The sequence below is a fragment of the Nocardioides anomalus genome, from assembly GCF_011046535.1.
GTDB classification, from domain to species: domain Bacteria; phylum Actinomycetota; class Actinomycetes; order Propionibacteriales; family Nocardioidaceae; genus Nocardioides; species Nocardioides anomalus.
In genome coordinates this window covers 3,614,657-3,672,327 of the sequence record NZ_CP049257.1, presented here as the reverse complement: position 1 = coordinate 3,672,327, position 57,671 = coordinate 3,614,657, and the positions used below count along the sequence as shown (strand labels likewise).

General features: G+C 69.8%; 46 protein-coding genes (2 of these 46 running past the window's edge). 26 read left to right on the top strand and 20 right to left on the bottom strand.

Translation table 11 applies throughout. From position 1 onward, the window contains the following. The 10 genes from G5V58_RS18390 to G5V58_RS18340 all read left to right on the top strand — a co-directional run. Nucleotides 1-74, top strand: partial view of a hypothetical protein gene (locus G5V58_RS18390; protein WP_165236001.1) — the 3' portion only. The gene continues 364 nt to the left of window position 1, outside the view; only the last 74 of its 438 coding nucleotides appear in the window; its start codon lies off the left edge, out of view; the stop codon is at nucleotides 72-74. 324 nt (nucleotides 75-398) lie between these two features. After that, entirely contained in the window at nucleotides 399-1,139 is a 741-nt protein-coding gene (locus G5V58_RS18385; RefSeq protein ID WP_165235998.1) for a hypothetical protein, read from the top strand. Between the two features lie 132 nt (nucleotides 1,140-1,271). Beyond that, nucleotides 1,272-6,500, top strand: a complete 5,229-nt coding sequence (locus tag G5V58_RS18380; RefSeq protein WP_165235995.1) for a DEAD/DEAH box helicase — start codon at nucleotides 1,272-1,274, stop codon at nucleotides 6,498-6,500. Then, a complete protein-coding gene (locus G5V58_RS18375; protein WP_165235992.1) occupies nucleotides 6,497-9,373 on the top strand; it encodes a helicase-related protein in 2,877 nt (958 codons plus the stop codon). Before G5V58_RS18380 ends, G5V58_RS18375 begins: the two co-directional genes overlap by 4 nt. A gap of 742 nt (nucleotides 9,374-10,115) precedes the next feature. Then, the gene (locus tag G5V58_RS18370; protein WP_230486731.1) at nucleotides 10,116-13,559 is read left to right on the top strand and encodes an Eco57I restriction-modification methylase domain-containing protein; all 3,444 of its coding nucleotides are present in this window, start codon (nucleotides 10,116-10,118) and stop codon (nucleotides 13,557-13,559) included. After that, nucleotides 13,556-17,548, top strand: a complete 3,993-nt coding sequence (locus tag G5V58_RS18365; RefSeq protein ID WP_230486730.1) for an Eco57I restriction-modification methylase domain-containing protein — start codon at nucleotides 13,556-13,558, stop codon at nucleotides 17,546-17,548. The genes G5V58_RS18370 and G5V58_RS18365 overlap by 4 nt, the downstream gene beginning before the upstream one ends. 651 nt (nucleotides 17,549-18,199) lie before the next feature. Next, entirely contained in the window at nucleotides 18,200-20,275 is a 2,076-nt protein-coding gene (locus tag G5V58_RS18355) for an McrB family protein (RefSeq protein ID WP_230486729.1), read from the top strand. 37 nt (nucleotides 20,276-20,312) lie between these two features. Next, the gene (locus tag G5V58_RS18350; RefSeq protein WP_165235983.1) at nucleotides 20,313-21,446 is read left to right on the top strand and encodes an McrC family protein; all 1,134 of its coding nucleotides are present in this window, start codon (nucleotides 20,313-20,315) and stop codon (nucleotides 21,444-21,446) included. Between the two features lie 16 nt (nucleotides 21,447-21,462). After that, nucleotides 21,463-21,963, top strand: coding sequence for a hypothetical protein (locus tag G5V58_RS18345; protein ID WP_165235980.1), 501 nt, complete (start codon nucleotides 21,463-21,465; stop codon nucleotides 21,961-21,963). A gap of 487 nt (nucleotides 21,964-22,450) precedes the next feature. Then, on the top strand, nucleotides 22,451-22,678 hold the full coding sequence (locus G5V58_RS18340) for a hypothetical protein (protein WP_165235977.1): 228 nt from the start codon (nucleotides 22,451-22,453) through the stop codon (nucleotides 22,676-22,678). A 402-nt stretch (nucleotides 22,679-23,080) separates the two neighbouring features. Here the strand turns inward: G5V58_RS18340 and G5V58_RS18335 are convergent, their stop codons facing one another. From G5V58_RS18335 to G5V58_RS18310, 6 genes are all read right to left on the bottom strand, one after another. Then, a complete protein-coding gene (locus G5V58_RS18335; RefSeq protein WP_407939636.1) occupies nucleotides 23,081-23,728 on the bottom strand; it encodes a 4Fe-4S single cluster domain-containing protein in 648 nt (215 codons plus the stop codon). Then, complete coding sequence (locus G5V58_RS26760) at nucleotides 23,706-23,975, bottom strand: helix-hairpin-helix domain-containing protein (RefSeq protein WP_165235971.1); 270 nt, start codon at nucleotides 23,973-23,975, stop codon at nucleotides 23,706-23,708. Before G5V58_RS26760 ends, G5V58_RS18335 begins: the two co-directional genes overlap by 23 nt. Continuing rightward, the gene (locus G5V58_RS18325; RefSeq protein ID WP_165235967.1) at nucleotides 23,972-24,523 is read right to left on the bottom strand and encodes a hypothetical protein; all 552 of its coding nucleotides are present in this window, start codon (nucleotides 24,521-24,523) and stop codon (nucleotides 23,972-23,974) included. The genes G5V58_RS26760 and G5V58_RS18325 overlap by 4 nt, the downstream gene beginning before the upstream one ends. A gap of 85 nt (nucleotides 24,524-24,608) precedes the next feature. After that, complete coding sequence (locus G5V58_RS18320) at nucleotides 24,609-24,812, bottom strand: DUF2997 domain-containing protein (protein ID WP_165235965.1); 204 nt, start codon at nucleotides 24,810-24,812, stop codon at nucleotides 24,609-24,611. After that, nucleotides 24,809-25,219: a hypothetical protein gene (locus G5V58_RS18315; RefSeq protein ID WP_230486728.1), complete on the bottom strand. Its 411-nt coding sequence runs from the start codon at nucleotides 25,217-25,219 to the stop codon at nucleotides 24,809-24,811. The genes G5V58_RS18320 and G5V58_RS18315 overlap by 4 nt, the downstream gene beginning before the upstream one ends. A gap of 41 nt (nucleotides 25,220-25,260) precedes the next feature. Further along, on the bottom strand, nucleotides 25,261-26,955 hold the full coding sequence (locus G5V58_RS18310) for an AAA family ATPase (RefSeq protein ID WP_165235961.1): 1,695 nt from the start codon (nucleotides 26,953-26,955) through the stop codon (nucleotides 25,261-25,263). 626 nt (nucleotides 26,956-27,581) lie between these two features. Here G5V58_RS18310 and G5V58_RS18305 point away from each other — a divergent pair. The 6 genes from G5V58_RS18305 to G5V58_RS18280 all read left to right on the top strand — a co-directional run bounded on the left by G5V58_RS18305 (nucleotide 27,582) and on the right by G5V58_RS18280 (nucleotide 34,582). Continuing rightward, on the top strand, nucleotides 27,582-28,364 hold the full coding sequence (locus G5V58_RS18305; RefSeq protein ID WP_165235959.1) for a hypothetical protein: 783 nt from the start codon (nucleotides 27,582-27,584) through the stop codon (nucleotides 28,362-28,364). 126 nt (nucleotides 28,365-28,490) lie between these two features. Further along, entirely contained in the window at nucleotides 28,491-29,390 is a 900-nt protein-coding gene (locus G5V58_RS18300; RefSeq protein WP_165235957.1) for an EcsC family protein, read from the top strand. A 534-nt stretch (nucleotides 29,391-29,924) separates the two neighbouring features. Further along, complete coding sequence (locus tag G5V58_RS18295; protein ID WP_165235955.1) at nucleotides 29,925-30,464, top strand: (2Fe-2S)-binding protein; 540 nt, start codon at nucleotides 29,925-29,927, stop codon at nucleotides 30,462-30,464. Continuing rightward, a complete protein-coding gene (locus G5V58_RS18290; RefSeq protein WP_165235953.1) occupies nucleotides 30,461-32,941 on the top strand; it encodes a xanthine dehydrogenase family protein molybdopterin-binding subunit in 2,481 nt (826 codons plus the stop codon). The genes G5V58_RS18295 and G5V58_RS18290 overlap by 4 nt, the downstream gene beginning before the upstream one ends. Then, nucleotides 32,938-33,792: an FAD binding domain-containing protein gene (locus G5V58_RS18285; RefSeq protein WP_165235951.1), complete on the top strand. Its 855-nt coding sequence runs from the start codon at nucleotides 32,938-32,940 to the stop codon at nucleotides 33,790-33,792. The genes G5V58_RS18290 and G5V58_RS18285 overlap by 4 nt, the downstream gene beginning before the upstream one ends. A 7-nt stretch (nucleotides 33,793-33,799) precedes the next feature. After that, a complete protein-coding gene (locus tag G5V58_RS18280) occupies nucleotides 33,800-34,582 on the top strand; it encodes an SRPBCC family protein (RefSeq protein WP_165235949.1) in 783 nt (260 codons plus the stop codon). Nucleotides 34,583-34,854: 272 nt separating this feature from the next. Here the strand turns inward: G5V58_RS18280 and G5V58_RS18275 are convergent, their stop codons facing one another. After that, nucleotides 34,855-36,336, bottom strand: coding sequence for an MFS transporter (locus tag G5V58_RS18275; protein WP_165235946.1), 1,482 nt, complete (start codon nucleotides 36,334-36,336; stop codon nucleotides 34,855-34,857). 136 nt (nucleotides 36,337-36,472) lie between these two features. Between G5V58_RS18275 and G5V58_RS18270 the strand changes: the two genes are divergently transcribed. Both G5V58_RS18270 and G5V58_RS18265 read left to right on the top strand, forming a co-directional pair. After that, the gene (locus G5V58_RS18270; protein WP_165235944.1) at nucleotides 36,473-38,248 is read left to right on the top strand and encodes a DUF2207 domain-containing protein; all 1,776 of its coding nucleotides are present in this window, start codon (nucleotides 36,473-36,475) and stop codon (nucleotides 38,246-38,248) included. Between the two features lie 55 nt (nucleotides 38,249-38,303). Beyond that, entirely contained in the window at nucleotides 38,304-39,026 is a 723-nt protein-coding gene (locus tag G5V58_RS18265) for a LemA family protein (RefSeq protein WP_165235942.1), read from the top strand. Nucleotides 39,027-39,083: 57 nt separating this feature from the next. Here G5V58_RS18265 and G5V58_RS18260 read toward each other — a convergent pair whose 3' ends face one another. From G5V58_RS18260 to G5V58_RS18245, 4 genes are read right to left on the bottom strand one after another with little or no spacing between them, the layout of a single operon-like run. Next, on the bottom strand, nucleotides 39,084-40,022 hold the full coding sequence (locus G5V58_RS18260) for an SDR family NAD(P)-dependent oxidoreductase (RefSeq protein ID WP_165235940.1): 939 nt from the start codon (nucleotides 40,020-40,022) through the stop codon (nucleotides 39,084-39,086). A gap of 57 nt (nucleotides 40,023-40,079) precedes the next feature. Further along, a complete protein-coding gene (locus tag G5V58_RS18255; protein ID WP_165235937.1) occupies nucleotides 40,080-40,922 on the bottom strand; it encodes an aldo/keto reductase in 843 nt (280 codons plus the stop codon). Then, on the bottom strand, nucleotides 40,923-42,371 hold the full coding sequence (gndA, locus tag G5V58_RS18250) for an NADP-dependent phosphogluconate dehydrogenase (RefSeq protein ID WP_165235933.1): 1,449 nt from the start codon (nucleotides 42,369-42,371) through the stop codon (nucleotides 40,923-40,925). A gap of 46 nt (nucleotides 42,372-42,417) precedes the next feature. Next, a complete protein-coding gene (locus tag G5V58_RS18245) occupies nucleotides 42,418-43,044 on the bottom strand; it encodes an alpha-ketoglutarate-dependent dioxygenase AlkB (protein ID WP_165235931.1) in 627 nt (208 codons plus the stop codon). Nucleotides 43,045-43,267: 223 nt separating this feature from the next. Between G5V58_RS18245 and G5V58_RS18240 the strand changes: the two genes are divergently transcribed. From G5V58_RS18240 to G5V58_RS18225, 4 genes are all read left to right on the top strand, one after another. Beyond that, a complete protein-coding gene (locus G5V58_RS18240; RefSeq protein ID WP_165235928.1) occupies nucleotides 43,268-43,408 on the top strand; it encodes a hypothetical protein in 141 nt (46 codons plus the stop codon). A 71-nt stretch (nucleotides 43,409-43,479) separates the two neighbouring features. Next, nucleotides 43,480-44,241: an ABC transporter ATP-binding protein gene (locus G5V58_RS18235; RefSeq protein WP_165235925.1), complete on the top strand. Its 762-nt coding sequence runs from the start codon at nucleotides 43,480-43,482 to the stop codon at nucleotides 44,239-44,241. A gap of 4 nt (nucleotides 44,242-44,245) precedes the next feature. Beyond that, nucleotides 44,246-46,801, top strand: coding sequence for an ABC transporter permease (locus tag G5V58_RS18230; RefSeq protein ID WP_165235922.1), 2,556 nt, complete (start codon nucleotides 44,246-44,248; stop codon nucleotides 46,799-46,801). Between the two features lie 142 nt (nucleotides 46,802-46,943). Continuing rightward, the gene (locus G5V58_RS18225) at nucleotides 46,944-47,663 is read left to right on the top strand and encodes a GntR family transcriptional regulator (protein ID WP_165235919.1); all 720 of its coding nucleotides are present in this window, start codon (nucleotides 46,944-46,946) and stop codon (nucleotides 47,661-47,663) included. On the opposite strand, the gene G5V58_RS18220 is transcribed toward G5V58_RS18225, so the two are convergent. From G5V58_RS18220 to G5V58_RS18205, 4 genes are all read right to left on the bottom strand, one after another. After that, nucleotides 47,660-48,295, bottom strand: a complete 636-nt coding sequence (locus tag G5V58_RS18220; RefSeq protein WP_230486727.1) for a response regulator — start codon at nucleotides 48,293-48,295, stop codon at nucleotides 47,660-47,662. The two genes, G5V58_RS18225 and G5V58_RS18220, sit on opposite strands and share 4 nt — an antisense overlap. Beyond that, on the bottom strand, nucleotides 48,292-49,698 hold the full coding sequence (locus G5V58_RS18215) for a sensor histidine kinase (RefSeq protein WP_165235916.1): 1,407 nt from the start codon (nucleotides 49,696-49,698) through the stop codon (nucleotides 48,292-48,294). Before G5V58_RS18215 ends, G5V58_RS18220 begins: the two co-directional genes overlap by 4 nt. Before the next feature lie 92 nt (nucleotides 49,699-49,790). Beyond that, nucleotides 49,791-50,699, bottom strand: a complete 909-nt coding sequence (locus G5V58_RS18210) for a hypothetical protein (protein WP_165235913.1) — start codon at nucleotides 50,697-50,699, stop codon at nucleotides 49,791-49,793. An 822-nt stretch (nucleotides 50,700-51,521) separates the two neighbouring features. Continuing rightward, on the bottom strand, nucleotides 51,522-51,866 hold the full coding sequence (locus G5V58_RS18205; protein ID WP_165235910.1) for a hypothetical protein: 345 nt from the start codon (nucleotides 51,864-51,866) through the stop codon (nucleotides 51,522-51,524). Between the two features lie 51 nt (nucleotides 51,867-51,917). Between G5V58_RS18205 and G5V58_RS18200 the strand changes: the two genes are divergently transcribed. Together G5V58_RS18200 and G5V58_RS18195 are read left to right on the top strand one after the other, a co-directional pair. Further along, nucleotides 51,918-52,565, top strand: coding sequence for a copper homeostasis protein CutC (locus tag G5V58_RS18200; RefSeq protein ID WP_165235907.1), 648 nt, complete (start codon nucleotides 51,918-51,920; stop codon nucleotides 52,563-52,565). 5 nt (nucleotides 52,566-52,570) lie between these two features. After that, the gene (locus tag G5V58_RS18195) at nucleotides 52,571-52,834 is read left to right on the top strand and encodes a DUF4031 domain-containing protein (RefSeq protein ID WP_230487376.1); all 264 of its coding nucleotides are present in this window, start codon (nucleotides 52,571-52,573) and stop codon (nucleotides 52,832-52,834) included. On the opposite strand, the gene G5V58_RS18190 is transcribed toward G5V58_RS18195, so the two are convergent. Next, the gene (locus G5V58_RS18190) at nucleotides 52,831-53,901 is read right to left on the bottom strand and encodes an NADH:flavin oxidoreductase/NADH oxidase (protein WP_165235901.1); all 1,071 of its coding nucleotides are present in this window, start codon (nucleotides 53,899-53,901) and stop codon (nucleotides 52,831-52,833) included. The genes G5V58_RS18195 and G5V58_RS18190 overlap by 4 nt on opposite strands. A gap of 41 nt (nucleotides 53,902-53,942) precedes the next feature. Continuing rightward, nucleotides 53,943-54,539 (bottom strand): HD domain-containing protein, encoded by a 597-nt coding sequence (locus tag G5V58_RS18185; RefSeq protein ID WP_165235898.1) that lies wholly within the window; start codon nucleotides 54,537-54,539, stop codon nucleotides 53,943-53,945. Nucleotides 54,540-54,616: 77 nt separating this feature from the next. Here G5V58_RS18185 and G5V58_RS18180 point away from each other — a divergent pair, with 77 nt between their 5' ends. After that, a complete protein-coding gene (locus tag G5V58_RS18180; RefSeq protein ID WP_165235895.1) occupies nucleotides 54,617-54,991 on the top strand; it encodes a nuclear transport factor 2 family protein in 375 nt (124 codons plus the stop codon). Here G5V58_RS18180 and G5V58_RS18175 read toward each other — a convergent pair. Together G5V58_RS18175 and serA are read right to left on the bottom strand one after the other, a co-directional pair. After that, nucleotides 54,984-55,856 (bottom strand): oxygenase MpaB family protein, encoded by an 873-nt coding sequence (locus G5V58_RS18175; protein ID WP_165235892.1) that lies wholly within the window; start codon nucleotides 55,854-55,856, stop codon nucleotides 54,984-54,986. The genes G5V58_RS18180 and G5V58_RS18175 overlap by 8 nt on opposite strands. Nucleotides 55,857-55,886: 30 nt before the next feature. Next, a complete protein-coding gene (gene serA / locus G5V58_RS18170) occupies nucleotides 55,887-57,086 on the bottom strand; it encodes a phosphoglycerate dehydrogenase (RefSeq protein WP_165235889.1) in 1,200 nt (399 codons plus the stop codon). Between the two features lie 73 nt (nucleotides 57,087-57,159). Here serA and G5V58_RS18165 point away from each other — a divergent pair, with 73 nt between their 5' ends. Further along, nucleotides 57,160-57,462 carry a hypothetical protein gene (locus tag G5V58_RS18165; RefSeq protein WP_165235886.1) on the top strand — a complete coding sequence of 101 codons (303 nt, stop codon included), beginning with the start codon at nucleotides 57,160-57,162 and terminating at the stop codon, nucleotides 57,460-57,462. A gap of 5 nt (nucleotides 57,463-57,467) precedes the next feature. Here the strand turns inward: G5V58_RS18165 and G5V58_RS18160 are convergent, their stop codons facing one another. Next, on the bottom strand, nucleotides 57,468-57,671 hold the 3' portion of the coding sequence (locus tag G5V58_RS18160) for a DUF4166 domain-containing protein (protein WP_230486726.1). Its footprint extends 474 nt past the window's final position; the window shows 204 of its 678 coding nt (coding positions 475-678); the start codon falls outside the window, past its right edge; it ends in the stop codon at nucleotides 57,468-57,470.

Sequence of the window (57,671 nt, the reverse complement as noted above, 5' to 3'; positions counted from 1 at the left end):
CAAGCGCTCCACGGGTCGGTGGAAGGGCGGAGCACGGCTTCCCCCACGGTGCCCGCGCGGCGGTACAGCGATGACTGGGACCTCCACCTGCTGAGCGCGGCCTACGCGCTCCAGCTGTCGCCCACCTGTGATCCCAGCACCCTTGGCGACGCGACTACGACGCGGCGCGCAAGTCCTCGGTCCTACGCTTCCTCACCAGCGCGGATGAGCGCCGCTCCGACCTGCGACAGGAAGCGCAGGCAATCCCGAGCAGCTCTGACTTCCTCGACCATGCCGCAGGCATGGTCCGCCATATATGGGCCGACGAGGAGCTTGTACCTCTCTGCGTCGGACTGTTACTCGCATCCCCGGTCAGCCCCTTCGAGATCAGAGTCCATGAGCGGCACGCGTCGGAGGCCATGTCCTCGCTGCTCGACCGCATCCGGCGCCCTGACTCGAACCTGTCCGATCACCTCTTCAGCGCAGCCCTGACCGACGCCGTCGACGAAGCGCGTCGCATTGTCTCCGGACGCGGCGCCTGGTGGGCATTCATGCTGCTCGGCGGCGCCGCCGTGCTAGCCGCGACCGGCGTCGGCATCCTGGCTGCCGCACCCACGGGGCTCGCAGGCGCCGCGCTGCTCACCTCCACCCTCGCTGCGTTCGGGCCCGGCGGGATGGTCGGCGGGATGGTCACGATCGCGGCGGCCTCAAGCGCCGGCTCGGCGCTGCTCGGGGCTGGAGTCACCCAGGCAGGTCGCGGCCGGGCTCAGCGCTCCGCCGAGTTCGCTGCGTCGGTAGCCGCCCTGCCGGTGGAGATGATGCGCGGCGCGCTCACCGGCTGGGTTGCCAGCATCATCTCGGAGAACAAGCTCGACATGCCGTCATCGGCTGCACAGGTGCGGGCACTGCTGGTCTCAGCACACACCAAGGTCGTGACCGAGGAGAACGACCACACTGCCCTCCGCTCGGCGGCGGCCAAGGATTGGAAGGATCGACGCGAGCTCATCGAGCAGGTCACCGAGTGGGTGGACAAGACCTATCCTTCGGCGTTGATCGACGAGGCCAAGGCAGCCCTCACCTCGAGCGAGGGTCGGCTCCGGCTCAACCCGGCTGCCCTGCGCGAGCTACGCGCACGCAACCTCGCCACCAAACCGGACTGAGCAGAGATCCAGCCGCAAGGCCTCAGACTCGATGCGACAGAGCGTCGCTGATATTGCCGAAGGTCTGCTCCAATCGCCGGCTCTTGACATAGGTTTGCCGCGCAAGGGACGTGACTGGTGAGACGGGGGAGCATGGACGTCTTTAAGGTCCACGAGCAGGTGATCGCGGACTACCGGGCGTTCACCTCCGGGTTCGTGGAGGTGCGCGACGAGCGCATCAAGACGTTCGTCGACCAGCAGTTCGAGGACGGCGTCCAGTGGCCCGACCCCTGGGTCGGCCTCAACCCCTCCTTCGCAACGGGTGGAGCGGTGCCCGAGCTGGTGGACGAGGGGCTGCTGCACCCCGAGGCCGCCCGGATCTTCCGCCGCAAGGAGGGCCCCAACGACCCCGGGCGAGACCCGCTGGTCCTCCACAAGCATCAGCGCGAGGCGGCCGAGGTCGCTGGCACCGGCGCCAGCTACGTGCTGACCACCGGCACGGGGTCCGGTAAGTCTCTGGCCTACATCGTCCCGATAGTCGACGCGGTCCTCCGGGAACGGGGAGGTAGATCCCGACGGCCGGGGGTCAAGGCGATCGTGGTCTACCCGATGAACGCCCTGGCCAACAGCCAGGTCGAGGAACTCAGCAAGTTCCTCAAGTTCGGCTACCCCGAGGGCGGCGAGCCGGTCACCTTCGCGCGCTATACGGGCCAGGAGAGCCAGGACGAGCGGCGGCACATCTTGGCCGACCCGCCGGACATCCTGCTAACCAACTACGTGATGCTCGAGCTGGTCCTCACCCGACCGGAGGAGCGCAACCAGCTCGTCCGGGCGGCTCAGGGGCTCCGGTTCCTGGCGCTCGACGAGCTGCACACCTACCGCGGACGCCAGGGCGCCGACGTCGCGATGCTCGTGCGCCGGCTGCGTGACGAGTGCGCGACCGACTCCCTTCAGGTGATCGGCACAAGCGCGACCATGTCCAGCGAGGGCACCATCGAAGAGCGTGCACAGGTGGTGGCCGACGTGGCGACCCGGCTGTTCGGGACCCAGGTGCGGCCCGAGCACGTCATCGGCGAGACGCTGGTTCGCGCCACCCCGGACTCCAAGCACGACGGGGCAGCCTTGCGCCGGGCGGTCGACGTCAACCAGGTACAGCTCCAGCGGGGCTTCGAGGAGTTCGTCAACGACCCGCTGGCCAGCTGGGTGGAGACCACCTTCGGCCTCGTTGTCGAGGAGGTCACTGGCCGGCTGGTACGCCGCCCGCCCACCACGGTGCCCCAAGCCGCCGAGACATTGGCCGAGCTGAGCCAGAGCGGCCAAGAGGACTGCGAGCGCGCTCTCAAGAACGTCCTGCGCGAGGGCTCCCATGTCGCTCAGCCCGGCACCGGACGTCCGGTATTCGCCTTCCGGCTCCACCAGTTCCTCTCCAAGGGCGACACGGTCTACGTCTCCCTCGAGCCCGAGGACACACGCCACATCACGGGCACCTACCAGGTGCGGGTCCCGGAAGAACCCGACAAGGTGCTGTTGCCCCTCGGGTTCTGCCGCGAGTGCGGCCAGGAGTACCTCGTGGTCGCCAAGACCACGGCCGACGGGCGCAGCGTGTTCGTCTCCCGTCGCGATGCCGACGCGAGCGGCGGCGACACCGTCACCGGCTACCTGTACGTGAGCAGGGACCTGCCCTGGCCCGACGACCCGCTCACGTCGGGCCGGCTCCCCGAGCCCTGGCTGGTCACCGATCCGGTGACCGACCGGGTCGAGATCGTCGACAGCAAGAAGAAGTACCTGCCCGAGAAGACCTGGGTCCGCACCGACGGGGGAGTCGACGAGACCCGCACCGGCCTGGAGGCGTGGTTCGTCTCCACACCGTTCGCGTTCTGCATGCGGTGCGGCGTCTCCTACGAGCAGGTCCGCGGCAACGACTTCGGCAAGCTCGCCACGCTAGACGCCGAGGGCCGCTCGAGTGCGGTCTCACTGCTCAGCGCCTCGATCGTCACCGCCCTCAAGGACCTGCCCGAGGACGAGCTCCCCGCTCGCGCCCGCAAGCTGCTCACCTTCGTCGACAACCGCCAGGACGCCAGCCTGCAGGCCGGCCACCTCAACGACTTCGTCCAAGTCTCCCAGCTCCGCGCCGCCCTCCACGCCGCGGTGCTCGAGGCCGGCGAGCAGGGGCTCACCCACGAGGCCCTCGGCGACACCGTCACCCGGAAGCTCGACCTCTCCACCCGCGACTTCGCGCAGGCTCCCGAGGCCAAGTTCAGCGCCAAGAAGGACGCGGAACGAGCGCTCCGCTCGATCGTGGAGTACCAGCTCTACGTCGATCTGCAGCGCGGCTGGCGCGTCACCATGCCCAACCTGGAACAGACCGGCCTGCTCCGCATCGCCTACCGCGACCTACCCGAGCTCGCCGAGGACGAGGACTCTTGGACCGACACCTACCTGCTCGACCAGATCAGCCCGGCGCAACGGCAGGAACTGTGCCAGATCCTCCTCGACGAGCTACGGCGCGTCCGGGCGGTCGACGTCGACTGCCTCACCGAGGAAGGGTTCGACAGGCTCAAGCGGCTCACCCGCAGCCATCTCAACGACACCTGGAGCGTCGGCGAGGACGACCGAGTGGTCGAGGCCGGTGTCGCCATCCCGCGCCCCGCCCGGGCCGGTGGCCGACGCGGCGTGCTCGCAGTCTCCGGGCGAGGTGCGTTCGGCAAGTACCTCCGCCGCGACGCCGCGGGGCTGCCCAGCGCGTCGGGCCTCAAGTCCGAGGACTCCCAAGCAGTCATCGAGGACCTGTTCGCCGTCCTTACCCAGGCCGGCATCCTCACCCGCTACGACGACGCGCCGGACGGCGCGGAGTACCGTATCAACGCGGGCGCGCTCCGCTGGCTACCCGGTGACGGGCTGACCGGTGCCGTCGACCCGATCCGCAAAACCTTCAGCGGCGAGGAGACCGCGCGGGTCAACCCCTTCTTCCGCGAGCTCTACCGAGACCTGGCGCAGCGGTACGCCGGACTCGTCGCCCGGGAGCACACAGCCCAGGTCCCTCAGGAGAGGCGGCTCGAACGCGAAGGGGAGTTTCGACGCGGCGAGCTCCCGCTGCTCTACTGCTCTCCGACCATGGAGCTCGGCGTCGATATCTCCGACCTCAACGCGGTGGCGCTGCGCAACGTACCGCCCACGCCCGCGAACTACGCCCAGCGCTCCGGGCGAGCTGGCCGCAGCGGCCAGCAGGCGCTGGTACTGACCTACTGCTCGACCGGCAACGCCCACGACGGCTACTGGTTCCGCCGCTCGCGCGAGATGGTCGCAGGCTCGGTCATCGCACCCCGACTCGACCTGACCAACCAAGACCTCATCCGCTCCCACGTGCACGCAATCTGGCTGGCCGAGACCAACCAGTCGATGCGGTCCTCCATCACCGACCTCCTCGAGGCCGAGGGCGACACCCCGACGCTGAGGGTCCACCCCGACCTGTGGCACGCCGTGACCCAGCCCGACGTAGCCAGCCGGGCCCAGCAACGCGCCGACCGCGTGCTCGCCGGACTCCGTCAGACCTGGGCCCTCGACGGCGGCGACCCCACCTGGTGGAGCGACACCTGGATCCACGACCAGCTGAAGAACGCCACCAAGGCGTTCGACGACTCGTTCGAGCGGTGGCGCAACCTCTACCGCACCGCCCTGCACGAGGTAAACGAGCAGCACAAGCTCGCGATCAGCACCTCAGCGACCAAGCTCGCCCGTCGCATCGCCGAACGCCGCCGTGCCGACGCTCGCAACCAGCTCACCCTGCTCCGCAACGATGACCAGGAGGCCGGCGCCACCGACTTCTACAGCTACCGCTACCTCGCCAGCGAAGGATTCCTGCCCGGCTACTCCTTCCCCCGCCTGCCCCTCGCTGCCTACATCCCGGCGCGACGCGGCGGCAAGGTCGACGGCGACTACCTCCAACGACCACGCTTCGTCGCCATCAGCGAGTTCGGGCCCAACAGCCTCATCTACCACGAAGGCGCCCGCTACGAGGTCACCCGGATCCAGCTCCCGCGCGACCCCGACAGCACCTCCAGCGGAGGCGCCGTCACTGAGTCAGCCAAACGCTGCGAGGGCTGCGGCTACGACCACCCCGTCCGGGCCGGCCTCGACATCTGCGAGAACTGCGGCGACCGGCTCGGCACCACCCAGTCCGGGCTCCTGCGACTGCAGACCGTCTTCACCCGCCGCCGTGAGCGAATCAGCAGCGACGAGGAAGAACGCCGCAAGTCCGGATACGAGCTCGAGATCTCCTACCGCTTCGCCGACCGAGGCCACGCACCCGACCGGGTCCGGGCCCAGGCCGTCGCCGACGGCGACGTCGTCCTCGAGCTCGTCCAGGCCGAGGCCGCCGACATCCGCATCGCCAACGTCGGCCGCCGACGCCGCAAGAACCCCGACGAGCGCGGCTACCACCTCGACCTGCGCGAGGGCCTCTGGCTCAGCGACAAGCAGGCCAACGACACGACGGTCGACACCGACGACCTCCCCGACATCGAGGACGTCAAGGACCGCGCACGGGTGGTGCCCTACGTCCAGGACCGCCGGAACGTGCTCATGGTCCGCGCCGGACGCACGGTGCCCGCCGAGGTTGCGGTCACCCTGCGGGCCGCTCTCGAGCGCGCCATCGAGGCCGAGTTCCAGCTCGAGGACTCCGAGCTCGACAGCCGAGAGCTCCCCGACGCCCAGGAGCGAGGCCGCTTCCTCCTCACCGAAGCGGCCGAGGGCGGCGCCGGCGTGCTCACCCGACTCGTCAAGGACCCCGACGCGATGGCCCGCGTGGCCAGACGCGCGCTCACCATCATCCACTACGACCCGGACACCGGCGCCGACCTGCACACCCCGCCCGGCGGGAGCGTGCGCTGCGAGCGAGGCTGCTACGACTGCCTGCTGTCGTATGCCAACCAGTACGACCACACCAGCATCAACCGGCACAGTGTCGTCGAGCTCCTCACCAGTCTGCTGGGAGCGCGAGTCGAGCCCGGCGCTGGCGGCCGAGACCGCTCCGTACAGAGCGAGTGGCTCTCTCGACTCGGTGACTCCTCCCTCGAGGCGAAGTTCGTCGCCTGGCTGGACGACACCGGCCGCAAGCTCCCCGATGACGCCCAGCGCACCCTGCCCGAGCTGAAGGCACGCCCGGACTTCATCTACGACCTCCCCGGCAACCCCGTCGCGATCTTCCTCGACGGGCCACACCACGACACCGAGCTGCAGCAGCAGCGCGACCACGATGCCGAACGCCGGCTCGTCGACGCGAGCTGGTTCGTGGTCCGATTCAAGTACGACGACGACTGGTCGGCCGTCGCCGACCGGCACGAGTGGCTGTTCGGCCATGGAAGGAGCACCACCGCTCGATGACTGCTACGAGCACCGAGTCAACAGGCTCCACCTTCGACGCGGCGGTCGGCAGCCTGGTCCGGACCCGCGGCCGGGAGTGGGTGGTCCTGCCCGGCACCACCCCCGACTTCCTCCTGCTCCAACCCCTGGGCGGAGGCAGCGCAGACATCGTCGGCGTCTTCCCCGACGAAGGCGTCGAGCCGGCGCAGTTCCCACCGCCGCTCGCCACCGACCTCGGCGACAGCACCTCCGCAGCCCTTCTGCGCACCGCACTACGCGTCGGCTTCGCGGCGAGCGCCGGCCCCTTCCGCTCGCTCGCCGGGATCGCGGTCAGCCCACGCAGCTACCAGTACGTCCCTCTCCTCCTCGCGCTGCGCCAAGACGTCGTCCGTCTCCTCATCGCCGACGACGTCGGGATCGGCAAGACCATCGAGGCCGGGCTGATCGCCGCCGAGCTCCTGGCCCAGGGGACCGTGCGCCGGATAGCGGTGCTCTGCTCGCCCGCCTTGGCCGAGCAGTGGCAGCGCGAGCTGTCGGCCAAGTTCGGCATCGACGCCGAGCTGCTCCTGACCAGCACCGTCAAGCGCCTCGAGCGAGACCTGATGATGAATGAGTCGCTCTTCGACCGCTACCCGCACGTCATCGTCTCCACCGACTTCATCAAGTCCGACCGACGGCGCCACGACTTCCTGCAGCGCTGCCCCGAGCTGGTGATCGTCGACGAGGCCCACAACTGCGTCGCCGGGTCCGGCCAGGGCCAGCGCTCCCGGCACCAACGCTATGAGCTGCTCCACGACCTCGCCGCCGACGCCGAGCGACACCTCGTGCTGGCCACCGCGACGCCCCACTCGGGCGACGAGGAGGCCTTCACCAACCTCATCGGCCTGTGCAACCCCGACCTGCGCACTGTCGACCTCGCCACCGACGCGGGCCGCCGGCTGCTAGCCCGGCACTTCGTCCAGCGGCGCCGCGGCGACATCCGCCACTACCTCGACGAGAACACACCCTTCCCAAGCGACCGACTCACCCTCGACGTGCCCTACACGCTCGCCCCTGCCTATCGAGACCTGTTCGACGACGTCCTCGCCTACGCGCGCGAGCAGGTACGCCGCGGCGACGACGACGCCAAGAGCCGAGTCCGCTGGTGGTCGGTGCTGGCCCTCCTGCGCGCACTAGCGTCGAGTCCCCGTGCAGCTGAAGCCACCCTGCGTACCCGGGCGGCCAACATCGAGGCGAAGACAGCCGAGGAGGCCGATGCTCTCGGTCGGGCAGCGGTCCTCGACGTCGATGACGACGAGGCGCTCGAGGGCATGGACACCACGCCAGGCTCGATCACCGACGACGAGGAGACCACCGCCGGCACGTCAGACCGCCGGCGTCTCCTCGAGTTCGCCCGCCGCGCCGCCCAGCTCGACGGACCAGAGCAGGACCGCAAGCTCGCGGCCCTAGTCACCCAGGTCAAGGGCCTGCTCAAGGGTGGCGACCAGCCGATCGTTTTCTGCCGCTTCATCGACACCGCCCACTATGTCGCCGAGCACCTCGCCCAGGCACTCAAGAAGAAGGCGACCGTAATCAGCGTCACCGGCGAACTACCACCCGCCGAGCGCGAGCGACGCGTGGCCGAGCTGACCGCCGCCGAGGGCGCCCACGTCCTCGTCGCCACCGACTGCCTCTCGGAGGGCGTCAACCTGCAGGAGGGCTTCTCCGCGGTCGTCCACTACGACCTGTGCTGGAACCCGACGCGCCACGAGCAACGCGAGGGCCGGGTCGACCGGTTCCTGCAGCGCCGCGATGTAGTTCGCGCGATCACGCTCTACGGCGAGGACAACGGCATCGACGGCATCGTCCTGGACGTCCTGATCCGCCGCCACCGGGCCATCGCTAAGGCCACCGGAGTAGCCGTCCCCGTCCCCGGCGACGGCCAGGGCGTCATCGACGCCCTGGCCGAGGGACTCCTGTTGCGCGGCGAGGACACCCGAGACCAGCTGCTTCTCGACCTCGACCTCGACACACGCGCCCGCGACCTCGAAACCGCCTGGACCTCAGCCGCCGAGAAGGAGAAAGCGTCCCGCGCCCGCTACGCCCAGAACACCATCAAGCCGGAGGAGGTGTCCGCCGAGGTCGACGAGGTGCGCGCCGCACTCGGCTCGCACGGCGATCTGCGCGCGTTCCTCGAAGCAACCTTCGGCACCCTCGGTTCGACGGTCACCGCGACCGACGATGGGTTCACCGCCGTCACCGCCACGCTCCCGCTCGGCGCCCGCAGCACGCTACCCACCGGCCTGCTCGACCCGCTGCCTTTCCACCAGGACCCACCAGCCGAGCGCGGCCACGCAGTCATCGCACGCACCGACCCCGCGGTCCAGGCAGTGGCCCGCTACGTCCTAGAAAGCGCGCTCGACCCCACCGTGCTAGACGCCGAACGCCCAGCCCGGCGCGCCGGCGTGATGCGCACCGACGCAGTCACCACCCGCACGACCGTCCTGCTGCTTCGCCTGCGCTTCCACCTCACCCTGCCTGCCCCGTCGGGTCCCCGCCAGCGAGTCGCCGAAGACGCCTGCGTGCTGGCCTTCGAGGGCCCGCCGAGCCAAGCCGTGTGGCTGCCCGACGATCGCGCCGAGGCCCTTCTGTCCGCAGTCCCCAGCGGCAACGTGCCCGAGGGGATCGCCCAGGGATGGATGGAGGGCATCCTCGCCGAGCTCCACCAGCTGACACCTCAGCTGGACGCCGTCGCGGGCGCACGCGCCGAGCGGCTGCTCTCTGCACATCTCCGTGCGCGGTCCGGTCGGAGCCGAGAGGCCGAGGCATCGCGACGCGGCCTCACCGTCACCGCCCAACACCCGGTCGACGTGCTCAGCATTCAGCTGCTCATGCCGACGCAAGGGACGCATTGACCATGCCAACCCCCCCGCCGTGGCCAGTGTTTGCAGACGTTGCGAGCAACTTTGCGACCGGTCCCTTCGCGCGTCCTCGCACGCTGTTCAATGAGTTCGCGGTACGGCAGACCGGGTCTGGAAGACCTGCAGGCCCGCGCGACCTGCTCTGGCAAACCGTGGCTATTGCGAGCTTGGGCGCTCTTGAAGCGGGGCTCGAGGAATTGCTGCTCGGGGCTCACGCCGTGCGACTCGGTTGTGAGGGAGATGTCGTTAACCCTCGCGTGAACGCTCCGGACGCGAATCCCGCCAAGTGGTTGGCCGAGGACCGACTTATGGCTCCGGGGCCCGTCAAGATCCAGCGGATTCTGTTCTCCGACTTCGGAATCCTGTTGGGGACTCTGCCGACCACAGCAAGATTCGAAGTACGCTTCAAGGACTGGTCTCTGGGTGGTAGTGGCAGAGGAACCCCGGTCGCCGGGCCGAGCAACTGGCAGACCTTGAGTGCCTTCCTCGAGACCCTCAACTATATCCGCAATGCGGCCGCTCACGGCGACGCGGCGAAGCTCAGGAACCCACCCCCTAAGCGAAAGGGCGACCTTTGGCTCCTCAAGGCAAATGGGATTTGGTCAGTCCAACAGCCACACGCCCTGACTGCGCTGCGTACCGTCGTGGCTACTTTCAATTTGGTGGCCGTTGAACTAGCTACCGCCACGGGCCAGCCTGCGCCGACGCTGATGCAGCCAGACTCGGTGACCTACCCGTGAAGGGCGGCGTGACGGCATCCCTTAGCACGGTGCGGGTGGCGGGCGGGCTGCTGCCCGCCGACGTTCTCGACGCAGTTATGGCCGGCGGCCTGGACGGCCTTGACGGTGCCGCCTACCACCTGGGTGGCGAGAGCCCGCGGGAGGCTGCCGCCCGGGTCTGGACCTATCTGCAGGGCGCCTATCGCCGGTTCCGGGACGACCTGGCCCAGCTGCCCGATGGGGACCCGGCGGTCGGCCTCACTCGGGAGCGCTGGCTCGGTCTGTTGCTCGACCAGCTCGGGTACGGCCGCGTCCCAGCCGCCCACGCCGGCGGCCTCACCGCAGGCGACAAGCAGTACCCCGTCAGCCACCTTGCGGGACAGACACCGGTCCATCTGCTCGGGTGGGGCGTCCCTCTCGATACCAGGTCGCCGGGAGTCGCGGGAGCCGCGCGCGCGCCGCACTCGATGGTGCAGGAGCTTCTGAACCGCACCGACGACTACCTCTGGGCGGTCCTTTCCAACGGTCGGCTGGTGCGCCTGCTGCGCGACTCCACCACGCTGACCGGATTCGCCTACGTCGAGTTCGACCTGGAGGCGATGTTCGACGGCGACCTGTACGCCGAGTTCACGCTTCTCTACCTGCTCTGCCACCAGTCCCGGGTTGAGGTGCCGGAGGGTGAGCCTCCTACCTCGTGCTGGCTCGAGCGGTGGCGCACCACCGCCGTCAGCCAGGGCGTCCGCGCCCTCAACCTGCTCCGGGCCGGCGTCGAGACAGCGCTCGAGACGCTCGGCACCGGCTTCCTGCAGCACCCCGCCAACATCCAGCTGCGCGAGCAAGTCGCCGGAGGCGACGTCCGTCTCGTCGATGTACACGGCGCGTTGCTCCGGACCGTCTACCGGCTCCTGTTCTGGTCGGTCGCCGAGGAGCGCGGCGCACTGCTAGCTGAGACTGTGGGCTCGGAGGAACGCCACCGCTACGACAACTACTTCTCCTCGCGACGGCTCCGTGAGCTAGCCCTCACGCGGCATGGCAGCAACCACGACGACCTCTGGCAAGGTGTCGAGTTCGTCCTCACGGCGCTCGGGTCGCGAGAAGGGGAGCCCCGGCTCGGGCTGCCCGGGCTTGGTGGGCTGTTCACCGTGACCGAGGCCGACGTGCTAGACGGCTGCCGGCTGCCGAACACCGCGGTGCTGTCTGCGATGCGCTCCCTGTCCGTTGTCCAGCCGAAGGGCCAGCCGCGCCGTCGGGTCGACTTCGCGCAGCTCGGGGCCGAGGAGCTCGGCTCGATCTACGAGTCGCTGCTCGAGCTCGTGCCGCGCTACGACCGCATCAGCCACGCGTTCAGCCTCGAGGTGTTGGCCGGCAACGACCGCAAGACCTCCGGCAGCTACTACACGCCCACTGAGCTGGTCGAGCTGGTCCTCGACACCGCCCTCGATCCGGTCCTCGACGACGTCGAGAAACGGACCAACACCCCCGAGGAGCGCGCGGCCGCCCTGCTCGACCTCAAGGTCTGCGACCCTGCCGTCGGCTCGGCGCACTTCCTCGTCGCCGCAGCGCGCCGGATCGCGATGCGCCTGGCCACCGCTCGGACCGGCGAGCTTGACCCCACGCCGACTCACTTCAGCGACGCCCTGCACGACGTCGTCGCCCGCTGCCTGTACGGCGTCGACGTGAACCCGATGGCCGCGGACCTAGCCAAGGTCAGCCTGTGGCTCACGGCCATGACCCCGGGCAGACCGCTGTCGTTCCTCGACCACCACATCAAGGTCGGCAACGCCTTGCTCGGTACGACCCCCGCCCTGCTCAAGGAAGGCATCCCCAACACGGCCTTCGCCGTTCTGACGGGCGACGACAAGGACACCGTCGCCGCTTGGAAGAAGGCCAACAACGAAGACCGGAAGCACCGCGGTCAGGCCGACCTCTTCGGCGACGCCGGCATCGTCCTCGACACCACGGCCACCCGCCGCGTCGTCGCCGAAGTCGCTAACCGGCTGGCACGGACCGAGACGGTCGATGACATCGCCTGGGCCGCACAGCGGTACCACGCACTTCGCGACGACCCGGACACCATCCGCAACCAGCTCGTCGCCGACGCCTGGTGCGCCGCCTTCCTCGGCCCCAAAGGCCCGGACGACGTCCCCCTCACGGACCGCGTTCTGCAACAGATCGCCCACGCCACCGCAAGTGAAGAGGTGCTTGCCGCTGTCCGCAAGGTCGCCCAGCGACACCGACTCTTCCACTGGCACCTAGAGTTCCCCGAGATCTTCCCGGAGGAGGCGGGTCATGCCGGCTTCGACGCGGTGGTGGGTAACCCGCCATTTCTTTCTCCGCTGCGCGCGGGAGCCGCGGTCTCGCGACCTAGGCTCCTGGCCAAGCACGCCTTCGGCGGCCTCGGGGGACCTAAAGCGGACGAGAGCTCTTACTTCCTTCTGCTCGCCGCACGGTTGCGAAGCGATCGGGGCCGCATCGGCCTGGTACTCCCCGACTCATTCCTCGCCGCGACCGACTCAGCCGATATCCGTCGATCGGTGGCCGCGTCCCATGACCTAGCCCTGATCTGGCGAGGTGACGGATCGGAGTTCGAGGCGTCGGTGACCACGATCATCGTGGTGCTTACTCGCCTCGGTGACAGCCCCACGACACGCCGGCTTTCGGGCCCTGACTTCGCGCCGCTGCGTAGCGCGTCGCTCGAGTGGCGGGATGGCTCTTGGGCGCCGCTAATCGCGGGTCACGTCGGTGGTCTCTACGTCCAGTCCAGGCCTGGAGCTGGCACGCTGGGAGACCTGTGCGACATTACGGCCGACTATCGCGACCAGTACTACGGATTGCGCGGAGCCGTTTTCGACGCGCCAGAAACGTTCGTGCCGACACCGGGTTTGCCCTACCTGGTCACCACCGGGCTCATCGACCCGTTGCGGATGAGCTGGGGGAACGTGGCGACTAAGTTCGACAAGGCCAGGTACGAGCGACCGGTCGTGGACCTCGCAAAGTTGGCTCCGCCTCTGCGAACGTGGGCCGAGGGTCGGTTGCGCCCCAAGCTGCTCGTGGCCACTCAGGGCAAGCTCCCGGAGGTCGCGATCGACGAGCACGGTGAGTGGCTGCCCTGCGTCCCGGTCATCTCGGTGGTGCCTCGCGAAGGTGGCCCAAGCCTGCGTGAACTGGCTGCCCTCCTGACGAGTCCGCCGATCTACGACTTCTTGCGCGCAACCAAGCTCGGGGCTGGCTTGGCGACCGGTGCGCTCAAGGTGTCGGCCGGTGACCTTCGTCAGGTTCCCGCCCCGGCGGATCTGTCGGTGCTGGCCGAGGCCGCGGTCGCGCTCGAGGCAGCGTTCGAAAGGCGGGAGCACGTCCAGCGCTACGTCGACCTGATGAACAAAGCGTTTCGACTGGAGGAGCAGGCCAGTTCGTCTTGGAACGAGGCGTTCCACGCTTACTTGTCGAGGAGGGCGGCGTGACGGCATCCCTTAGCACGGTGCGGGTGGCGGGCGGGCTGCTGCCCGCCGACGTTCTCGACGCAGTTATGGCCGGCGGCCTGGACGGCCTTGACGGTGCCGCCTACCACCTGGGTGGCGAGAGCCCGCGGGAGGCTGCCGCCCGGGTCTGGACCTATCTGCAGGGCGCCTATCGCCGGTTCCGGGACGACCTGGCCCAGCTGCCCGATGGGGACCCGGCGGTCGGCCTCACTCGGGAGCGCTGGCTCGGTCTGTTGCTCGACCAGCTCGGGTACGGCCGCGTCCCAGCCGCCCACGCCGGCGGCCTCACCGCAGGCGACAAGCAGTACCCCGTCAGCCACCTTGCGGGACAGACACCGGTCCATCTGCTCGGGTGGGGCGTCCCTCTCGATACCAGGTCGCCGGGAGTCGCGGGAGCCGCGCGCGCGCCGCACTCGATGGTGCAGGAGCTTCTGAACCGCACCGACGACTACCTCTGGGCGGTCCTTTCCAACGGTCGGCTGGTGCGCCTGCTGCGCGACTCCACCACGCTGACCGGATTCGCCTACGTCGAGTTCGACCTGGAGGCGATGTTCGACGGCGACCTGTACGCCGAGTTCACGCTTCTCTACCTGCTCTGCCACCAGTCCCGGGTTGAGGTGCCGGAGGGTGAGCCTCCTACCTCGTGCTGGCTCGAGCGGTGGCGCACCACCGCCGTCAGCCAGGGCGTCCGCGCCCTCAACCTGCTCCGGGCCGGCGTCGAGACAGCGCTCGAGACGCTCGGCACCGGCTTCCTGCAGCACCCCGCCAACATCCAGCTGCGCGAGCAAGTCGCCGGAGGCGACGTCCGTCTCGTCGATGTACACGGCGCGTTGCTCCGGACCGTCTACCGGCTCCTGTTCTGGTCGGTCGCCGAGGAGCGCGGCGCACTGCTAGCTGAGACTGTGGGCTCGGAGGAACGCCACCGCTACGACAACTACTTCTCCTCGCGACGGCTCCGTGAGCTAGCCCTCACGCGGCATGGCAGCAACCACGACGACCTCTGGCAAGGTGTCGAGTTCGTCCTCACGGCGCTCGGGTCGCGAGAAGGGGAGCCCCGGCTCGGGCTGCCCGGGCTTGGTGGGCTGTTCACCGTGACCGAGGCCGACGTGCTAGACGGCTGCCGGCTGCCGAACACCGCGGTGCTGTCTGCGATGCGCTCCCTGTCCGTTGTCCAGCCGAAGGGCCAGCCGCGCCGTCGGGTCGACTTCGCGCAGCTCGGGGCCGAGGAGCTCGGCTCGATCTACGAGTCGCTGCTCGAGCTCGTGCCGCGCTACGACCGCATCAGCCACGCGTTCAGCCTCGAGGTGTTGGCCGGCAACGACCGCAAGACCTCCGGCAGCTACTACACGCCCACTGAGCTGGTCGAGCTGGTCCTCGACACCGCCCTCGATCCGGTCCTCGACGACGTCGAGAAACGGACCAACACCCCCGAGGAGCGCGCGGCCGCCCTGCTCGACCTCAAGGTCTGCGACCCTGCCGTCGGCTCGGCGCACTTCCTCGTCGCCGCAGCGCGCCGGATCGCGATGCGCCTGGCCACCGCTCGGACCGGCGAGCTTGACCCCACGCCGACTCACTTCAGCGACGCCCTGCACGACGTCGTCGCCCGCTGCCTGTACGGCGTCGACGTGAACCCGATGGCCGCGGACCTAGCCAAGGTCAGCCTGTGGCTCACGGCCATGACCCCGGGCAGACCGCTGTCGTTCCTCGACCACCACATCAAGGTCGGCAACGCCTTGCTCGGTACGACCCCCGCCCTGCTCAAGGAAGGCATCCCCAACACGGCCTTCGCCGTTCTGACGGGCGACGACAAGGACACCGTCGCCGCTTGGAAGAAGGCCAACAACGAAGACCGGAAGCACCGCGGTCAGGCCGACCTCTTCGGCGACGCCGGCATCGTCCTCGACACCACGGCCACCCGCCGCGTCGTCGCCGAAGTCGCTAACCGGCTGGCACGGACCGAGACGGTCGATGACATCGCCTGGGCCGCACAGCGGTACCACGCACTTCGCGACGACCCGGACACCATCCGCAACCAGCTCGTCGCCGACGCCTGGTGCGCCGCCTTCCTTGGCCCCAAAGGTCCCGACGACGTCCCGACACTGGACCGGGTGCTTCAGCAGACGGCCGACGGCACCGCCTCCGAGGAGGTGCTCGACGCGGTCCGAGCTGTCGTTCAGCGCCACCGGCTGTTTCACTGGCACCTGGAGTTCCCTGAGGTGTTCCGAACGACGAAGGACGGCCTCATTGAGGGCGCCTACGGCTGGGTCGGGGGCTTCGATGCGGTGCTGGGCAACCCGCCGTGGGAACGGGTGAAGCTCCAGGAGCAGGAGTTCTTCGCCACCCGCGCGCCGGAGATCGCCAACGCTAAGAACGCCGCTGCGCGCAAGAAGCTCATCGCCGCCCTTGCCGGGAGTGACCGTCAGGATCTCTTCGACGAGTTCCAAGCGACCAAGCGGAAGTCAGAGGCTGAGAGCCACTTCCTTAGAGCCAGTGGTCGCTATCCGCTGACCGGCGTTGGAGACGTGAACACCTACCAGGTGTTCGCTGAGCACTTCCGTTCGACCCTCGGTCCGAATGGTCGCATGGGAATCATCACGCCCACAGGGCTCGCAACAGACGCCACCACGGCACCGTTCTTTGCGGACACGCTGAAGGCGTCCCGGTTGGCGGCCTTCTACGACTTCGAGAACGAAGCCAAAATCTTCGCAGGAGTTCACAATCAGTTTCGGTTCGCTATCTCCGTCATGACCGGTGGCGATAGAGTCGTCGACGTAAGGATGGCCTTCTACACACGGTATGTCACGGACGTGCCGTCCCGGCGCTTTGAGCTTCTCTCCGACGAAGTGCTGCTTCTGAATCCAAACACCGGGACGCTGCCGGTCTTCCGGTCGAGACGAGACGCCGATATCACTTTGGCGTGTTATCGCCGTCACCCAGTGCTGATAAGAGATGGTGGCGCCAATCCATGGGGACTCATTTTGGGCCGCATGCTTCACATGGCCGACGACGCGGGCCTTTTTCGAGCCGCCTCGGACTTCCACCCGCCGGACTCCTTTGACGGTTGGAGTTGGGAGTCCAACGGAAATAGATGGCTTCCACTGTACGAGGCGAAGATGGTAAGTCATTATGACCATCGCTATACCACGTACGAAGGTGCTAGTGCGGCTCAACTAAATAAGGGTGCGCTTCCGCACTTGTCCGCAGCTGATCACGATGATCCGGACCACGAGAGTCTCTCCCGCTATTGGGTCTCGGAGGAGGCGCTGAACCAGTTCCTTGATGCGAAGGGCTGGCTACGCCATAGTTGGTTACTAGGATGGCGCGACATCGCGGCGTCTGTGAACGAGCGAACTTTCATTCCGTCACTTATCCCGCGCGTCCCTGCAAGCGGCTTGTGGTTCGCGATTCCTCGCTCGGCCTCAGCGGCAGCGCAACTGCTGGCGCTCTGGTCCTCCTTTGTCTGGGACTATCTAACCCGTCAGAAGATGACTGGCACGCATGTAACGATCTTCCTCACGAAGCAGTTGGCGGCCCCCCCTCCTGAGGTCTTTGAGGAGGTGCCGGCGTGGTCGACTGAGTCTTTGAGTGAGTTCGTGCGCGCCCGCGTGTTCGAGTTGACGTACACCAGCCGTCGATTGGCCAGCTTCGCCGCTGAAGGTGAGCCCAAACGCAGCGAGGTTCGGGCGCCATACCGATGGCTGCCGAAGAGGCGTGACCATTTGGCCGCTGAGTTGGACGCGGCGATGTTCCACGTCTACGGCCTGGATCGGGCGGACGCCGAACATGTGCTCGACTCATTCTTCGTGGTGCGCAAGTACGAAGAGCGCGACCACGGGGAGTTCCGGACGAAGCGGCTGGTGCTGGCGGCGTACGACGCGATGGCGACGGCCGCCGAGACAGGTGTCCCGTTCACCACTCCGCTTGATCCACCGCCCGGTGAGGGCCCGCGCCACCCGGAGGTCGTTCGATGACCACGGAGATGACCATCGCCGTCGAGCCCGAGCAGGATGCTGACTGGGCAGCGCGCTGTCGTCGTCGATTGCGCATCGGGCTGGAGATCCTCGGCGAGGAGGCAGAGCCGATGAAGCTCACCGACCTCCAGGACCTGGCCGCTGCGCGAGAGCCGCTAACGGCGTACGACCTCAGCCTCACCACTAACAACGGGGTTCGTGCCTGGATCAACTTCGGGTGGAACCTGACCACCACCTACGAGCACCCTGGGTGGCTGCACGCAACGAGTGAGGGCGGATTCCGGCTGACCGCCCAAGGTCGGGCGGCGTTGGCGACGTACCCCGATCCGCAAGAGCTCTACGACGTAGCCGTCACCGGCTACAAGGACTGGGACGCCGCTCGCAACGAGATCTTGCCGGACGTGGCGGCAGATCCGTCTACCGATGTTCTGCATGGAGGAAGCGGCGCTGCTCACGCACTGCGAGGAGCGCGGCAGATCCTCGACGCATGGCGGTCAGGCGGTTCGGCCTTCGTCGAGGACGGGCATGTCTGGACGCTCGAGCAAGCCAGGTCACTGCGGGAGTACTTTGACTCCGCACCACCCTCCCCCGCATGCAACTCTCCCGGGGTCTCTCTCGTTCGAGGCCCGAGTCCTTGCCGCGGAGGCTTTGGTGCTGCTGGTCGGCCCACTGAGCGACATGGTCGGGAGCACCAAGCGGAGCCGCGTGCGCAACCCCTTGATCCCGGCGATAGATCCGCCGGGACTGCCATGGCGCATCTCGGCCGACCTGGAGCAGGGCTTCGTCCACGGCGGGCAAGCGCTCATTGCCACTCCGATGGCAATGCTGACTTCGTTCGTCAGGACGCTCGTCCACTGGTTCGAGCAGCCGGAACCGCTACGCGCCACCGCCTGGGACGACCCGTGGGCGTTCCGGGAGCTGGTTTTCGGGGCGGATGGAGTTGACCTACGAGTGAGCTCCCTGCTCTGCGTGGTTGCCCACCCGGCGTCTTTCACCGCCGTCCTGTCGCCTGTCGACAGGGAGCGCATCGTCCAGCAGCTCGGCGACCAGGTCGGCAGTCTGCTGGGCGATACCGAGCGTGACCTCAAGACCATCACTCTCCGGCTCCAGGCCGAGAACTCCGGCCAGCCGGTCCGCTACGACGTCGCTCCACTGCTGCAGCAGTGGAGCGAGGCGCCCGAAGGGGGCGCTCGCGCGTGGCTCGTGCGTGGAGAAGTGGACCAGCAAAACCGGGTGCCTGCGTGGGGGAAGCAGGGCTTCGTGAGCATCACGGTCGGGCAGCTGACCCAGTTGCCCCGTGATCTGGACCAGGGCACGCTAACCGCTCTGATCGAGCAGCACTATGGGCATCTCCAAGTGGTCAAACGCGAAGGCAAGAAGCGCGATGTGCTCTCCTTCGTGCTCGGCATGAAGCCCGGCGACCTGGTCACGACAGTCGACGGCGGGACGCTCCGATTGGGACGGCTCGAGGACAGCCCGGCTCAGCTGCAGTCCATCGGCGGTATGTCGCTCCTCACGCGCCGCGTTGCCTGGTATCCGGACTCGACGCCGGAGGTGAAGCGCCTGCCGAGCGGCATCCGCAGCCGTCTCAGGTTCAAGGGCGAGGACGTCCTCGACCTGACCGATCTCGCCGGTGCCTTGTCCGACCTGACCGAGATCGATGAAGACCTCGTTCCGGTGCCGAGTCCGGAGGACCTTGACGAGTCGGTCGTCGTCGAGCCGGAGGACGCGGAGGCCGAGGCAGAGCCGCCAACGCTCGAGCCGGCCGTCCTGGCGTGCGACGTCGAGGCGCTGGCCGTCCAGCTCCACCACTCCGACAGCAACTGGCTGGCGGAACTACTGGTCAGCCTCAACGAGCGCAAGCAGGTCGTGCTCGAGGGCCCACCAGGCACCGGGAAGACCTACCTCGTCCAGCGGCTGCTGGAAGCGTGCGAGCTGCCTGAGGCGCAGTCGGCGCTGGTGCAGTTCCACCCGACGTACTCCTACGAAGACTTCGTGGAAGGCTTCCGGCCGGTCGCCACCAGCGACGGCGAGGGGGCGGCCCTCAGCGTCAAGTCGGGTCCGCTCAAGAGACTCGCTGATGAGGCTCGAGAGGCGCCGGGCAAACCCTTCGTACTCGTCATTGACGAGATCAACCGGGCCAACATCGCGAAGGTGTTCGGGGAGCTCTACTTCCTGCTGGAGTACCGCGAAGTCGAGATCGAGTTGCTCTACAGCGAGTGGGAGCGGTTCAAGTTGCCCGACAATCTCTTCATCATCGGCACCATGAACACCGCCGATCGGTCCATCGCCCTGCTCGACGCAGCGATGCGGCGTCGGTTCGTGTTCATGTCGATGGACTCCGGCGAGCCTTCCCTCGCGGGCATGCTCCGCAGGTGGTGCGAGGCCAACGGCAAGCCCGTTGCGCTCGCCGAGCTGCGCAACCGGCTCAACTCGACCATGCGGCAGCGCGGGCTTGATGCCGCGCTCGCCTTCGGGCCGTCCTACTTCATGCGCGAGGGAATCGAGTCGCCGGTCGCGCTCGACCGGCTGTGGCGGCGCGAGCTGCGCCCGATGCTGATCGAGCACCACTACGGCAAGCACACTCTGGTCGACGAGTGGTACCCGTTCGGGCGGTGGCTCGCCGAGCTCGGCCTTGCCGAACCGAACCCGGTGCCCGTTTCCGACTCGGATTCCGATTCCGTGCCGGCGCACGTCCTCGAGACCACCGATGGCGACCAGGGCTGACCTCGCGCGCCTCTCCGAGGGACAGACGCTCAGCGGTGTGCCGCTCTCGACCGTCGAGGCGAGCGCCCTCAACGAGTCCGGGATGGTGACTGCGACGCCAGAGCGCGAGGGCTGGAGCGTCACGGCCCAGTACGTCGTCGGCACGCTCCGCCGCGGCGACCTGCTGGTGCGTGTCGCGCCCAAGGTCGGGGCGGTGCAGGTCCTGAGCCTGCTCGCCCGGGCCCAAGGCGCGTCGTACCTCACCGTGGACGCAGAACAGGTCTTTGTCGATGACGAGGCGGACCTATCCGCGGTGTTGGCGCGGTTGTTCTGCGAGGAGGCCAAGACGGCCCTTGCGGCCGGGCCGTTGCGCGGCTACCGCACCGAGGACCAGACGCTGCCCGTCCTGCGAGGTCGGGTGCGTCTGCGCGACCAGTACCTGCGCCGCTTCAACCAGCTGCACCCGCTTGAGGTGACGGTCGACGAGTGGACGGTGGACACCGACGAGAACCGGCTGATCCGCACCGCCGTCCTTCTTCTGCTTCAGCAGCCCGGACTCACTGCGGAGGTCGAGGTCGACCTGCGTCGCATTGACCGGATCCTGACCGAGGCGAGCCTGCTGACGCCGGGCGCAGCGACACCCTGGACGCCCACCCGGCTCAATGCCCGGCTGCACGCTCTGCTGGCCGTGAGCGAGCTGGTCGTCCGGTACGCCGGAGTCGAGAACAATCCTGGCGAGGTGCCGGTACACGGCTTCTGGCTGAACATGGCCACGCTCTTCGAGCACCTCGTCGCCCGACTGTTCGCCGAAGCCGATCCCGCCTGGGACGCACAGAACTCCTACAAGCTCGACCACGGTGGCGCGCTGACCATCCGCCCCGACCTCGTCCACACCACGTCCATGGGTGTCAGCGCCGTTGCTGACACCAAATACAAGCTGCTCGGCGACGCCGGGAAGGCCTCCAACGCGGACGTGTACCAGCTCATGGCCTACTGCGCACGTCTCGGCCTGGCGACGGGCCACCTGCTGTACGCCAACGGCGGTCCGCAGCCTGCACCATACGAGATTCGAGGGGCTGGAGTAGCCGTTGCGGTGCATCGACTGGACCTGACCTTGCCGCTTGCGGAGCTGGAGGAGAGGGTCCGGACACTTGCTGTGCGGCTGGCGCCGGCGCGGACTCGTATCGCATGACGACGAAAGGACAAGTGTGACCTGGTTCGGAGACGTTCCGAATGAAGTGATCGTCGCCGGCACTCGGTTCTGGCTGGCGCAAGCAGCGCTCGAGGAGGCGGATCCCGGCGCGTACTTCTACGGGCCGGCCGGAGAGCGGCCCAGCACGGACTGGCCGGCCATGACGCTCTTCACGATGGCCAGACTGCAGCTCGACGAGATGGTGCAGATCTTGGAGAAGGAGTTCGACATCTCCGCTGCTGCCTTCGCCGGCGAAGAGGTGTCGCGCCGCCTGTCATTAGCCATTGCAGCCGCGGGCAGCCTCTCCGATGAGGAAGACGTCGCTTTCGAGATCGCCTGCGTCGGCGAAGCCGTCGACCTTTGGCGGGCCCTGCACCACGATGGCGACCGAGGGGTGGGCCATGCGTTCGCGGTCGATGGAACCATCAGCTTCACTTCAGGTCCGGAGCTTCCGGAGCTGAAGGCCGTTGGCGTGCGCGCCAGCGAGGGAGGTGAGCTGAACACCTCGCCGGCGTAAGTGCTGATGGTCGCCAGCGGTTGCACGCGGGACTTAGCCCAGCTGGTGGCGCTGAGGGCGAGACTCGGCCGCGACGAGTCGAGCGACGCGCCTACAGAACTTGTCACCCCAGAACCGCCGGATCAGGGGGCATTGATCAAGGAGCTGGTCAGAGAGGCAGCGCAGCATTCTCGATCTGGTGGCACGGTTCTGAGCGTGGCCTGGTCGACTGGGCAGTCGAGCACTTCGTCCGGGTTGGGCTTGTGCAGCTGAACGACGAGCTCGCGAGAGCCAGGGCGTCGGCGTACCTGATGAGCCTGTGGGCCTTGCACCTTGAACTGGAAGCGTACGCGGCGAAGGCGGGGTCGGTGGCTGGCGCGAGGCCGCCGACCTGTGGCTTGACGAGGGCATATCAACCGATCAGCTCGCGACGCTCAACGAAGCTGACAGTTTGGGTTGGCCCGACGACGAGGATGAGGATTGGAAAGTCCCGGTCAGCGAGAAGTGCGTGGCGGTCATCGAACAGCACTACCGCGAGGTCGTAGCGGCCCTGGACAAGGAACTTGGGACGGCCTACACCTTCGCCTACTTCTGGGCGACTCGCAGGCCCGACGCTGAGTATCCGTTGCTGGAAGAAGTCGTCGGCGAGATCGTGAACGGCCCGTTCTCCGCGTCTGGCGCTGGCGATGACCCAATATCGGCCTACGACTGGGTGAGCTCGGGCATGCATCTGTGAGGCATCGGTGCGGCACCTGGCGATCGAGCCGCGGCACGTCCTTGAAGCCGGGCCTACCAACGCCGATCTCAACGGCCGCGCCAAGGCACCCAGTCGCGATCAGCCTTGGGGTCGTAGCTCGACTCGTGAATCCTGTGACCCGCGGACCGCAGCATCCTGAGCTGTCCTGCATCACCGGCTCGAGACTCGCGCTCTGACACCTCGTCCCACACCACGTCGAAGGGCCAGCGACAAAGCTGGACTGAGATACCCTCCCGCCGGATCTTCCACGTGTCCCTGCTGACCCAGCCCGCGCTCCGCAGGTCGAGCTCGTCCTATGTTAGCTGCAGGTAGGCGATCACAGCGCGACGGTCTTGGTCGAGACCTCGTTGAAGAGGAAGCGGTAGCCAAACTCGTGGGTGTTCATCGGATCTTGCCTCGGCCCAGCGGCGCAGAGATGCCCGCGAGCAGTTCGTCCAGTTGTGCCACGCTGGCCCATCCGTTCACAGAGACCTCGCCGTCAGACCCAACTCGCACTTCGACCCGGTCCGGAATGTCGTCCAACGTGTCGGCAAGGTGCTCGTAGCGACTGCTGAGGAAGCGGAAACGCTGATTCGTCGAGCCGACCCAGGGACGCACGAGATCCGGCTGAGTCGCGACGTAGCGCCCGTCCACGAGTAGGTCTGTGTGGGCGAGCAAGCCATACGCGCCGAGGGGAGCGTTTGGTCCCTTCAAGTGCTCGTAGTCGTGGCCCGTGAATGTCATGACGGAGAGACCCAAGCGTTGCACCGCTGACGCGAGACCACTAAGGGGCAGGGCCTGCTCAAATGGCTCACCGCCGAGGATGGTCAGACCCTCGACATCTGCAGCACGGATCTGTTCGACCAAGATGTCGACCGCGACCATCTGGCCGCCGTTCCCGGTCCACATCTGCGGGTTGAAGCAACCGTCGCACCGAATGGTGCATCCCTGCGTCCAGACCGCGAATCGCCGTCCCGGTCCCTCCGCGTCCGTTTCGGTTACGACCGAAGCGATGCGGACGAAAGCGTCAGATGTCGACGATCCGTCCACCGGAAGGCCTTTCGGTCCTCGTGTCGGGATGCGCGGTCGGGGGTTGGCGCGATTGGGATGAGCGTGGCCCGAAAACCACCGTGTTCCTGAACCTGACCATCTCATGCGGCTGAAGACCCGCGGCTTTTACAAGGTCGTTGAGATCAGCGAAACCGCCTCGGCCATCGCGGACGGAGATCACGTGCGTCGCCACGACGACGTCGATGCCAAGGCTCTGGACCAGCGTGTGCGCATCTGCCGCGTTCACGTCGACAGGAGCGGGCGTTTGCGACGGTTGGGCGTGAGCAGCTGACGCGGGCACATTCCCAGCTGGCTGGTGGGGGGCAGTCGGCGGAGGGGGGAGTATCCAGGAGTCGGAGGTGTCGCCGCCGGGATCGCTGCGTCGGAGCCGCTGAAGTAGTCCCTTTGTTCGACGCCGAGGAAGCCCGGCGGTCGTGGGTGCAACGGATCTGTGGCGGGCGTCTGGGTGTAAGCGGAGGCGACGCCCACGTTCGGCTGGTTGTACCAAGCGTGTGCTTCGGTTCGGGCGGCGCGCCATCGCAGGTAGTCGCGGTTCAGCACGATCGCGTACACCAGAAGCGCTGCCCACACGGCGAGCGCGAGCCCGCCGCCCCAATTGCTGGTGGACTCGCTGCTACCAGCTGTCTCGCCGTTGCTTGTCTCACTCACGTCGCCGGACACCGTGAGCACGACCCAGACGGCCGCGGAGGCAACGCCCGCGATCGCGGCGGCGATCCAAAACTTCCTCGTTTGGACGCGGATCGCCACATAGAGGAAGCCGATGAACGAGAGCATGCCGCAGCCAAAGACAGGAGCGAGAAGCCACGCGCTGTGCCTCCACCGCCACCTCTGGTCTGCTATAGGGTTGCCGTGCCCAGGGTTAGAACTGGGATAGGCCATCGTCGACCTCGCTCGTCGTTGCGGATTGCGTGTACTCGTCAGTGAAAGCACTCTGGGTGATTTGCGCGTCGAGGAGATCCTCGAGGAGCTCCAAGCTGTTGAGACACTTGGGACCCTTCATTCCCTTTGTCTCGGCATGAATCGCACCATCGACGCCGATGTTCAGGACGATCTGCTCGCTCATGTGACCGCTCCGACCTCGAGCACCAGCGTTGTCGAATCGTCGGCCTCAGTTCGCTCAGACACCAGCAGTAGACCGGCACCTGGCGCACGCTGCTTGAGCCGCTGAAGGACTGCCTGTTGCACTTGGAGCCCGTACGCCTTGTCGATGGCGTTGATGATCCCTACTGCTCGCTCCTCGTCGATGTCGCCGGTGAAGTGGGCTTGCCAGACCCCCGCGTCATCGCGGGTGAAGTCCGCTCGGACACCTGCCCAGTCGGCGCGGAGGATGCTCGCAGACCTGTTCACAACGGCTTGGGTGTCAGCCAGGGCGGCCGCTAGCAGGGACTCGTCACGCATCCGCGTGTTGACTTGGCACACGGTTCGACCATGATCGTCGGTATCGGACCTGCTGGCCTGCCATGCGCTCACGGCCGCGATCGCAATGGGTACGAGGACTATGGACACGCTCATCAGAAATCAACCATCCTTCCGCCCCTCGACAAATCGTGGTCCCTGGGTTCGTCCGAGTTCCCGTCCTGGGTTGGGCGTGGGGGAGCGGTGAAAGGCGCCTGTGCCACGCCCGTGTGGTACCCGGAGAGATCCTCGGGCGCGGTAGCTGCAATCGCGCGATCGGCGGCCCAAGCCCGAACAGCTGCGATCTGCTCTGCCTGAGTCTGACTGAGAGGAATCATGTTCTGGACGGCGCGGGACAGGTCTTCGAAGGTCATGGCCCGACGTTCGGAGAACGCATCAAATAGACCAGTGACGACCAATTGTTCGATCTCTGCGCCGGCGAAGCCCTCCGTGGACTTCGATAGCTGTTCGAGCAGACCGTGGGTGATAGGAAGGCCGCCAGCCTTCGATTTGGCAAGACGCTTGTCGAGATGTAGCCGCCAAATCTCGTAACGCTCGGACTGTGTTGGGAGGTCGACAAAGAAGATCTCGTCGAAACGCCCTTTCCGCAGGAACTCGGGGGGCAGGCCATCCACTTTGTTGGCAGTGGCGATGACAAAGACCGTCGCGGTCTTTTCCTGCATCCAGGTCAGAAAGGTTCCGAACACGCGAGTGGAGGTGCCAGAATCGCCACTTCCACCGATCCCGGAGAAACCCTTCTCTATTTCGTCGAGCCACAGAATGCAGGGCGCCGCCGCCTCGGCTGTCTTGATCGCGGAGCGCATGTTCTGTTCGCTCGATCCGACGACGCCAGCGAAGACCTTGCCGATGTCGAGCCGCAGTAGCGGAAGCTCCCAGCCAGCAGCGACGGCCTTCGCCGTCAGCGACTTGCCACAGCCAGGGACGCCGGTCATCAGGACTCCCTTTGGGGCAGGAATGCCGTATGCGGTGGCCTCGTCGAGCCACGAATTGTTCCGCTTCGCCAACCACCGTTTCAGGTTCTGCAGTCCGCCGACGGCGTCGAGTTCCACATCCGCGTCCACAAACTCGAGGATGCCCGCCTTGCGAACTGTCTGCTTCTTCTCCTCCGTCACTATGTGGACGTCATCATCGCTGAGCACGCCATCGTTGACCATCGCACGAGCGAACGCGTTGGACGCTTCGTTGAGAGTAAGACCAAGTGCCGCCTTCGCCAGCCTCTCGCGGCCGACGTCGTCAACTTCGATTCTCAGGCGGGCGTTGTTGGCGGTGTTTGCGGCAATCATCTGGTCCAGCACTGCGCGGATCTCCACCTCAGTAGGCAGAGGGAAGTCGAGCAGCGTCACGTCCTTCTCGAGCTCGCTTGGTATCCGCAGAACAGGCGCAATGATGATCGCAGTTCGTGGGGCTGCGCCCGACTGAAATGCATGCGACACGTCACGGATTCGCCGGAGCACGTTGGGGTCGGCAGGTCGCCGATCGTCGCCCAGGTATGCATGGAGGTCAAGCAGGATGAAGACCCCGGGTTGGTCGTTCTGCAGCATCCAATCGAGCGCCTGTGCCGGCTCGGAAGTGCCGGCGACAGCAACGCCATCGGTGCCCGTGAAACCCTTGGTGCTACTCCACACGTGAACCGGCCTGAGGGTGCGGATCAACTCGACATCGGAGGTGACGGCATGCAGCTCGGCGAGCACTCGGGCCTCTTCGAATGACTCGACATAAAGAATGGGGAACCGCGCCCGCAGGAGTTGCGCCAGGTTGTTGCGGAACGATGTCGGGACCTGCAACACCATGAACAGCTCTCCCGTGGACGTTCTGGCTCCCCGTGCCCGTCAGTCGGAGCACCCAAGGGATTCGGCCTGATTGCGTCTTATCACGGATCTGAACTGTTCGCTCACCTCTGGGTCGAACTTGGTGTCTGCGCACTGGCGCCAAAGGTGACGTCAGTCAGTCGCACAGGCTGGCCGCGTGCGTGCCCGCTCGCATGAAGGCGTAGGCGCGAGGTCAAGGTTCTTGGTCTCGACGATGCTGGCCGCTTCGACGGCCGGTGGCACCAGCGAACCAGTGCTGCCGGAGGGGCATCCCTCCAAAGTCGATGAGCAGGTCTTCGCTCAGGAATCTCGCCGTCGTGGTGAGACTGATCCGTGCCATGAGCCGACAGGTACGCACGACTGTGGTGCGGGTTGCGGTAGGGATCGACGGGTTGGGAGCGAGGGCAGTCCGAGGGGCGGCCGAGGCCAACCCAAGCGATACTTGGATCCGGTCACGCCCACCCGGAGAGGCCGGGGTGCCGTCTCACGGCGCGGGGTGACGTCGAGGCTCAACTAGGCGCTTGGTCTCGGGCAGAGGATGGGCGCCGATGTCACAGGTCTTCCAAGAGCCCGCGACATACCTCGGGGGCCCGCCGTAGTTTCTGGCCATGACGAGTCGCGGCCCTGGATCCATCCAGTTCACCCTCAATGGGCAGCGCTACGAGCTCGGACGGGCTGTGGTCAAAGATCGACTGGCCGGCGTGATTCCTGAGGTCATTCGAAAGCACGGGGTCAGAGTCAACGACACGTGGTTCCCCGTCATCCAGGCCTTCGAGGTCGCAACAGGCATCCCACGCTCTGACTTCATCTCGCACGCTGCTAGACGGCACCTCTCGGCCCTCGGCTTCGAGGTGTCAGGCGAAGTGGCGTCCCGCAGTGGCCCCGCGGCGTCACCATCGCCGAGAGTGGTGGCTCAGGCAGACACCGCCGCCGGTGGGGTGGCCCCGTCCGGCACGGTAGGGGAGTGGCACACAGAGGCCAACGTGCAGGCGTCTCTCGTGACGGCCCTCGCGGCGGATGGCTGGCGCATCCTCTCGGTGGCGAATACGACAACCAAAGAGCGCGGAATCGACGTGATCGCCTCGGGTGACGGCAGGACCGCCGGCGTGGAGGTGAAAGGTTTCCCCAGCCGCAACTACGCCGACCCTGCCCGGGCGGGAGAGGTCAAACGCACCAGTCCCAGCACGCAGGCCGGTCATTGGTACTCCCAGGCTGTGCTGGCGGCCATGCGGCTTCGCGGGAGGGAGCCGCAGTGGAGCAGTGTCATCGCCCTACCCGACTTCGCTCGCTACCGGGACCTTTACCAAGAGACAGCGGGCTCACTCTCTGCGGCCCAGATTGAGGTCTGGTGGGTCAGCGAGGCCGGCACGGTGGAACGGGACGGCAGGTGACGCTGACTTTCACCGCGATGATGGTGAGGCCGGACCACTGCAAAGTTGCCCTGGACTTGCGCTATCACGGTCGCAACCAGAACTGAACCGCCGCGTCCTGTCGGAGGACTCGCCTAGCCTGCCGCCATGGATGAACCGCGGCCTGGCGAAAGCCTCATGTCACCGTACGAGCAGAAACGGTGGAAGGAGCTGCAGGCGCACTGGGAGAGGAAGGCGGAGAGGCGGCAGTTGATGCCACCTCGGGCCAAGGCCGCGCTCGGCAAGGCGGGGGAGGCCGCGAGGAACACGACGTCGAGAGCCGGGTCTGCCATCGCGAGCAGAACGCCCGTGATGGTCAAGGACTTCGCCGGGTCGACCGTCGAAGCAGCCCTTGTGCCCACGGTTCGCCACGTTGTCCAACTGCTGGAACTCTTGAACGAGTGGGTGGTCGAGCTCACCGATCCGGAGAAGGTTCTGGAGTTTCACCGGGAGAAAGGCCGCAGTGTGGAGAGCCTTCACGACCTAAAGGCCCTCGACCTCGAGGAACTGGACGAGCTTCTCGATTGGATGGCGTTGCGTTGGGCCACCCTCGGCGCCGGACAAGGCGCTAGTTTTGGAGCCTTGGCCATGATCCCCGTCCCGGTTGTGGGCAGTGTTGCGGCGATCAGCCTCGATCTGATCGCCATGCAGGCGCTCACTGGGGCCATCGCAACAAGGGTTTGTTACGCATACGGGTTCGACGCCGCCGACCCGGACATGCGCCACATGATCGACCGTATGGTCGTTAGGGCCTACCGGAATCAGACGGTCAAGGCTGGGTCAGTGAAGAAGGCGGGCGCGGCCTTCGATGCTGCCAAGGGCCGGGTCAAGTGGAGTCAGAAGCTTCGCGAGGACCACAAGTTGATGGCTGCCGTCGAGAAGTTGCTGAAGAAGGCGGGAGACGGGACTCACGTTCCGGTGAAGAACGCACGTATGGGCATGCCGGTCGTGAGCGTCCTGGCCGGGGCGGCCACCAACGGTTTCGTTTTAGGCGACACGGTGAAATAAGCCCGCTACTACGGCGCCACGGTGCTCCTTGCCGAGAAGCACGGGTTAGAGCTGCCCCCCAATCTCCGACGGGACGTTGACGAGGAAACCCCCGAAGATGACACCGAGTAACTCCTTTTGAAGGCCTGCGGGCCAACGCGGAGAGCCGCCTGATACCGCACACCCACGACGGCCTGTCGACTGCCGCCCGGGCGGGTTCTCTGCACGCTCACGTGCCCCTTCCTCGCGCGCCTGCTCGAACCTCCGCGTGGCTGCTGCCGCTCGAGTGGTGCGGCACGGGCCCGCCCCCCGATGGCCCCTCGACGCTCTATCACCGCTTGGTGATCCCGCTCAAGTGACGTAGATCGACTAGATGCGGTTGCTGTCGACCGTGAGGCTGATCCGTGCTATGAGCCGACCTGGGCGCACGACTGTGGTGCGGGTCCGGTAGGGATCGACGGGTTGGGAGCGAGGGCAGGCCGAAGGCCAACCGAGCCCCAACCAGGCGATCCCTACCGTGACCCGCACCACAGTCGTGCGCACAAGGGAGAGCTCATGGCACGGATCAGCCTCACGGTCGACGGCGAGAAGGTGGCCGACGACGTCGAGCCGCGGATGCTGCTGGTGCAGTACCTGCGGGAGAAGCTCGGGAAGACCGGGACGGTCATCGGGTGTGACACCAGCAACTGCGGTGCGTGCACGGTGCACCTGGACGGGACGTCGGTGAAGTCGTGCAACGTCTTGGCGGTGCAGGCCGACGGGTCGTCGGTGACGACGATCGAGGGGTTGGCCCAGGGGGGTCAGCTGCACCCGGTGCAGGAGGCGTTCCGGGAGTGCCACGGCCTGCAGTGCGGGTTCTGCACGCCGGGGATGATCATGCAGAGCGTCGACCTGCTCAAGGAGAACCCGTCGCCGTCGGAGGAGGAGATCCGCCTCGGGCTGGAGGGCAACCTGTGTCGGTGCACCGGCTACCACAACATCGTGCGGGCGGTGCAGTACGCCGCGGAGCACGGTGGGGGAGCCTCGAGTGCGCAGGACGGGCCACCGCCTGAGGTCGAGGCCGGTACGCCGCAGGAGCAGGGGGCGTCGGTATGACCGCCGTGCAGGACGCGCCCACGCCCGCGCTGGAGATCGGCAAGGACCGGCGCCGCAAGGAGGACCAGCGGCTGATCACGGGCCGCACGCGCTGGACCGACAACATCACGCTGCCGGGGATGCTGCACCTGGCGATGGTCCGCTCGCCGTTCGCGCACGCCAAGATCGTGTCGATCGACACGACGGCCGCGAACGCGATGACCAACGTCGTGGACGTGTTCACCGGCAAGGACTTCGGCGAGGAGATGGGCGTCTGCATCAACGCCTGGCCGATCACGCCGGACCAGGTGGCGCCGGTGCACCAGCCGATGCCGAGCGACCGGGTGGCGTTCGCCGGCGAGATCGTGGCCGTCGTGGTGGCGCGGACCGCTGCGGAGGCGCGCGACGCGGCCGAGCTGGTCGACGTGGAGTACGAGGAGCTGCCGGCGGTCACCGACCTCAAGGCGGCGGTCGAGGAGGGCTCGCCGCTGGCGCACCCCGACCTGGGCACCAACAAGTCGGCGCTGTGGGTCTTCGACTCGGCCGAGGCCGGGACGGGCAGCAGCGTCGAGGACGCGATCAGCAAGGCGCGCACCGACGGCGTCGTGGTGGAGCGGGAGTACCGCCAGCAGCGGCTCATCCCGGCGTTCATGGAGCCGCGCTCGGTGGTGGTGGATCCGACCGGTGAGCAGTACACGATGTGGTCGGCCACCCAGATCCCGCACATCCTGCGGTTCGCGCTGGCCGCGACGACCGGCGTACCGGAGTCCAAGATCCGCGTGATCGCCCCCGACGTGGGCGGCGGGTTCGGCGGCAAGCTCCAGGCCACGCCGGAGGAGTGGATCGCCTGGGCGGTCGGCCGGCGGATCGGCAAGCCGGTCAAGTACACCGAGACCCGGTCGGAGTCGCTGCTCTCGGCGCACCACGGCCGCGACCAGTGGCAGAAGCTGACCATCGCCGCCGAGAAGGACGGCACCGTCACCGGGCTCAAGGTCGAGCTGCTGGCCGACCTCGGGGCGTACGTCGCGATCGTGGGCGGCGGCGTGCCGGTGCTCGGCGCGTTCATGTTCAACTCGATCTACAAGTTCCCGGCCTACCACTTCGCCTGCCAGACGGTGCTGACCAACAAGGCGTGGACCGACGCCTACCGCGGCGCCGGCCGACCCGAGGCGACGTTCGGCATTGAGCGGATCATGGACGACCTCGCGGCGGAGCTGAAGATGGAGCCGCTGGAGCTGCGCGAGAAGAACTGGATCAAGCACGAGGAGTTCCCGTTCACCACGGTGGCGGGGCTCGAGTACGACACCGGCAACTACGAGGCCGCGACCGCCAAGGCCAAGGAGATGTTCGGCTACGACGACCTGCGGGCCGAGCAGATGGCGCGCCGGGCCTCCGGCGACACCGTCCAGCTGGGCATCGGCATCTCGACGTTCACCGAGATGTGCGGCCTGGCGCCCTCGCGGGTGCTCGGCAGCCTGGACTACGGCGCCGGCGGCTGGGAGCACGCGAGCGTGCGGATGCTGGCCACCGGCAAGGTCGAGGTCATCACCGGCGCGTCCGCGCACGGCCAGGGCCACGAGACGGCGTTCAGCCAGATCGTCGCCGACCGGCTCGGGGTCGCGTTCGAGGACGTCGAGGTCCTGCACGGCGACACCCAGATCGCCCACAAGGGGCTGGACACCTACGGGTCCCGGTCGCTGGTGGTCGGCGGCGAGGCGCTGGTCAAGGCGGCCGACAAGGTCATCGAGAAGGCCAAGCCGGTCGCGGCGCACCTGCTCGAGGCGTCGGTGGACGACATCGAGTTCAACGCCGGGACGTTCTCGGTCCGCGGCACCGACCAGGGCATGGCCATCGGGGAGATCGCCACCGCGGTCTTCGCCGCGCACAACCTGCCCGACGGGATGGAGCCGTCGCTGGACAGCGACGCGACGTACGACCCGGTGAACTTCTCCTTCCCGCACGGCACCCACCTGTGCGCGATGGAGGTCGACACCGAGACGGGCTCGCTCAAGATGCGCAAGTACGTCTGCGTCGACGACATCGGCAACATCATCAACCCGCTCATCGTGTCGGGTCAGATCCACGGCGGCCTGGTGCAGGGCATCGCGCAGGCGCTGTGGGAGGAGGCGGTGTACGACGACGCGGGGACCCTGGTCTCCGGCTCGTTCGTGGACTACTTGCTGCCGACCGCGGCCGACACGATCAGCTTCGACGTCGACCACACCACGTCGCCGTCGACGACCAACACGCTCGGGACGAAGGGCGTCGGCGAGGCCGGCACCATCGCCTCCACGCCGGCGGTCGTGAACTCGGTCATCGACGCGGTGCGCCACCTGGGCGTCAAGGACATCACCATGCCCTGCACGCCCGAGCGGGTGTGGAAGGCGATCCACGACCAGGGCGGCGGCGGCGCCGACCCGACGGAGGAGTCGGCGATGCCGCACTTCGACACCGACGCACCCAACCAGGACCCCGGAGAGACGGGAGTGGACCAGTGATCCCCGCACAGTTCGACTACGCGGCGCCGACCAGCGTCGAGGAGGCCGTGGCGCTCCTGGGCGAGCACGGCGACGACGCGAAGATCATGGCCGGCGGCCAGAGCCTGCTGCCGGTCCTGCGGATGCGGCTCAACGCTCCGGAGATGGTCATCGACCTCGGCAAGATCGAGGCGCTGCGCGGGGTGCGCGAGGAGGGCGATGCCCTGGTCATCGGGGCCATGACCCAGCACGCGGTCGTGGCCAGCGACCCGCTCATCGAGGAGCACGCCCTGCTGCTCCACAAGGCGGTCCAGCACCTGGCCGACGCCCAGATCCGCCACCGCGGGACCCTCGGCGGCGCGCTCGCGCACGCCGACCCCGCCGGTGACATGGGCGCCCCGGCGCTGGCCCTGGGCGCGCAGTTCGTGATCGCGGGCCCGAACGGCACCCGCACGGTCGAGGCCGACGACTTCTTCATCGACCTGTTCGAGACCGCGATCGGCGAGGACGAGATCCTCACCGAGATCCGGTTCCCGAAGCACACCGGCTGGGGCGCGCACTACGAGAAGTTCGTGCGCGTGGCCCACCAGTGGCCGATCGTCGCGGTCGCGGCCGCCGTACGCGCCGAGGGCGGCACCATCGCCGAGGCCCGGGTCGGCCTGACCAACATGGGCAACACCCCCATCCGCGCCCGCGGCGTGGAGGAGGCGCTGGCCGGTCAGCCGGCCACCGCGGACGCCGTACGCGCGGCGGCCGAGCGCGCCACCGAGGGCACCAACCCGCCCTCGGACCTCAACGGGGACGCCGACTACCGGCGCCACCTCGCCGGCGTGCTGACCCGCCGGGCCGTCCTCACCGCGGCAGGAGTCTGATAGCTGCATGGATCTCTCGCACCGCTTCACTGTCCCCACGCCGGTCGAGGAGACCTGGGCGCACTTCCAGGACATCGCGTCCGTCGCGGAGTGCTTCCCGGGTGCGACCGTCACCGAGGCCACGGAGCAGACCTTCGCCGGCTCGGTGAAGGTCAAGCTCGGCCCGATCGCGCTGGTCTACAACGGCTCCGGCACCTTCGTGGAGAAGGACGAGGCGGCCCACCGCTTCGTCGTCGACGCCAAGGGCAAGGACAAGCGCGGGAACGGTACGGCGGGCGCGAAGGTGACGCTGGCGATGGAGAGCTCCGCCTCCGGCGGGACGGACGTGCAGGTCGACACCGACCTGGCCATCACCGGCAAGCCCGCCCAGTTCGGGCGCGGTGTCATGCAGGACGTCTCCGACAAGCTGCTCGGGCAGTTCGTCGCGTGCCTGGAGCAGCGGCTGGGGTCGTCGTCGGACTCCTCCGATGACGACGCGGCCGCGGCCGCGGGTGGTGCGCACAAGGCCGACGCCGGCGCCGAGACCGCACCCAGCGCCGACCCGGTCAGCGCTCCCGAGGACCCCGCCCCCGCGCCGGCCGCTGCCGGCGCGGGGTCGGCCTCGACTCCGCACTCGGCACCGCCGGCCGCTCCGCGGCCGTTGCGGTCGACGCCGCCTCCGGCCTCGAGCGACGACTCGCTCAACCTCGGGGCGGCGGTGCTGCCGGTGCTGGCCAAGAGCTACTGGAAGCAGGGGCTCGGCGCTCTCGTGGTGGTGGCGCTGCTCGTGCGCTGGTTGCGGCGGGGCTGAGCGCTCTTCGCGCGTGCCGGTCGTGGTTGCGTCCCGTGCGGACAACCCGACCTGCCATCGTTTTCACGCCCGGACAGGCCCTCAAGCCTGGGTGCCCACGCTCGGCTCTCGTAGGCGGGTTGACAGCCTGCCCGGGCGCAAAAGCGAGCCAGGATCGGGTTGCCGCCCGGGGTGTGGCTGCCTGCGGTCTCTCGTCGATCGAGACCGGAGGAGACCGACCAGGGCCGGCGTCCTTCCGATAGCCAGCCAGCTTTTGCGCCGGGCCGGGGCAGTCAAGGACGGACTCCCTCGGGCCGAAGGCCCCTCGCAGTTCGCCGCTTGCGGCGCCGAAGGCGTCCTTGACGGCCCCGGCACGGCGTCAAACACTGGTGGCTTCGGAAGGACGCCGCCTTCCACAACCACGGCCCTCGAGCGGGGGGCGCCTCACTCCGCCGGTGACACCACCGGCGGCATGACCTCACCGTCCGCCGGCGCCTCCGCGCGCGCACGCCGTTCACGTGCCGCGGCAGCTGCGGCTCCAGCCGCGCCAGCGCGAGCAGCCCGCACAGCAGGCAGCCGACGACCAGCATGCCGACGTACACGCTCCCCAGCGCGTGCCCGATGAGGAACCCCGACACCGGCGGCGCGATGACCGCGGCGAGCTGGAAGGCGCCCGAGGACAGCGCGTTGTAGCGCCCACGCAGGTGGTCGGGCGCGAGGTCGTTGACCAGTGCGGGGATGGTCGGCTGGAGGAGCGTCTCGCCGAAGGCGAACACCGACGCGCACGCGGCCACCAGCAGGGTGGCGCCCAGCGTCCCTGACACCAGCCCGGACAAGCCGAGCAGCAGCCAGGCCAGGCTCCAGACCACGCCCATCACCGCGATCACGCGCGTGCGCCTGCGGCCCTCGATGCGCTGCAGGACCACGAGCTGGAGCAGCACGATGACCAGTGTGTTGGCGCCGAAGGCCAGGCCGAGGCCGCGGGTGGAGACCTCGCCGACGGCGCGGGCGTACGCCGGGAAGCCGGTGTTGAGCTGGGAGTAGCCGACGTAGGAGGACACGAAGCTGAGCACGGTGAGCGTGGCCATGGCGGGGGAGCGGAAGACGGCCAGGTAGCCGGTGGCGGGGGCGTCCGCGTCGGCTGAGGATCGGGTGACGGCGGCGCCGATGTGGCGCAGCGGGCCGAGGAGGAGCAGCAGGGCGGGGAGGTACGACGCGCCGTCGGCCAGGTAGATGGCCTGGAAGGAGGCGGCGTTGTCCACGTCCACGAACAGGCCGCCGACCACGCCGCCGATGCCGACGCCGAGGTTGAGCAGGGTGAAGTTCACGCCGAAGTAGCGCTGCCGCAGCTGGCTGGGGATCACGCTGGCCACGACGGCCTGCCAGGCGGGCCAGCTGGCGCCGAAGGCGATGCCCTGGACGGCGAGGGCGACGGCGGCGACGGTCTCGGTGCGGGCCATGGCCAGCAGCACGTTGCTGACGGCCATGAGGGTGAGCACGCCGAGCTGGATGCGGCGGGCGCCGAGGCGATCGATGGCGGAGCCGCCGGGGCCGACGATGAGCAGGCCCATGAGGGGCGGGAGGCCGAGGAGCAGGCCGACGTCGCCGAGGTCGAAGCCGCGGACCTCGTGGAGGTAGACGACGGTGAACGGCAGGACCAGGCCGGTGCCGAGGAACTCGACCACGACGATGGAGAGCATCAGCCGGCCCTCGCGGGGCAGGGCGCGCCAGAAGCCCGACGGTGCTGGGGAGGGGGCGGGGGAGGCGGCGGACATCGTCGCCGACGATGCCACCCGGCACCGACACACCGACACCGGTTTCCGGACCTGACAGCGCGCGGGACAGACCCGGGACCGGTGACCCGCTCGGACTACAGACGCCAGGACCCGCCACCCCCTAGGGTGGCGCATCGTGAAACGGCTCGTGGGGACCGCGATCGGCCTGGCGGTGATCGCCCTCCTCCTGTGCATCCCCGTCCTCTTCTACGGCAACGGCTCGGTGGACCCGGTCTCGGAGGAGACCACGATCACCAACTACGTCGCGGACTTCACGGTGGCCGAGAACGGCGACCTGGACGTGACGGAGACGCTGACCGTCGACTTCCCGTACTTCGGCAAGCACGGCATCTTCCGGTTCTGGGACAAGGTCGACCCCAACAACCCGCACGCCCGGCTGATCCCCGAGGACGTCTCGGTGACCATGGACGGCAGCCCGGAGCCGTTCGAGATGAGCGACGAGGACCACGGGCGCTTCCGGGTGGCCAAGATCGGCTCGGCCGACGTCACCCTGGACACCGGCGAGCACACCTACGTGCTCAAGTACCACATCGACGGGGTGCTCCAGGAGAACCAGGAGAGCATCACCGGGGACGACGTCCCCACGATGTTCTACTGGCAGCTGGTCCCGCGCGGGTGGCAGCAGAGCATCAGCCAGTCCACGCTGACCGTGCACCTGCCGACCGACAGCGCCGACGAGGTCAAGTGCGCGGTCGGCGACAACGCCAGCGACGGGTGCACCGCCCAGGGCGCCGGCACCAAGGACCTGACCGTCACCACCGGCCCGATCGGCCCGCGCACGCCGGTCACCATCGGCACCGGCCTCGACATGGCCACGCCGGACCCGGGGCACTCGGTGCCGTGGCCGGGCCGCTGGGACCGGGTGCTGTCCAGCCACCTGTGGGTGCTGGTGCTGGTGCTCCTGCTGGCCGCGGTGGCCACGGCGATCGGCTCGGTGCTGGGCGCCAAGTCGCGCGAGAAGGCGCCGGGCTTCCCGGTCCTCTACGCGCCGCCGGACGGCATCGGGCCGGCCCAGGCGAAGTACATCTACAGCGAGACCGTCGACCGCTCGACGTACGTCGCGACCCTGATGTACGCCGCGGAGAAGGGCGCCGTCGACCTCACCCGGGGCGCCGACGACTCCTGGACCATCAAGGACAAGGCCGGGCCGCAGGGCTGGGCCGGGCTGGATCCCGTCAGCACCGACATCGCGCACATCCTCGGTGGCCCCGGCACGGCGTTCACGGCCAGCAAGAAGGACGTCGCGGCCGGCAAGCGGCTCAAGAGCGAGCTGGACCGGTTCGAGAAGAGCGTCGAGGTGTGGGGCCGCAGCTCGGGGACCATGGTCTCCAACGGGCTCGGCGGGACCGGCGGGCTGCTCGTGCTGGCGGGCTTCGCGGCGGTGCTGGTGGCCGCGATCTGGAACCCGGTCAACATGACGATGGTCGGGCTGATCCCCGGCGGCTTCGCGGTCGGCGGCACCTCGCTGATGGCGACCGGCTCGAGCACCACGCGCACCCGCACCGGCCGGGACCTGTGGTCGCGCGTCGGCGGGTTCCGGCGGATGCTGGCCACGCCGTCGAGCAAGCAGCGCTTCGACTTCTCCGGCCGCAAGGAGCTCTACACCGCCTACATCCCGTGGGCGGTGGCCCTGGACTGCGCGGACGAGTGGGCGCAGAAGTACCGCATCGAGGTCGGCGAGGAGCCGCCGGTGCCGGGCTACTTCGCCGGGGCCTACGCCGGGTCGCACACCGCGTCGTACGTCGACTCGATGGTCGACAGCTTCAGCAGCACGGTGGACTCGGCCATCTCCTCCTACAACGCCACCCAGACCTCGTCGTCGTCCGGCGGCGGGGGCGGTGGCTTCTCCGGCGGCGGTGGCGGCGGCGGAGGTGGCGGCGGGTCCTGGTGACCGCCGGCCCAGATCGTGCTAGGACCTGTACCAACCCGAGAAGAGAGACAGCGCCATGCTCATCGCCCTGATCGTGATCGTCGTCATCGTGGCCCTCATCGGGTTCGCGGTCGTCGGCTTCAACAAGCTCCGGACCAGTGACATCGGGGCGCAGGAGGCGCTGGGCGGCATCGACGTCCAGCTGACCCGCCGCGCCGAGCTGATCCCCAACCTCGTCGAGACCGTCAAGGGGTACGCCGCGCACGAGTCCGGCGTCTTCGAGGAGGTCACCAAGGCCCGCGCCGGCGTGGTCGCCGCCGCAGCCGGCAACGACGTCCCGGCCAAGGCCGCCGCCGACGCCGCGCTGCAGCAGGCGCTGGTCCGGGTCAACGCGGTCGCGGAGGCCTACCCCGACCTCAAGGCCAACCAGAACTTCCTCGAGCTGCAGGGTCAGCTGGCCGAGACCGAGAACCAGATCGCCTTCGCCCGCCAGTACTACAACGACGCCGTGGCCTCGCTCAACAAGCTGGTCATGACCATCCCGTGGATGCTGTTCACCGGCATCGCCAACGTGCACAAGCGCGAGTTCTACGACGCCCCCGAGGGCCAGCAGGTCGCGCCGCAGGTCTCCTTCGGCAACCCCACCCCGCCCGCGCCGCCGGCCGCGCCGGCTGCACCGGCCGCCCCGGTGACGCCGCCCCCCGCGCCAGCCGCTCCGGCCGCTCCGGCCGCGCCCCCCGCGACGCCGCCGGCCACCCCGCCGGCGCCGCCCGCCGGTGGTGTGCCGCCCGCGCAGTAGCCCGCCGTACGCCGACGGCCCGCCCGAGTCCTCGGGCGGGCCGTCGTCGTGTGCGGTTCAGCGGGGGCGGCGGCCCCGCAGGCGCTGGCGGATGTTCTTGACGATGCCGGCCAGCGCGTGGCCGGGGTCGCCCTCGAGCGCGTTGCCGTCCGGGCGCGAGGCCAGCACGTTGCCGGTCGTCGGGCCGGTGGGCTCGGTCAGGTCGGTGGCGCCGATCGGGAAGAACGGGTTGATGATCCGGGCGTAGACGAAGGGGAGGTACTGCGCGCCGAAGCGGATCACGTCGTTGGCGGGGGTGAGCTGGGCCGGCAGCCACGGGTGGTCGAGGCGGCGCATGACCTGCCGCGCGGTGCGCGCCGGCGAGGCCACCGGCGGCGGCGGGCGGCCGATGAAGCCGGCGTAGTTGGCGGCCTGGGTGTAGATCGGGGTGTTCACGCCCCCGGGCGCGACGTAGCCGATGGTGACGTGGGGCAGGTCGCGGTTCTCCACGCGCAACTGGCCGACCAGGGCGCGCACGCCCCACTTGGACAGCACGTACGCCGTCATGGACGGCACCGCGATGTGGCCGATGAGCGACCCCACGAGGAGCAACTGGCCGCGGCGCTGGCGCCGCAGGACGGGTACGACGTGGCGCGCGACGTTGACCGAGCCGTGCAGGTTGGTGCGCAGGACGCCGTCGAAGACGTCGGCGGGGACGTCCTCGGTGCGGCCGTAGGCCACCACGCCGGCGCAGCTGATGACCGCGTCGAGGCGGCCGTGCCGCTCCAGCGCCGCCCCGACGAGGGCCGCGACGGCGGCGTCGTCACCGACGTCGGTCGGGACCACGAGCGTGGAGGCGGCGCCGGCGTCCTTGCACTCGCGCTCGGCGGCGTCGAGCGACGCGCGGCCGCGGGCGGCCAGGACCACGTGGTCACCGGCTCCGGCCGCGGCCACGGCGGTGGCGAGCCCGATGCCGCTGGAGGCACCGGTCACGAGGACGACGCGTGGGGTGGGCACCCTGTGCCGGTCACCCGGGGAGGTGGGTCTGCAACCCACCCCCCGGGGTGGGCTGGGTCAGCCCAGCTTGGCCAGGTCCTCGTCGGTCAGCTCGATGCCGGCCGCGGCGGTGTTCTCCTCGAGGTGCTCGACGCTCGAGGTGCCCGGGATCGGGACGATGACCGGCGACAGCTTGAGCAGCCAGGCCAGCGCGATCTGCGACGGGGTCGCGTCGTGGGCGGTGGCGACCTCCTTGAGCGCGTCGTCGGAGACGTGGTCGGCCACCGGGCGCCACGGGATGAAGCCGATGCCGTGCTCGGTGCAGTGGTCGAGCAGCTCCTGCGAGGCGCGGTCACCGAGGTTGAAGCGGTTCTGGACCGAGACGATCTCCGCGATCTCCTGGGCGTCCTGGAGCTCCTGGACCGAGACCTCGGACAGGCCGATGTGGCGGATCTTGCCCTCGTCCTGCATCGCCTTGAGCTCGCCGATCTGGTCCTCGGCGGGCACGTCGGGGTCGATGCGGTGCAGCTGGAGCAGGTCGATGCGCTCCACCTGGAGCTTGCGCAGCGAGAGCTCGACCTGCTGGCGCAGGTACGCCGGGCGGCCGACCGGGATCCACGAGTCCGGACCCTGCCGGGTCAGCCCGGCCTTGGTGGCGATGACGAGACCGTCGGCGTAGGGGTGCAGCGCCTCGGCGATGAGCTCCTCGGACACGTTGGGCCCGTAGGAGTCGGCGGTGTCGATGAAGGTGATCCCGAGCTCCACGGCGCGCCTCAGCACGCGCAGCGCCTCGTCGCGGTCCTCGGGCTCACCCCAGATGCCGGGCCCGGTGATGCGCATGGCGCCGTACCCCAACCGGACGACCTCGAGGTCGTCGCCGAAGGTGAAGGTGCCCGCGTGGCGGGCGATCTGGTCAGACATTCACATCTCCTGTTCGGGGCGGCCCTCGGCCGCCCACTGCGTGTGGAACGTGCCGTCGCGGTCGACGCGGCGGTAGGTGTGCGCGCCGAAGTTGTCGCGCAGCGCCTGGATCAGGGCGGCGGGCAGCCGCTCGCGGCGGAGCCCGTCGAAGTAGGACAGGGAGGAGCCGAACGCCGGGACCGGTACCCCGCCGGCGGCCGCGGTCGCGACCACCTCGCGCCAGGCGTCGACGCCCTCCTTCACCGCGTCGGCGAAGTACGGCGTGGTCAGCAGCGTCGTGAGGTCCGGCTCGTCGGCGTACGCCTCGCGGATCCGGTCCAGGAACTGCGCGCGGATGATGCAGCCACCGCGCCAGATCGTGGCCAGCTCGCCGAGGTCGATGTCCCAGCCGTGCTCCTCGGCACCCTTCGCGATCTGGTCGAAGCCCTGGGCGTAGGCGACCACCTTGGAGGCGTAGAGCGCGGCGCGGACCTGGTCCACGAAGGTGTCCCTGTCCACCTCGACGCGCTGCTCGTCCGGGCTGGTGGAGAAGACCTTGCGCGCGGCCTCGCGCTGGTCGGTGTGCCCGGACAGCGAGCGGGCGAAGGTCGCCTCGGCGATGCCGGTGATGGGGACGCCGAGGTCGAGCGCGCTCTGCACGGTCCAGCGGCCGGTGCCCTTCTGCTCGGCCTCGTCGCGGACCACGTCGACGAACGGCTGCCCGGACGCGTCGTCGAAGCGCAGCACGTCGGCGGTCAGCTCGATGAGGAAGGACTCGAGGTCGCCCTCGTTCCACTGCGCGAAGACGTCGCCGATCGCGTGCGGCTCGAGGCCCGCGACCGAGCGGAGCAGGTCGTAGGACTCGGCGATGAGCTGCATGTCGGCGTACTCGATGCCGTTGTGGACCATCTTCACGAAGTGGCCGGCGCCGTCCGGGCCGACGTGCGCGCAGCACGGCGTGCCGTCGACGACCGCGGCGATGGACTCGACCACCGGGCCGAGCTGCTCGTAGGCGTGGTCGGAGCCGCCGACCATGATGGAGGGGCCGTTGAGGGCGCCCTCCTCGCCGCCGGAGACGCCCATGCCGACGAAGTGCAGGCCGTGCTCCTCCAGCGTCTGCTGGCGGCGCAGGGTGTCGGTGAAGTGGGCGTTGCCGCCGTCGACCACGATGTCGCCCTCGTCGAGCAGCGGGACCAGCTCGTCGATGACGGCGTCGGTCGCCTCCCCGGCCTTGACCATGATGATGATCGCCCGGGGGCGCTCGACGGCCTGCACGAGCTCCTCGAGGCTCTCGCAGCCGGTGAAGTCGCCTTCCTCGCCGAACTCCTCCAGCATCGCCGTCATCCGCTCGGTCGTGCGGTTGTGCACGGCGATGGCGTGGCCGTGGCGGGCGATGTTGCGGGCCAGGTTGCGGCCCATGGTGGCGAGGCCGGTCAGGCCGATGGTCGCGGGGGCGTCGTGTGCAGGCATCTCTGGGCCAACCACTCCCGCGCGCGGGTTTGTTCCGGCGGGTGGGTCAGAACACGTTGAAGGGGCGGTACTGCACCGAGATCCGCGGCCCGGCGTGGGCGACCTTGGGCACGGCGTGCTCCCACGTGCGCTGGCAGGAGCCGCCCATGACGACCAGGTCGCCGTGGCCCATCTCGACCACGACGGGGTCGGCGCCGCCGAGGCGGGGGCGCAGGTGGAGCCTGCGCGGGTCGCCGACCGAGACGATGGCGACCATGGTGTCGGTGGTCTTGCCGCGGCCGATGGTGTCGCCGTGCCAGGCCACGGAGTCGCGGCCGTCGCGGTAGTAGGCGCAGCCGGCCGTGCGGAACGGCTCGCCGAGCTCGACGGCGTAGTGCGCGGACAGCACCTCGCGGGCCTCGGTCAGCACCGGGTGGGGGAGGTCCTCGCCGATCATGTAGGTGTGCAGCAGCCGCGGCACGTCGACCACGCGGTCGTACATCTGGCGGCGGTCGGCGCGCCACGGCACGTCGCGCACGAGGGTCTCGAAGACGTCGTCGGGGTCGGTCAGCCAGCTGCGCGCTATGTCCACCCAGGCGCCGCGGGTGAGCGTGGTGCGCTCGAGGGCGGTGCAGTCGAGGGCGCGCGGCTGGTCCGCCTCGGCGGGGGCGAAGAGCGTCGACTGGAAGTCCATGCCGGGAGTGTACGCCTCGTTCGAACGTCTGTTCGACAGGTTCCGGCCGTGGCCACAGCTGGGGGAGGACGCTTCCGTGGTGCGGGTGAGCGACCGGAGCGACCGAGCCCGCCCGCTGCGCTCCGGCGTCGTGACACCCGTGGGTGACGACGTCGCCGCGTGGCGCGACCAGGGTGCGGGCGCTGGCGGTGGCGGCCACGCTGACCGACGCCCGGGTCGGCACGTGGGTGTGCGCGTCGCCGGTGCGGCCGTCCGTGGACCACCGCGTGCTGCCGGCGAGGAGTTCGGGTTCAGCTGCGTCGTGCTCGGCGCCGAGCCCGCCGCACCGCTGGCCCGCGTCGTGGCCGAGCTCGCCGGCACCTGAGCCGGCGTACCCCGGGGGCCGCCGGGGTCCTCCCCGATGCCGGCGTTGGCGGCGGCTGGGACAGTGGAGGCATGGCGGAGGGAGCGCGGGTCGCGGCGCGGGTCGCGAACCTCACCAAGACCTACGGCGAGGGTGAGACCAGGGTCGTCGCGCTCGACGACGTGACCCTCGACCTGATGGCCGGGGAGTTCACCGCGGTGATGGGGCCGAGCGGCTCGGGCAAGTCCACGCTCATGCACTGCCTGGCCGCGCTCGACACCGCCGACTCCGGCTCGGTCATGATCGGCGACCAGGAGCTGACGGTCCTCAAGGACAAGGCGCTGACCCGACTGCGGCGTGACGCGATCGGCTTCGTGTTCCAGTCCTACAACCTGGTGCCCACGCTCACCGCGCGGGAGAACATCCTGCTGCCGATGTCGATCGCGGGCCGCAAGCCCGACCGGGAGTGGTACGACAACGTCATCGCCACCGTCGGGCTGGCCGACCGGCTCGACCACAAGCCCAACGAGCTGTCCGGGGGCCAGCAGCAGCGGGTCGCGGTGGCCCGGGCCCTGGTCAGCCGGCCGACCGTGGTCTTCGCCGACGAGCCGACCGGCAACCTCGACTCCGCCTCCGGGGCCGAGGTGCTCCAGCTGCTGCGGCGCAGCGTGGACGAGCACGGGCAGACCGTGGTCATCGTGACGCACGACCCGGTCGCGGCGGCGTACACCGACCGGGTGCTGTTCCTGGCCGACGGCCGGGTCGTCGACGAGCTGCGCGCCCCCGACCGCGACCAGGTCCTGGAGACCATGGCCCGGTTGGCCGAGCCGACGCCGACGCCAGGGCGCGCCTGAGCCCGTGATCCGCGCCTCGCTCAAGAGCCTGCTGGCCCGTCGGGTCCGGCTGCTGCTCAGCACCTTCGCCATCGTGCTGGGCGTCGCGTTCGTGACCGGCATCCTGATGTTCTCCGACACCCTGGAGCGCAGCTTCACCGCGCTGTTCTCCTCGCGCGTCGGCGACGTCGTGGTCCGCCCGACCGGCACCGACGTCGCCCAGGCCGGCCTGACCGGCACGACGCAGACCGTGCCGGCCTCGCTGCAGCAGACCCTCGAGCAGCTGCCGGGCGCGGCGCGGGTGGACGGGCGCATCGACGCCAACGGCGTGTACGTCGTCGGCACCGACGGCAAGGTCGTGGGCGGCTCCGGACCGCCGGCGCTGGGCGCCAACTGGAACGACGCGCCGGCCGGCCACGGCATCGAGTCCCTGACCCTCCTCGAGGGCCACGCGCCGCTCGGTCCGGACGAGGTGGTCATCGACGAGACCACGGCCCAGCAGGCCGGCTACGAGATCGGCGACGAGGTCTCGATCGTCACCGCCACCCAGTCGCTCGACGTGCACCCCGAGCTGGTCGGGCTGGTCGGCTTCCGGGAGGGCGGGTCGCTCAACGGCGCGACGTACGCCGCGTTCGACACCCCGACGGCGCAGCAGCTGTTCCTCAAGGGCCAGGACGCCTACAGCACGTTCTGGGTGACCGCGGAGGACGGCGTCTCGCAGGCCCGGCTGGCCCAGGAGGCGAACGCCGCGCTGCCGGACGGCACCGAGGCCGTCACCGGCGACAAGGCTGCCGACGAGGCGGCCGGGCCGCTGCTCGACGGCATCGACTTCCTCACCACGATGGTGCTCATCTTCGCCGCGATCGCCCTCGTGGTGAGCACGTTCATCATCGTCAACACCTTCTCCATCCTGGTCGCGCAGCGCAGCCGCGAGCTCGCGCTGCTGCGCGCCCTCGGCGCCACCAAGCGCCAGGTCATCCGCTCGGTGCAGCTCGAGGCCTTCGTGGTCGGCGTGGTCGGCGCGACGGCCGGCCTCGGCCTCGGCGTCGTGCTGGCCACCGGCATCCGCTCGCTGGTCGGCGCGCTCGGGCTCGACCTGGCCGAGCAGCCGCTGGTCCTCCAGGCGCGGACCCCCGTGGCGGCGTACGCCATCGGGATCGTGGTGACCATGGTCGCGGCGTACCTCCCGGCGCGGCGGACCGGCCGGATCGCGCCCGTGCAGGCCCTGCGCGACGACGTGGCGCTGCCGGAGTCCTCGATCCAGCGGCGACTGGTGCTCGGGATCGCGCTCATCGTGCTCGGGATCCCGCTGGTGGGGGTCGGGTTGTTCGTCGACGGCGCCCCGCACAACGGCTGGTGGGTCGGCGGCGGCGTGCTCGCCGTGCTGCTCGGTGTGACCGCGGCCAGCCCGGTCATCGGCCGGCCCTTCCTGCGCGCCACGGCCGCCGCCGACGCGCGGCTGTTCGGCCCGATCGGCCGGCTCGCGGGCCAGAACTCCCTGCGCAACCCGCGGCGCACGACGGCCACCGCCTCGGCCCTGATGATCGGGCTGACCCTCGCCTTCACCGTGGCCATCCTCGGCTCGTCGGCCAAGGCGTCGGTGGACAAGACCGTGCGCGAGAACTTCATCGGCGACTTCATCGTCAGCAGCGCCTTCGGCCGGGGCTTCTCCTCGACGATCACCGAGCGGTTGGCCGACGTGCAGGGCGTGGACAAGGTGCTGGGGGAGCGCTTCGGCTTCGGTCTCTACCGGGGCAAGACCTCCGACGGGATCGGGCTGGTCGCCACCCAGGCCGACCGGATCCGCGACTTCGACCTCACCACCACCTCCGGCAGCCTGGCCGACTTCGCGGACGGGACCGTGCTGCTCAAGGAGGACTGGGCGCGCGAGCACTCGCTGCGGGCCGGTGACACCTTCGACATCACCGTCCCCACCGGCAAGCAGCAGTGGACGGTGGCCGGGATCGTGGAGGACAGCCCACTGGTCTTCGGGCCGGTGCTCACCACGACCGGGACCCTCCTGGCCTCGGGCTTCCCCGACGAGGACAACTACGTGGTGGTCTTCGGCCAGCCGGGGGCGACCGGCCTGCAGCAGCGCCTGGACCAGGTGGTCGAGGACCTGCCGGTGGTCACGGTCAAGGACGAGCAGGCCTTCGCCGCCGAGCAGCGCGCCCCGATCGACCGGATCATCACCATCATCTACGTGCTGCTGGTCTTCGCCGTGGTCATCGCGATCCTCGGCATCATCAACACCCTCGCGCTCTCGGTCATCGAGCGAACCCGCGAGATCGGCCTGCTCAGAGCCATCGGCGTGAGCCGCCGGCAGCTGCGCACGATGATCCGCCTGGAGTCGGTGGTCATCGCCGTGCTCGGCGCGGTGCTCGGCGTGCTGCTCGGCATCGCCTTCGGCGTGACGCTCATGTACGCCCTGCGCGACCAGGGCCTCGAGGTCATCCACATCCCCGTCGGCCAGCTGCTGCTGTTCCTGGTGCTGGCCCTGGTCATCGGCGTGCTCGCGGCCGTCCTGCCCGCCCGCCGCGCCGCTCGGCTCGACGTACTGCGGGCCATCGCCACGGACTGACGCGCCGGCATACCCACGGGGGTGTGGCCCCGATGACCCCTGCGGGTGACCCCGAGGGGCTAGTCAGGATCGTCCGTTCGGCCAGTCGGCGGTCCGGCCAAAGTCGGGACGGCGCCGCGAGCCCCGGTCTAGTCTGGCTCGCATGACGGAGGTGCTGGTGAAGGATGCGCGGGCGCTCAAGCACGTCCAGGTGCGCGAGTACGTCCGCTCCCTGTGCGCCGGCATGTCGCCCGGATCGCCCGCCCCGAGCGAGCGCGAGCTGGTGGCGCAGTTCGGCGTGGCCCGGATGACCGTGCGCCAGGCCATGGACGCCCTGGTCGTCGAGGGCCTCCTCGAGCGCATCCCCGGCAAGGGCACCTTCGTGGCCCGCCCGCGCCGCTCGACCAGCAGCCTCACGAGCTACACCGAGGAGATGGCCCGCCGCGGCATGCTCGCCGAGAGCATCACGCTCCTGGCCCGGCGCGAGCAGGCCGGCCCCGGCGTGGCCCGCGCCCTCAACGTCAGCGAGGGCGACCCGGTCATCCACTGGAAGCGCCTGCGGCGTGCCGACGGCCAGCCCATGTGCATCGAGGACGCCTTCCTCAACGAGATCATCCTGCCCGGCTTCCTGCAGTCCGGCATGCCCACCAGCCTCTACGAGGCCCTCGACCAGCGCGGCCTGCGGCCGACCTGGGCCGAGGACTCCATCAACGCCGACATCTCCTCGCCCGAGGAGGCCGGTCACCTCGAGGTCGAGCCCGGTGCGCCGGTGCTGCGCCACTCGCGGCGGGCGCTGAACGGCGACAAGGTCGTCGAGGTGTCGAGGTCGGCCTTTCGCGCGGACCGGTTCACGCTCTGGGTCCAGATCGGGCAGGACTTCTAGCGACCGAGGTGGTCGCGCGCCCACAGCGCGGCCGAGGTCCGGTCGGCCACGCCGATGCGGCGGAACAGGCTGCCGACGTGCGCCTTGACGGTGCGCTCGGTGATGCCGAGGCGGCGGGCGATCTGCTTGTTGGCCAGGCCCTGGGCCACGAGCTCGAGGACCTCGCGCTCGCGCGGGCTGAGCGCCTCGGCGTCCTCGTCCTGCGCTGCGGTCGGCTCCAGCAGCGCGGCAGTGACCCGCGGGTCGATCGGCCCTGAGCCCGCGGCCGCCGAGCGGACCGCGGCCAGCAGCGTGGCCGGCTCGGAGTCCTTGAGCAGGTAGCCCACGGCCCCCGCGCGCAGGGCCTCCTGCACGCGGGCGGTGTCGGCGAACGACGTCAGCACGACGACCCGCGCCGTCGGCACCTCGCGCAGCAGCCGGCGGGTGGCCTCGACCCCGTCGAGGACCGGCATGGACAGGTCCATGAGCACCACGTCGGGCGCGGTCTCGACCGCGCGGGCCACGGCCTCCTCGCCGTTGGCGGCCTGGCCGCAGACGGCGAGGTCGGCGGCCGCGTCCACCAGGCCGGCCAGCCCGGCGCGGACGAGCTGGTGGTCGTCGACGAGCAGCACCTTCGTCAGCGCTCCGCTCACGGGACCGGCACCTCCAGTCGCCACGCGGCGCCCGCGCCGGGCGCGGACCGGACGGCCAGGCGGGTGCCGTGCTGCTGCGCGGCGTCGCGCAGCAGGGGCAGGCCGATGTGGCCGGCGTCGGGGTGTGCGAACGCCGCCTCCGGGTCGAAGCCCACGCCGTCGTCGGTGAGCTCGAGGACCACGAGCGGACCGCTCCGGGTCAGGGTCAGCCGCGCGGCGCTCGCCGCGGCGTGCTTGGCCACGTTGCGCACCAGCTCCTGCGCGACGTGGAAGACGTGCTGGGCCTGCTCGGCGCTCAGCGCCTCCACCGCGGCCGGCTCGATGTCGGTGGTCACCACCACCTCGCGGGGCGCGAGGCCGCCGAGCAGGTCGGCGAGCGCGCCGGTGAGCCCGGTCCGGGCCAGCGTCGCCGGGTAGACCTCGACCAGCAGCGAGCGCAGGCCCCCGATGCCGGAGCGCACCGCGGCGGCCGCCTCGTCCAGGGCCGTGGCCAGCGCCGGCTGGTCGGCGTCGCGGGCCTTCTGGGCGGCGCCGGCCACGACGAACGCCGTGCCGGCCAGCTCCTGGACCGGGCCGTCGTGCAGTGACGCGGCGACGCGACGCCGTTCGGTGTCGGAGGCCGCCAGGGCCTGCTCCAGGAGCCGCTCGCGCTGCTCCTGCAGGCCGCGCAGCCGGCGTACGAGCGAGGTCACCAGGGGCAGGAGCAGCAGGAATAGTGCGACCAGGCTGGCGGCGGTGATCACCGCGAAGCCGCCCCAGATCTCCCCGGTCCGGGTGACCACCGAGTCGTAGGGCGAGTAGGTCTCGAAGAGCAGCGGCGTCCCGTCGGGGGTGTGCACCGGCAGGTAGACCTCGAGCAGCTTGCCGCGGTCACGCTCGTAGACGTTCTCCGGCTCGTCGAGGTCGGTGACCTCCGCCCCGCGGCCCGAGCCGCGCGACAGCATCTCGGCCTCCTCCTCGTCCAGGCCGAACTGCCGCCCGACGAGCCGCGGCTCGTCGGAGTAGACGACGGCGCCGTCCGCGCTCCAGATCTTGACCCGCACGACCGCGTCGTTGAGGACGTGGTCGCGCACCGCGCGGTCGAGGGTGGCCAGGGCGCCGGGGTCGCCGGCCACCACCGCGTCGGTGAGCACGGGCTCGACGACCGCGCGGGCCAGCGTCTGGGTCCTGCGGGCGGCCGCGTCGACGGCCTCGCTCTCGGCCTCCTGCCGCGACGCCCACCCGCCCACGGCCACCACCCCGGCCAGCACCAGCAGGGTGAGGGCACCGACCTGGACCAGGATCCGCCGGTGGGTGACCGGCCGCCCGGCGACGGCCGCGCGGCGTACCGCCGTGAGCTCCAGCCACCCGTCGTCCTGGCTCGCCGCGGGCCGTGCGGTCCGGGTCGTACGCGGCGGGGGCATGGGCACCATCTTCGTCGGCATCGGGTGGGAGCGGAGCGGACCGCCCAGGGCCACGGGGGAGGTGGCCCTGGGCGGTCGCGGGGTGGGGTGTGTCAGCCGCCGATCGGCGTGGGGTTGGTCGGGTCGGGCGGGACGGGCAGCGAGCCGCGGATCTGGTTCTGCGCCTGGCAGCTCTGGGTGCAGTTGGTCGCGCCCTGGCTCAGCTCGATCGCGTCCTCACCGAGCACGCCGCCCATCCGGCCACCGGAGGTGACCGACCAGGTCGTGGTGGTGCCGGTCTGCGAGGTCTTGGTCGCGACCTGCGGGCTGTCCTTGCCCAGCAGCATGGCGTGGTAGCCGGTGCTGCTCTGCGCGGGGCTGACCGCGTCGACGCCGCTGCCGAAGTTCACCTTCCCGGTGAACGGGTTGACGAAGTAGAACAGCGTGGGGCCGAGCGTGTGGGTGATGGTCACCGCGGTGCCGAACTCCGGCTCCATCTGGAAGATGCCGCCCTGCGGCTGGTCCTTGGCCTGGACCTTGAGCTTGCCGGCCGCCGTACCGAACGTGGCCACGAGCGTGTCGTCGCGCACCTGCAGGTCCTGCAGCACCGGGCGCGCCAGCTGGGCCGCGCTCAGGCTCGGGACCTTGCTGGCGAAGACCACGGTCGGGCCGGTGACCATCCGGTCCGGAGCCGGCGCCCCGGTCAGCGTGTAGTCGTAGACGCCCAGCGTGGCCGGGTCGATCGTGAACGACGTGTGCACCCCGGTCACCTTGACCGTCCCGCGGACCGTGACGTCACGCAGCTTGGCGTCCTTGCCGGCCGCCGGGTTGTACGTCGTGCCGTTGACGGTCACCGCGTAGTCGCCGACGCTCCCGCCCGTGGCGGTGCCGCCGGGCTTGTCGTCGCCGGCCTCGCCGCCGCCCTTGGCCGTCGCGGTCGGCGCGAGGGCCAGGCCGAGGACGGTCGTGGCGGCCGCGAGCAGCGCGGTGGTGCGCAGGGCTCGTCGGGTGGTGCGGTGCATGGGGGGCTCCCTGGTCGGTGTCCGCTCCCTGGTGGGGCGGTAGGGCCTAGTGAGCCAGAGGTCAGGGACTAGTTGAAAGGTGAACGGTGGTACTAGTACCTGGGGTCGTTGTGTTGTGTCTGGGTGCTGCTTCTCGTGGTGCGGGCTCTCGGGTCCGGCCGCCTGTGGACTGACCCGGCCTCCGCCGGATCCGGTGTTCACCGTCGAAGGCAACCGACGCCGTGTTGCACGCGGCTGCTTCCAGCCCGCTTGCGTCACGTATGCGTGCCCCACGCCGCGGATTCAGCCTTCGACGGCGAACCCCGGCCCGGCGGGGGCCGGGTCAGCCCACAGGGGGCCTGGCCGGGTGCACCGCCCTCGCCTCCGCCTTCACGTGGTTGGGGTGGGTGGCGTGGGGTGGCGGGGCGGCGGCGGCTTGTAACGCTCAGTTACGGGAACTCCGGACCCGTTCGAACGGGTCGGTAGTTCCCGTAACTGAGCGTTACAAGTGCTGGGTACCGGAGGTGAGCGCGGCTGCCGGAGGCGGCCGCGCATTGCGGGCGTGGCGGAGCCTCGCCCTTGAGCGCGCGGTTACCGCGCCGACCGGGACCCGCTGTCAAGGACGAACTCCCTCGGCGCGAAGCGCCCCCGCAGTTCGCCACGAAGTGGCGCGCAGCGTCCTTGACAGCGGGAGTCGGGGTGGTAAGCGCGCGGCCGCACGCAATTGATGTCCGTGAGCAGGTCAGGCGCCCACGGGCTAGCCGAGAGCCCAGGGCCTCAACAGCTCACAGTGCCCCAGTCTCCACGACCCATCGGCCCGCGCCCAGCGCAGACGAGGCGCCTTCAGCGGCCCAATGCGCCGAGGGGCGCGACCACGTCGCCGGACTCCTCGCAGACCCACACGGGGTCGGGGCCGCCGAGGTCGGGCTGGATGTAGAGCGAGTGCTCCGGGCCTTCGCAGTTCAGGCACAGCGGCCAGCGCCCGGAGACCTCGAAGAGGCCGTCCTGGACGTCCTGGGCGACCAGCCCGGCGACGTACACCTGGCCCTCGGGCCACTGGTCGGCCCACCACTCGCGGGCGGCTACGGCGTCCTCGAGCAGGCTCACCGCCTGCGCGGACGCGTGGCCGCGGGCCTGGAGGTCGGCGAGGACGCGGGCCCTCGCATCGAACAACGGCACGGTGTCCACCCGCCCATTGTGTGCCCCCCGTGGTGACGCGCCGAGCCCTACGCTTCCTCCATGGGGGTGGTGCTCGAGGTCGCGGTGGCGCACGAGCGTGACGTGGCGGGCGCGCTCGAGGGGGGCGCGGACCGGCTGCACGTGGCCACTCCGGCGGGTGAGCCGCTCGAGCCGGTGGTCGTCTCGGCCGTTTGTCGAGAGGCGGGGGCGGTGCCGGTGTTCGCCGCCGTGACCCGGGCCGAGCAGGTGCCGGTGCTGCGCGAGTTGGGCGTGGCCGGGGTGTCGGTCGGGTTCCTGGACGCCGACCTCGAGGTGGACGTCGAGGCGTGCGCGGCGCTGGGGGACGTGGCGTGGCAGTACGTCGCACTGGACCACGCGCTCGACCCGCGGCGCTCGTGGCGGCGGCTGGCCGGGCCGCCGGCGCTGCCGGGGCTGGTCGGCGTGCGGTCGGCGGGCTCGCCGCGTGGGATGTCGGAGGGCTACGACGACCTCCAGGCCGCCGCGGACGCCGACCCGGCCGTGGCCGCGCTGCTGGTGCCGGGCGACGGGCTGCTGGCCGAGCACGTGCCGTGGCTGGTGCGCGCGGGGGTGCGGGCGTTCCACGTCGACCTCCAGGCGCGCCCCAGCGGCTCGTGGAAGGCCTACGTGGCCCCCGACCTGGTCCGCTCGTGGCGACTGCTGCTCGACGGCGCGCTGGAGCGCCTGTGACGCTGATGATCGACCCGCCCGCCGTGCCGTCGCGGGGCCGGCTGTGGTCGCACCTGGCCAGCGACAGCGACTACGAGGAGCTGCACGCCTTCGCCCGCGAGCTCGGCATCCCCGAGCGCGGCTTCGACCGCGACCACTACGACGTGCCCGCCGAGTGGTACGACGACGTGCTGGCCCGCGGCGTGGAGCCGGTCAGCTCGCGGGAGCTCGTGCGGCGGCTGGTCGCCGCGGGCCTGCGCCGCCGCAAGAGCCAGGTCGACGGGGGCTAGCGCGCCGCGCGCCGGTACTGCACCGGCCACAGCTCCTCGGCCTCGACGCCCAGCTCGTAGGCCGCGCGCAGCGGCCAGTGCGGGTCGCGCAGCAGCTCGCGGCCCAGCAGCACCACGTCGGCCGAGCCCTCGGACAGGATCTCCTCGGCCTGCTTGGGCTCGGTGATGAGCCCGACCGCGCCCGCCGGCACGCCGGCCTCGGTGCGCACCCGGCGCGCGAACGGCACCTGGTACCCCGGCCCGGTCGGGATGTCGGCCTGGGCGTTGCCGCCGCTGGAGGTGTCGACCAGGTCGACGCCCGCCTCATGGAGCAGCCCGGCCAGCCGGACCGTGTCGTCGCCGGACCAGCCGCCGTCGACCCAGTCGGTGGCCGACAGGCGCACCAGCACCGGCGTGCCCTCGGGCACGCGGCGCCGGATCTCGGCGACGACCTCGAGCAGCAGGCGGGCGCGGTGCTCGAACGGCCCGCCGTAGGCGTCCTCGCGGTGGTTGGACAGCGGGGAGAGGAACTCGTGCAGCAGGTAGCCGTGCGCCGCGTGCAGCTCGAGCACGTCGAAGCCGGCCATCACGGCTCGCACCGCGGCCTCGCCGAACGCGGCCACGACGGCCTCGATCTCCTCGAGCGTCAGCGGCGCCGGGTCCTCGCGCAGCCCGGGGAACGGCACCGGCGAGGGCGCGACCGGCTGCCAGCCGCCGTCGCCGTCGGCCACGCCGCCGCGCTCGCCGGTGAACCCGGAGTACGTCGAGGCCTTGCGCCCGGCGTGCGCGAGCTGGATGCCCGCGGTCGCGCCCTGCGCGTGCAGGAAGGCCACGATCCGCGACCACGCGGCCTGCTGCTCGTCGTTCCAGATCCCGGTGTCCTCCGGCGAGATCCGGCCCTCGGGCACCACCGCGGTCGCCTCGGTCAGCACCAGCCCGGCGCCGCCGCGCGCGAAGGAACCCAGGTGCACCAGGTGCCAGTCGTTCGGCACGCCGTCGACGGCGGAGTACTGGCACATCGGTGCGACCCACACCCGGTTGCGGATGGTCACGTCGCGCAGGGTGATCGGCTCGAAGAGGTGGCTCACGTGAGGGCACAACCACGGGCGGGCGGCCCGGATTCCGTGACCTACGCCAGGTCGGCGAGCTCCCGCTCCACGTTGGCCCGCGCGGCGGCCTCCCACCGCTCCCGGGCGTACGCCGTGTGGAACAGCCGCGGCTTGGCCGCCAGCCCGCGCAGCACCTCGGCCCGACCGGCGCGGAAGACGTCGTCGTCGAGGTGGGCGTACTCCCGGCGCACGGCGGCGACGTACTCCTCGTACCGCTCGCGGGGCGCGGCCAGGATGCCGAGGTCGGCGTCGGAGAGCGCGCAGCCGTTGGCGTCGGCGTCGTCGGGCGTGTGGGTCTCGGTGAGCCGGACCAGGCGGGCGACCTCGGCCACGACGGCGGCCGGCGCGACCGCGGCGAGCGCGTCCTCGGCCCAGGTGGCCGAGCGCTCCTCCGCGTCGCGCTCGCCGTCGTAGACCGCGTCGTGGAAGTACGCCGCGAGCAGCACCGGGGTCGCGTCGTAGCCGACGCCGTGGGCGGCCAGCTCGTCGAGCCGGTCCAGCACCTCGCTCAGGTGGCGCGTGTCGTGGTAGCCGCGGCTCGGGTCGGCGTACGCCGCCACGACGGCGTCCCGGACCTCGGCGGACTCGGGCAGGGGCCATCTGTCACTGGCGTCCATCGCGCTCATCCAACCCGCTACTGTGCGACCGGACAAGAACCGGAACGTGTTCCACCCCCTCGGAGCAAGGAGCGACCGTGCCCGCCAGCCCGGAGAAGATCCGCGAGGTCATCGAGCAGTACGTCGCCCGGGTGGCCACCGGCAGCACCGCCGAGGTCATGGCGCTGTTCGCCGACGGCGCGACGGTCGAGGACCCGGTGGGCAGCGGGGTGCGCAGCACGCCTGAGGCGATCCGCGAGTTCTACGCCACGCTCGAGGGGCTCGAGCAGGCCGGCGAGGTGCTGAGCGCACGCATCGCGGACGGGCAGGCGGCGTTCCTGTTCGAGCTGCGGACCCGGGCCGGCGAGCAGACCTTCACGCTGGCGCCGATCGACGTGATGACCTTCGACGACGACGGCCTGATCACCTCGATGAAGGCCTACTGGTCCGACGCGGACCTGCAGGTCAGCTAGCGGACCCGTCGGCCGGCGGGGTCATGGCCCACCGGATGGTGCCGGTGGCCAGCCCGCCGAGCACGCGCACCACGGTGCGCTCGGAGACGGGCAGGTAGGGCAGGCGCAGCGGCAGCCGGGTCCAGGCCGGCATCAGCCCGATGGCGGCGGCCGCGATCACGGCGTACGGCGCCCGCGCGGCCAGCGGCAGCGGCGGCTTGAGCAGCACGTAGCGCACGGCCTCGCGGGCCTCCGGGGTGCCGCGCAGCTCGGGGCGGTACGCCGCGAGCGCGTCGGCCAGCTCGGCCTCGGTGGTGGGCGGGTCGACGACCCCGAGGCGGGCGCCGATCTCGGCGATCTGGGCGACGTACTCGTCGCGCCCGGCCTGGTCCAGCGGCGCGCGGCCGTAGACCTGGTGGGCACGCAGGAAGCTGTCGGCCTCGGCGGCGTGCACCCACGCCAGCAGGTGCGGGTCGCTCGCGGCGTACGGCGTGCCGTCGGGCAGCTGGCCGATGACCCGCTCGTGGATGCGGCGCACCGCGTCGACCGCGGCCTGGGCGTCGTCGGCCGCGCCGAAGGTGGTGACCGCGAGGAAGGTGCTGGTGCGGTGCAGCCGGCCCCACATGTCGCCGCGGAAGCCGGAGTGCTCGCTCACCGCGAGCATGGCCGCGGGGTGCAGGGTCTGCAGCAGCAGCGCGCGCAGCCCGCCCACGAACATCGAGGCGTCGCCGTGCACCTGGGCGATGGCGCTGTCGGGCGCGAACCACCGCGGCCCCTCACGCAGGTGGATCCGGTCGCGCTGCTTGGGCCCGTCGGGACCCGCGACCCGCGCGAACAGCGCCTGGCCGAGGCGGCCTCGTACGTCCGGCAGGGGGAGGGAGGCCATGGCTCCAGCCTACGAACGGCCCCTGACGTCTCAGGCGGTGAAGGTGCGCAGCCAGACGGTCTGGTCGGAGCTGCGCAGCTTGTCCAGGGCCGGCTCGCTGATCGCCTCGGTGGCGTCGGTGACGACGTAGCCCTGCTCGCCGCGCGTGGCGAGGTACTGCCCGGTGATGTTGGCGCCCTGCTCGGCCAGGTAGGCGTTGAGCTCGGCCAGCACGCCCGGCACGTTGACGTGCAGGTAGGCCAGCCGGACGCCCTCGGTGAGCGGCGGCGGCTGGACCGCGGGCAGGTTCACCGACAGCGCGGTGCTGCCCTCGGCGACGTACGTCGCGAGCTTGCCGGACACGAACCAGCCGATCTCCTCCTGCGCCTCCTGGGTCGAGCCGCCGACGTGCGGGGTGAGGATGACGTTGTCCAGCCCGCGGAGCACGGACTCGAACGCGTCGCCCTGGGCCTTGGGCTCGACCGGGAAGACGTCGAGCGCGGCGCCCGCGAGGTGGCCGGACTCGATGTTCTCGCGCAGCGCGACGTCGTCGACGACCATGCCGCGCGAGGCGTTGATGAACATCGCCCGCGGCTTCATCGTGGCGAACTGCTCGGCGCCGAACAGCCCGGCGTTCCCCGGCCGGCCGTCGACGTGCAGGCTGACCACGTCGGCCTCGGCCAGCAGCGCGTCGAGCGAGGCCATCCGGCGCGCGTTGCCGTGGGCCAGGCGGTCGGCGGTGTCGTAGAAGACGACCCGCATCCCCATCGCCTCGGCCAGGTTGGACAGCTGGGTGCCGATGTTGCCGTAGCCGACGATGCCGAGCGTGCGGCCGCGGACCTCGTGGCTGCCCTTGGCCGACTTGTCCCAGACCCCGTCGTGCATCTTCCACGTCTTCTCGGTCAGCCGGCGGGCCAGCGCGATGATCTCGCCGATCACCAGCTCGACCACGCTGCGGCTGTTGGAGTACGGCGCGTTGAAGACCGCGATCCCGCGCCGGGCCGCCTCGGCCAGGTCGACCTGGTTGGTGCCGATGCAGAAGCAGCCGACCGCGACCAGGTCGGTGGCCGCCTCGAAGACCCGCGGCGTGAGGTGGGTGTTGGAGCGGATCCCCAGCACCTGCACGCCGTCCAGGCCCTCGACGAGCTCGTCCTCGGAGAGGGAGCCGACCCGGAGCTCGACCTCGTGGCCGCGAGCGCGCAGCTGCTCCACGGCGACCGGGTGGATGTTCTCCAGCAGCAGGACCTTCACCCGTCCAGGGTAGGAGGCCCCGCGGAGCACTCCGGGACCCGCACGCTCCCGTGGGACGGCTACCGTCGCCACCATGGCCGCCCCCAAGACCGCCCTCGTCGTCGCCGCCGGACTCGTCGGCGGGTACGCCGTCGCCCGCTACAGCGGGCACCGCGAGCTCGGTGGCGCCGTGCTGCTCGCCGCCGGCGTCCTGGCCGGCCGCTCCTGGCTGCGCACCACCGGCGTCGGCACCACCGCCGCGCTGGCCGGCACCTACGTCGTGGCCTTCGGCGCCTCGCACCCGCTGGCCAAGCAGGTCGGCGCCTGGCCCTCAGTGGCGATCGTCACCGCGGTCGCCGCCGGCGCGGCGTACGTCGTGGCGGACCGGCGGGCCTAGCCCGGCTACTCGCGGCGCTCGTAGCGCCGCGGCAGGATCCGGTCCGGTGCCTGCGCGCCCTCGGGGAACTCGCAGGTGAAGGTGCCGTCGTAGCCGAACAGGAAGCCGAAGACGGGGTTGGTGACCTCCAGCTCGATCCGGTAGGCGCCCGCGGCGTCGTCGTACCACTCGTGCAGGTCCGCGCGGCCGCTGAAGAGCATCGGGAAGCA

What these genes read in the sequence shown, in the direction of transcription:
- G5V58_RS18385 (WP_165235998.1), top strand. Translation starts at nt 399, where the DNA reads ATGTCCTCGCTGCTCGACCGCATCCGGCGCCCTGACTCGAACCTGTCC.
- G5V58_RS18380 (WP_165235995.1), top strand. Translation starts at nt 1,272, where the DNA reads ATGGACGTCTTTAAGGTCCACGAGCAGGTGATCGCGGACTACCGGGCG.
- G5V58_RS18375 (WP_165235992.1), top strand. Translation starts at nt 6,497, where the DNA reads ATGACTGCTACGAGCACCGAGTCAACAGGCTCCACCTTCGACGCGGCG.
- G5V58_RS18325 (WP_165235967.1), bottom strand. Translation starts at nt 24,523, where the DNA reads ATGCTCTCGTTCATCGGCTTCCTCTATGTGGCGATCCGCGTCCAAACG.
- G5V58_RS18320 (WP_165235965.1), bottom strand. Translation starts at nt 24,812, where the DNA reads ATGAGCGAGCAGATCGTCCTGAACATCGGCGTCGATGGTGCGATTCAT.
- G5V58_RS18310 (WP_165235961.1), bottom strand. Translation starts at nt 26,955, where the DNA reads ATGGTGTTGCAGGTCCCGACATCGTTCCGCAACAACCTGGCGCAACTC.
- G5V58_RS18305 (WP_165235959.1), top strand. Translation starts at nt 27,582, where the DNA reads ATGACGAGTCGCGGCCCTGGATCCATCCAGTTCACCCTCAATGGGCAG.
- G5V58_RS18300 (WP_165235957.1), top strand. Translation starts at nt 28,491, where the DNA reads ATGGATGAACCGCGGCCTGGCGAAAGCCTCATGTCACCGTACGAGCAG.
- G5V58_RS18295 (WP_165235955.1), top strand. Translation starts at nt 29,925, where the DNA reads ATGGCACGGATCAGCCTCACGGTCGACGGCGAGAAGGTGGCCGACGAC.
- G5V58_RS18290 (WP_165235953.1), top strand. Translation starts at nt 30,461, where the DNA reads ATGACCGCCGTGCAGGACGCGCCCACGCCCGCGCTGGAGATCGGCAAG.
- G5V58_RS18280 (WP_165235949.1), top strand. Translation starts at nt 33,800, where the DNA reads ATGGATCTCTCGCACCGCTTCACTGTCCCCACGCCGGTCGAGGAGACC.
- G5V58_RS18275 (WP_165235946.1), bottom strand. Translation starts at nt 36,336, where the DNA reads ATGTCCGCCGCCTCCCCCGCCCCCTCCCCAGCACCGTCGGGCTTCTGG.
- G5V58_RS18265 (WP_165235942.1), top strand. Translation starts at nt 38,304, where the DNA reads ATGCTCATCGCCCTGATCGTGATCGTCGTCATCGTGGCCCTCATCGGG.
- G5V58_RS18255 (WP_165235937.1), bottom strand. Translation starts at nt 40,922, where the DNA reads ATGTCTGACCAGATCGCCCGCCACGCGGGCACCTTCACCTTCGGCGAC.
- gndA (WP_165235933.1), bottom strand. Translation starts at nt 42,371, where the DNA reads ATGCCTGCACACGACGCCCCCGCGACCATCGGCCTGACCGGCCTCGCC.
- G5V58_RS18245 (WP_165235931.1), bottom strand. Translation starts at nt 43,044, where the DNA reads ATGGACTTCCAGTCGACGCTCTTCGCCCCCGCCGAGGCGGACCAGCCG.
- G5V58_RS18235 (WP_165235925.1), top strand. Translation starts at nt 43,480, where the DNA reads ATGGCGGAGGGAGCGCGGGTCGCGGCGCGGGTCGCGAACCTCACCAAG.
- G5V58_RS18225 (WP_165235919.1), top strand. Translation starts at nt 46,944, where the DNA reads ATGACGGAGGTGCTGGTGAAGGATGCGCGGGCGCTCAAGCACGTCCAG.
- G5V58_RS18215 (WP_165235916.1), bottom strand. Translation starts at nt 49,698, where the DNA reads ATGCCCCCGCCGCGTACGACCCGGACCGCACGGCCCGCGGCGAGCCAG.
- G5V58_RS18210 (WP_165235913.1), bottom strand. Translation starts at nt 50,699, where the DNA reads ATGCACCGCACCACCCGACGAGCCCTGCGCACCACCGCGCTGCTCGCG.
- G5V58_RS18200 (WP_165235907.1), top strand. Translation starts at nt 51,918, where the DNA reads ATGGGGGTGGTGCTCGAGGTCGCGGTGGCGCACGAGCGTGACGTGGCG.
- G5V58_RS18195 (WP_230487376.1), top strand. Translation starts at nt 52,571, where the DNA reads ATGATCGACCCGCCCGCCGTGCCGTCGCGGGGCCGGCTGTGGTCGCAC.
- G5V58_RS18185 (WP_165235898.1), bottom strand. Translation starts at nt 54,539, where the DNA reads ATGGACGCCAGTGACAGATGGCCCCTGCCCGAGTCCGCCGAGGTCCGG.
- G5V58_RS18175 (WP_165235892.1), bottom strand. Translation starts at nt 55,856, where the DNA reads ATGGCCTCCCTCCCCCTGCCGGACGTACGAGGCCGCCTCGGCCAGGCG.
- G5V58_RS18165 (WP_165235886.1), top strand. Translation starts at nt 57,160, where the DNA reads ATGGCCGCCCCCAAGACCGCCCTCGTCGTCGCCGCCGGACTCGTCGGC.